This window comes from Aquilutibacter rugosus (genome assembly GCF_036541335.1).
GTDB lineage: Bacteria > Pseudomonadota > Gammaproteobacteria > Xanthomonadales > Xanthomonadaceae > Aquilutibacter > Aquilutibacter rugosus.
Map to the genome: position 1 here is coordinate 850,987 of NZ_JAZHBO010000002.1, position 54,642 is coordinate 905,628.

General features: G+C 58.9%; 66 protein-coding genes, 3 tRNA genes and 1 pseudogene (2 of these 70 cut by a window edge). 32 read left to right on the top strand and 38 right to left on the bottom strand.

The features are described 5' to 3' along the window. From V3390_RS09395 to V3390_RS09455, 13 genes are all read left to right on the top strand, one after another. Positions 1-429, top strand: the 3' portion of a protein-coding gene (locus V3390_RS09395; RefSeq protein ID WP_331704223.1) for a hypothetical protein. 381 nt of this gene lie to the left of the window's left edge; the window shows 429 of its 810 coding nt (coding positions 382-810); the start codon falls outside the window, past its left edge; the stop codon is at positions 427-429. After that, the gene (locus tag V3390_RS09400) at positions 419-616 is read left to right on the top strand and encodes a hypothetical protein (RefSeq protein WP_331704225.1); all 198 of its coding nucleotides are present in this window, start codon (positions 419-421) and stop codon (positions 614-616) included. Before V3390_RS09395 ends, V3390_RS09400 begins: the two co-directional genes overlap by 11 nt. Next, a complete protein-coding gene (locus tag V3390_RS09405) occupies positions 613-1,023 on the top strand; it encodes a hypothetical protein (RefSeq protein ID WP_331704226.1) in 411 nt (136 codons plus the stop codon). Before V3390_RS09400 ends, V3390_RS09405 begins: the two co-directional genes overlap by 4 nt. Before the next feature lie 41 nt (positions 1,024-1,064). Continuing rightward, positions 1,065-1,385 (top strand): aldo-keto reductase family protein, encoded by a 321-nt coding sequence (locus V3390_RS09410; protein ID WP_331704227.1) that lies wholly within the window; start codon positions 1,065-1,067, stop codon positions 1,383-1,385. Then, on the top strand, positions 1,382-1,603 hold the full coding sequence (locus tag V3390_RS09415) for a hypothetical protein (RefSeq protein WP_331704228.1): 222 nt from the start codon (positions 1,382-1,384) through the stop codon (positions 1,601-1,603). The genes V3390_RS09410 and V3390_RS09415 overlap by 4 nt, the downstream gene beginning before the upstream one ends. An 82-nt stretch (positions 1,604-1,685) precedes the next feature. Then, positions 1,686-1,997, top strand: a complete 312-nt coding sequence (locus V3390_RS09420) for a hypothetical protein (protein WP_331704229.1) — start codon at positions 1,686-1,688, stop codon at positions 1,995-1,997. Between the two features lie 44 nt (positions 1,998-2,041). Continuing rightward, positions 2,042-2,227 carry a hypothetical protein gene (locus V3390_RS09425; protein ID WP_331704230.1) on the top strand — a complete coding sequence of 62 codons (186 nt, stop codon included), beginning with the start codon at positions 2,042-2,044 and terminating at the stop codon, positions 2,225-2,227. Between the two features lie 105 nt (positions 2,228-2,332). Then, a complete protein-coding gene (locus V3390_RS09430) occupies positions 2,333-2,608 on the top strand; it encodes a hypothetical protein (RefSeq protein WP_331704231.1) in 276 nt (91 codons plus the stop codon). Next, positions 2,605-3,078: a hypothetical protein gene (locus tag V3390_RS09435; protein WP_331704232.1), complete on the top strand. Its 474-nt coding sequence runs from the start codon at positions 2,605-2,607 to the stop codon at positions 3,076-3,078. The genes V3390_RS09430 and V3390_RS09435 overlap by 4 nt, the downstream gene beginning before the upstream one ends. After that, a complete protein-coding gene (locus tag V3390_RS09440) occupies positions 3,071-3,220 on the top strand; it encodes a hypothetical protein (RefSeq protein ID WP_331704233.1) in 150 nt (49 codons plus the stop codon). The genes V3390_RS09435 and V3390_RS09440 overlap by 8 nt, the downstream gene beginning before the upstream one ends. After that, entirely contained in the window at positions 3,217-3,483 is a 267-nt protein-coding gene (locus tag V3390_RS09445; RefSeq protein WP_331704234.1) for a hypothetical protein, read from the top strand. Before V3390_RS09440 ends, V3390_RS09445 begins: the two co-directional genes overlap by 4 nt. Positions 3,484-3,749: 266 nt before the next feature. Beyond that, entirely contained in the window at positions 3,750-3,962 is a 213-nt protein-coding gene (locus V3390_RS09450) for a DUF4224 domain-containing protein (RefSeq protein WP_331704236.1), read from the top strand. Further along, the gene (locus V3390_RS09455; RefSeq protein ID WP_331704238.1) at positions 3,963-4,937 is read left to right on the top strand and encodes a tyrosine-type recombinase/integrase; all 975 of its coding nucleotides are present in this window, start codon (positions 3,963-3,965) and stop codon (positions 4,935-4,937) included. A gap of 76 nt (positions 4,938-5,013) precedes the next feature. Here V3390_RS09455 and V3390_RS09460 read toward each other — a convergent pair. From V3390_RS09460 to rpmI, 8 genes are all read right to left on the bottom strand, one after another. Next, positions 5,014-5,090 (bottom strand) — tRNA-Pro (locus V3390_RS09460). Positions 5,091-5,149: 59 nt separating this feature from the next. Further along, positions 5,150-5,506 carry a MerR family transcriptional regulator gene (locus tag V3390_RS09465; RefSeq protein WP_331689937.1) on the bottom strand — a complete coding sequence of 119 codons (357 nt, stop codon included), beginning with the start codon at positions 5,504-5,506 and terminating at the stop codon, positions 5,150-5,152. Continuing rightward, positions 5,484-5,786, bottom strand: a complete 303-nt coding sequence (locus tag V3390_RS09470; protein WP_331689936.1) for an integration host factor subunit alpha — start codon at positions 5,784-5,786, stop codon at positions 5,484-5,486. Before V3390_RS09470 ends, V3390_RS09465 begins: the two co-directional genes overlap by 23 nt. A 177-nt stretch (positions 5,787-5,963) precedes the next feature. Beyond that, on the bottom strand, positions 5,964-6,395 hold the full coding sequence (locus tag V3390_RS09475; protein WP_331704239.1) for a hypothetical protein: 432 nt from the start codon (positions 6,393-6,395) through the stop codon (positions 5,964-5,966). Positions 6,396-6,516: 121 nt separating this feature from the next. Next, complete coding sequence (pheT, locus tag V3390_RS09480) at positions 6,517-8,934, bottom strand: phenylalanine--tRNA ligase subunit beta (protein WP_331704240.1); 2,418 nt, start codon at positions 8,932-8,934, stop codon at positions 6,517-6,519. 12 nt (positions 8,935-8,946) lie between these two features. Beyond that, positions 8,947-9,942, bottom strand: a complete 996-nt coding sequence (gene pheS, locus V3390_RS09485; protein WP_331704241.1) for a phenylalanine--tRNA ligase subunit alpha — start codon at positions 9,940-9,942, stop codon at positions 8,947-8,949. Between the two features lie 120 nt (positions 9,943-10,062). Continuing rightward, complete coding sequence (gene rplT, locus V3390_RS09490; protein WP_331689932.1) at positions 10,063-10,416, bottom strand: 50S ribosomal protein L20; 354 nt, start codon at positions 10,414-10,416, stop codon at positions 10,063-10,065. A gap of 21 nt (positions 10,417-10,437) precedes the next feature. After that, entirely contained in the window at positions 10,438-10,635 is a 198-nt protein-coding gene (rpmI, locus tag V3390_RS09495) for a 50S ribosomal protein L35 (RefSeq protein WP_331689931.1), read from the bottom strand. 336 nt (positions 10,636-10,971) lie between these two features. On the opposite strand from rpmI, the gene V3390_RS09500 reads away from it, so the two are divergent. Next, a complete protein-coding gene (locus tag V3390_RS09500) occupies positions 10,972-12,030 on the top strand; it encodes a bifunctional transcriptional activator/DNA repair enzyme AdaA (protein ID WP_331704242.1) in 1,059 nt (352 codons plus the stop codon). On the opposite strand, the gene V3390_RS09505 is transcribed toward V3390_RS09500, so the two are convergent. The 7 genes from V3390_RS09505 to V3390_RS09535 are packed head-to-tail and all read right to left on the bottom strand — an operon-like array spanning position 12,013 to position 19,370. Next, positions 12,013-13,509, bottom strand: coding sequence for a type IV secretory system conjugative DNA transfer family protein (locus tag V3390_RS09505; protein WP_331704244.1), 1,497 nt, complete (start codon positions 13,507-13,509; stop codon positions 12,013-12,015). The two genes, V3390_RS09500 and V3390_RS09505, sit on opposite strands and share 18 nt — an antisense overlap. 17 nt (positions 13,510-13,526) lie before the next feature. After that, positions 13,527-14,708, bottom strand: coding sequence for an XVIPCD domain-containing protein (locus V3390_RS09510; RefSeq protein WP_331704245.1), 1,182 nt, complete (start codon positions 14,706-14,708; stop codon positions 13,527-13,529). Next, on the bottom strand, positions 14,708-15,667 hold the full coding sequence (locus V3390_RS09515) for a TrbL/VirB6 family protein (RefSeq protein ID WP_331704246.1): 960 nt from the start codon (positions 15,665-15,667) through the stop codon (positions 14,708-14,710). Before V3390_RS09515 ends, V3390_RS09510 begins: the two co-directional genes overlap by 1 nt. Next, on the bottom strand, positions 15,664-16,458 hold the full coding sequence (locus V3390_RS09520; protein WP_331704248.1) for a hypothetical protein: 795 nt from the start codon (positions 16,456-16,458) through the stop codon (positions 15,664-15,666). Before V3390_RS09520 ends, V3390_RS09515 begins: the two co-directional genes overlap by 4 nt. A 5-nt stretch (positions 16,459-16,463) precedes the next feature. Beyond that, positions 16,464-18,737, bottom strand: coding sequence for a VirB4 family type IV secretion/conjugal transfer ATPase (locus V3390_RS09525; protein WP_331704250.1), 2,274 nt, complete (start codon positions 18,735-18,737; stop codon positions 16,464-16,466). Position 18,738: 1 nt separating this feature from the next. Next, positions 18,739-19,041 (bottom strand): VirB3 family type IV secretion system protein, encoded by a 303-nt coding sequence (locus tag V3390_RS09530; RefSeq protein ID WP_331704251.1) that lies wholly within the window; start codon positions 19,039-19,041, stop codon positions 18,739-18,741. A gap of 5 nt (positions 19,042-19,046) precedes the next feature. Next, positions 19,047-19,370 (bottom strand): TrbC/VirB2 family protein, encoded by a 324-nt coding sequence (locus V3390_RS09535; RefSeq protein ID WP_331689923.1) that lies wholly within the window; start codon positions 19,368-19,370, stop codon positions 19,047-19,049. A gap of 160 nt (positions 19,371-19,530) precedes the next feature. On the opposite strand from V3390_RS09535, the gene V3390_RS09540 reads away from it, so the two are divergent. Continuing rightward, positions 19,531-20,097 carry a GspH/FimT family protein gene (locus V3390_RS09540; protein ID WP_331704252.1) on the top strand — a complete coding sequence of 189 codons (567 nt, stop codon included), beginning with the start codon at positions 19,531-19,533 and terminating at the stop codon, positions 20,095-20,097. A gap of 60 nt (positions 20,098-20,157) precedes the next feature. Beyond that, a tRNA-Asn gene (locus V3390_RS09545) sits at positions 20,158-20,234 on the top strand. 81 nt (positions 20,235-20,315) lie between these two features. On the opposite strand, the gene V3390_RS09550 is transcribed toward V3390_RS09545, so the two are convergent. The 10 genes from V3390_RS09550 to grxD form a co-directional block, all read right to left on the bottom strand. After that, on the bottom strand, positions 20,316-21,257 hold the full coding sequence (locus V3390_RS09550; RefSeq protein WP_331704253.1) for a cation diffusion facilitator family transporter: 942 nt from the start codon (positions 21,255-21,257) through the stop codon (positions 20,316-20,318). An 80-nt stretch (positions 21,258-21,337) separates the two neighbouring features. After that, positions 21,338-21,724: a type IV pilin protein gene (locus tag V3390_RS09555; protein WP_331704254.1), complete on the bottom strand. Its 387-nt coding sequence runs from the start codon at positions 21,722-21,724 to the stop codon at positions 21,338-21,340. Further along, positions 21,714-22,190 carry a hypothetical protein gene (locus V3390_RS09560; protein ID WP_331704255.1) on the bottom strand — a complete coding sequence of 159 codons (477 nt, stop codon included), beginning with the start codon at positions 22,188-22,190 and terminating at the stop codon, positions 21,714-21,716. Before V3390_RS09560 ends, V3390_RS09555 begins: the two co-directional genes overlap by 11 nt. Then, entirely contained in the window at positions 22,187-23,068 is an 882-nt protein-coding gene (locus V3390_RS09565) for a hypothetical protein (RefSeq protein WP_331704256.1), read from the bottom strand. The genes V3390_RS09560 and V3390_RS09565 overlap by 4 nt, the downstream gene beginning before the upstream one ends. 41 nt (positions 23,069-23,109) lie before the next feature. After that, positions 23,110-23,484 (bottom strand): type IV pilus modification PilV family protein, encoded by a 375-nt coding sequence (locus V3390_RS09570; protein ID WP_331704257.1) that lies wholly within the window; start codon positions 23,482-23,484, stop codon positions 23,110-23,112. Positions 23,485-23,586: 102 nt separating this feature from the next. Continuing rightward, on the bottom strand, positions 23,587-25,029 hold the full coding sequence (gene ppnN, locus V3390_RS09575) for a nucleotide 5'-monophosphate nucleosidase PpnN (protein WP_331704258.1): 1,443 nt from the start codon (positions 25,027-25,029) through the stop codon (positions 23,587-23,589). A 127-nt stretch (positions 25,030-25,156) separates the two neighbouring features. Then, complete coding sequence (locus V3390_RS09580; protein WP_331704259.1) at positions 25,157-28,378, bottom strand: TonB-dependent receptor; 3,222 nt, start codon at positions 28,376-28,378, stop codon at positions 25,157-25,159. Between the two features lie 152 nt (positions 28,379-28,530). Then, positions 28,531-29,130, bottom strand: coding sequence for a YhgN family NAAT transporter (locus V3390_RS09585; RefSeq protein ID WP_331689914.1), 600 nt, complete (start codon positions 29,128-29,130; stop codon positions 28,531-28,533). Beyond that, complete coding sequence (locus V3390_RS09590; protein WP_331689913.1) at positions 29,127-29,879, bottom strand: SDR family NAD(P)-dependent oxidoreductase; 753 nt, start codon at positions 29,877-29,879, stop codon at positions 29,127-29,129. Before V3390_RS09590 ends, V3390_RS09585 begins: the two co-directional genes overlap by 4 nt. Before the next feature lie 6 nt (positions 29,880-29,885). Further along, complete coding sequence (grxD, locus tag V3390_RS09595; protein ID WP_331689912.1) at positions 29,886-30,212, bottom strand: Grx4 family monothiol glutaredoxin; 327 nt, start codon at positions 30,210-30,212, stop codon at positions 29,886-29,888. 101 nt (positions 30,213-30,313) lie between these two features. Here grxD and sodB point away from each other — a divergent pair, with 101 nt between their 5' ends. Next, positions 30,314-30,892, top strand: coding sequence for a superoxide dismutase [Fe] (sodB, locus tag V3390_RS09600; protein WP_331689911.1), 579 nt, complete (start codon positions 30,314-30,316; stop codon positions 30,890-30,892). A gap of 96 nt (positions 30,893-30,988) precedes the next feature. On the opposite strand, the gene V3390_RS09605 is transcribed toward sodB, so the two are convergent. Beyond that, a complete protein-coding gene (locus V3390_RS09605) occupies positions 30,989-32,140 on the bottom strand; it encodes a 5-(carboxyamino)imidazole ribonucleotide synthase (RefSeq protein WP_331689910.1) in 1,152 nt (383 codons plus the stop codon). Position 32,141: 1 nt separating this feature from the next. After that, positions 32,142-32,669, bottom strand: a complete 528-nt coding sequence (gene purE, locus V3390_RS09610; protein ID WP_331689909.1) for a 5-(carboxyamino)imidazole ribonucleotide mutase — start codon at positions 32,667-32,669, stop codon at positions 32,142-32,144. A 54-nt stretch (positions 32,670-32,723) separates the two neighbouring features. On the opposite strand from purE, the gene V3390_RS09615 reads away from it, so the two are divergent. The 3 genes from V3390_RS09615 to V3390_RS09625 are packed head-to-tail and all read left to right on the top strand — an operon-like array spanning position 32,724 to position 34,209. After that, positions 32,724-32,990 (top strand): Trm112 family protein, encoded by a 267-nt coding sequence (locus tag V3390_RS09615; protein ID WP_331704260.1) that lies wholly within the window; start codon positions 32,724-32,726, stop codon positions 32,988-32,990. Next, complete coding sequence (gene nadC / locus V3390_RS09620) at positions 32,987-33,868, top strand: carboxylating nicotinate-nucleotide diphosphorylase (RefSeq protein WP_331704261.1); 882 nt, start codon at positions 32,987-32,989, stop codon at positions 33,866-33,868. Before V3390_RS09615 ends, nadC begins: the two co-directional genes overlap by 4 nt. Then, the gene (locus V3390_RS09625; protein WP_331689906.1) at positions 33,868-34,209 is read left to right on the top strand and encodes a DUF3301 domain-containing protein; all 342 of its coding nucleotides are present in this window, start codon (positions 33,868-33,870) and stop codon (positions 34,207-34,209) included. Before nadC ends, V3390_RS09625 begins: the two co-directional genes overlap by 1 nt. On the opposite strand, the gene V3390_RS09630 is transcribed toward V3390_RS09625, so the two are convergent. The 6 genes and pseudogenes from V3390_RS09630 to V3390_RS09655 all read right to left on the bottom strand — a co-directional run. Continuing rightward, on the bottom strand, positions 34,202-34,744 hold the full coding sequence (locus V3390_RS09630; protein ID WP_331704262.1) for a ClpXP protease specificity-enhancing factor: 543 nt from the start codon (positions 34,742-34,744) through the stop codon (positions 34,202-34,204). The two genes, V3390_RS09625 and V3390_RS09630, sit on opposite strands and share 8 nt — an antisense overlap. Positions 34,745-34,847: 103 nt before the next feature. Further along, positions 34,848-35,486 carry a glutathione S-transferase N-terminal domain-containing protein gene (locus V3390_RS09635; protein ID WP_331704351.1) on the bottom strand — a complete coding sequence of 213 codons (639 nt, stop codon included), beginning with the start codon at positions 35,484-35,486 and terminating at the stop codon, positions 34,848-34,850. Between the two features lie 34 nt (positions 35,487-35,520). After that, entirely contained in the window at positions 35,521-36,270 is a 750-nt protein-coding gene (locus V3390_RS09640; protein ID WP_331704263.1) for a cytochrome c1, read from the bottom strand. Further along, positions 36,263-37,510, bottom strand: coding sequence for a cytochrome b (locus tag V3390_RS09645; RefSeq protein ID WP_406805156.1), 1,248 nt, complete (start codon positions 37,508-37,510; stop codon positions 36,263-36,265). Before V3390_RS09645 ends, V3390_RS09640 begins: the two co-directional genes overlap by 8 nt. A 3-nt stretch (positions 37,511-37,513) precedes the next feature. Continuing rightward, the gene (gene petA / locus V3390_RS09650) at positions 37,514-38,125 is read right to left on the bottom strand and encodes a ubiquinol-cytochrome c reductase iron-sulfur subunit (RefSeq protein ID WP_331689903.1); all 612 of its coding nucleotides are present in this window, start codon (positions 38,123-38,125) and stop codon (positions 37,514-37,516) included. A 150-nt stretch (positions 38,126-38,275) separates the two neighbouring features. After that, positions 38,276-38,683 (bottom strand): annotated as a pseudogene (locus V3390_RS09655) (lytic transglycosylase domain-containing protein); the annotation flags it as partial. Positions 38,684-39,120: 437 nt separating this feature from the next. Between V3390_RS09655 and miaB the strand changes: the two are divergent. The 6 genes from miaB to V3390_RS09685 all read left to right on the top strand — a co-directional run bounded on the left by miaB (position 39,121) and on the right by V3390_RS09685 (position 45,226). Continuing rightward, the gene (miaB, locus tag V3390_RS09660) at positions 39,121-40,500 is read left to right on the top strand and encodes a tRNA (N6-isopentenyl adenosine(37)-C2)-methylthiotransferase MiaB (RefSeq protein ID WP_331704264.1); all 1,380 of its coding nucleotides are present in this window, start codon (positions 39,121-39,123) and stop codon (positions 40,498-40,500) included. Positions 40,501-40,553: 53 nt separating this feature from the next. Beyond that, positions 40,554-41,570: a PhoH family protein gene (locus tag V3390_RS09665; protein WP_331704352.1), complete on the top strand. Its 1,017-nt coding sequence runs from the start codon at positions 40,554-40,556 to the stop codon at positions 41,568-41,570. Further along, complete coding sequence (ybeY, locus tag V3390_RS09670) at positions 41,567-42,043, top strand: rRNA maturation RNase YbeY (RefSeq protein ID WP_331704265.1); 477 nt, start codon at positions 41,567-41,569, stop codon at positions 42,041-42,043. The genes V3390_RS09665 and ybeY overlap by 4 nt, the downstream gene beginning before the upstream one ends. Positions 42,044-42,145: 102 nt before the next feature. Next, on the top strand, positions 42,146-43,000 hold the full coding sequence (locus V3390_RS09675) for a CorC family transporter (RefSeq protein ID WP_331689900.1): 855 nt from the start codon (positions 42,146-42,148) through the stop codon (positions 42,998-43,000). Then, positions 42,993-44,225, top strand: coding sequence for a lipoprotein N-acyltransferase Lnb domain-containing protein (locus V3390_RS09680; protein WP_331704266.1), 1,233 nt, complete (start codon positions 42,993-42,995; stop codon positions 44,223-44,225). Before V3390_RS09675 ends, V3390_RS09680 begins: the two co-directional genes overlap by 8 nt. After that, a complete protein-coding gene (locus V3390_RS09685) occupies positions 44,222-45,226 on the top strand; it encodes a magnesium and cobalt transport protein CorA (RefSeq protein WP_331704267.1) in 1,005 nt (334 codons plus the stop codon). The genes V3390_RS09680 and V3390_RS09685 overlap by 4 nt, the downstream gene beginning before the upstream one ends. A 77-nt stretch (positions 45,227-45,303) precedes the next feature. On the opposite strand, the gene V3390_RS09690 is transcribed toward V3390_RS09685, so the two are convergent. Further along, positions 45,304-47,388, bottom strand: a complete 2,085-nt coding sequence (locus V3390_RS09690) for a S9 family peptidase (RefSeq protein ID WP_331704268.1) — start codon at positions 47,386-47,388, stop codon at positions 45,304-45,306. Between the two features lie 115 nt (positions 47,389-47,503). On the opposite strand from V3390_RS09690, the gene V3390_RS09695 reads away from it, so the two are divergent. Further along, the gene (locus V3390_RS09695; protein WP_331704269.1) at positions 47,504-49,321 is read left to right on the top strand and encodes a peptide MFS transporter; all 1,818 of its coding nucleotides are present in this window, start codon (positions 47,504-47,506) and stop codon (positions 49,319-49,321) included. A gap of 50 nt (positions 49,322-49,371) precedes the next feature. After that, a tRNA-Ser gene (locus V3390_RS09700) sits at positions 49,372-49,462 on the top strand. 308 nt (positions 49,463-49,770) lie between these two features. Here V3390_RS09700 and V3390_RS09705 read toward each other — a convergent pair. Beyond that, positions 49,771-49,941 (bottom strand): hypothetical protein, encoded by a 171-nt coding sequence (locus tag V3390_RS09705; protein ID WP_331689895.1) that lies wholly within the window; start codon positions 49,939-49,941, stop codon positions 49,771-49,773. Between the two features lie 104 nt (positions 49,942-50,045). Here V3390_RS09705 and V3390_RS09710 point away from each other — a divergent pair, with 104 nt between their 5' ends. The 3 genes from V3390_RS09710 to V3390_RS09720 all read left to right on the top strand — a co-directional run bounded on the left by V3390_RS09710 (position 50,046) and on the right by V3390_RS09720 (position 51,964). After that, positions 50,046-50,567 carry a DUF1993 family protein gene (locus V3390_RS09710; RefSeq protein ID WP_331689894.1) on the top strand — a complete coding sequence of 174 codons (522 nt, stop codon included), beginning with the start codon at positions 50,046-50,048 and terminating at the stop codon, positions 50,565-50,567. A 10-nt stretch (positions 50,568-50,577) separates the two neighbouring features. Beyond that, positions 50,578-51,168 carry a methyltransferase family protein gene (locus V3390_RS09715; RefSeq protein WP_331704270.1) on the top strand — a complete coding sequence of 197 codons (591 nt, stop codon included), beginning with the start codon at positions 50,578-50,580 and terminating at the stop codon, positions 51,166-51,168. A 145-nt stretch (positions 51,169-51,313) separates the two neighbouring features. Next, positions 51,314-51,964, top strand: coding sequence for a hypothetical protein (locus V3390_RS09720; protein WP_331704271.1), 651 nt, complete (start codon positions 51,314-51,316; stop codon positions 51,962-51,964). Between the two features lie 14 nt (positions 51,965-51,978). Here the strand turns inward: V3390_RS09720 and dnaQ are convergent, their stop codons facing one another. From dnaQ to V3390_RS09735, 3 genes are read right to left on the bottom strand one after another with little or no spacing between them, the layout of a single operon-like run. Then, on the bottom strand, positions 51,979-52,692 hold the full coding sequence (gene dnaQ, locus V3390_RS09725; protein ID WP_331704272.1) for a DNA polymerase III subunit epsilon: 714 nt from the start codon (positions 52,690-52,692) through the stop codon (positions 51,979-51,981). A 9-nt stretch (positions 52,693-52,701) separates the two neighbouring features. Next, positions 52,702-53,169, bottom strand: a complete 468-nt coding sequence (gene rnhA / locus V3390_RS09730; RefSeq protein WP_331689890.1) for a ribonuclease HI — start codon at positions 53,167-53,169, stop codon at positions 52,702-52,704. Further along, positions 53,166-53,864, bottom strand: a complete 699-nt coding sequence (locus V3390_RS09735) for a class I SAM-dependent methyltransferase (RefSeq protein ID WP_331704273.1) — start codon at positions 53,862-53,864, stop codon at positions 53,166-53,168. Before V3390_RS09735 ends, rnhA begins: the two co-directional genes overlap by 4 nt. A 138-nt stretch (positions 53,865-54,002) precedes the next feature. Here V3390_RS09735 and gloB point away from each other — a divergent pair, with 138 nt between their 5' ends. Continuing rightward, positions 54,003-54,642, top strand: partial view of a hydroxyacylglutathione hydrolase gene (gene gloB / locus V3390_RS09740; RefSeq protein WP_331704274.1) — the 5' portion only. 122 nt of this gene lie beyond the right edge of the window; the window shows 640 of its 762 coding nt (coding positions 1-640); its start codon is at positions 54,003-54,005; its stop codon lies beyond the right edge, outside the window.

Consider the following 54,642-nt stretch of genomic DNA (forward strand, 5'->3'; position numbering starts at 1 on the left):
GAAGCATGTGCCAACCGTGAGTGGTCGGAAAAGACGGAATGGACTCAAGGGACGATTAGCAGAAGGTATCTCGGCTGGCATCGTGCAGACGGAATGAGTGAAGAAATACGAACCCTCACCGCCGAGCGTGATGCGCTGCTTTCCCAATTGGGGGGGTCAGTAGGCGTACACCAGAATTATTCAGCACTGCCGAAAAGTCCATACGCACGGCCTCATGTTTCCGGCTCGGCTACAACTCCAACCAGCAAGGTTGAGGTGACAGACGAGATGATTAACTGGAAGCCAGCGAGTGAGCACCCTGACGTTCTCAATGCTTCGACTTGCGAGGAAGCCGTTGAGATTGCCGTTCGCATGACGGAACGCCAGATTGCGGAAAACGTATTGAATAGCAACCTACCGCCTACCGAGGAGGTGACCAATGAGCCGTGAATACATAATCCAAGTGAAGTATGAGGTGATGATTGAACGCACAGTCAAAGCTGACGATATGGATGAGGCATTGAAGTTTGCAAAAGAGTATGCGTTATCCGATCCAGTTGATACGGGAGTAATAGCAGTTCGTAAAAATTGGACGTACACCTATTCATCGGGTGAAGTCGTAGGAGTGTTAGCATGAGCCGTGAAGCGTTTGAGCAGTGGTATGTCACCAATGCGTTCGACTTCGAAAAGAATCCGCTAGGAAGCCGGGAGTGTTCCCTGCAATGGCAAGCATGGCAAGCCGCCCTCCAACAGCAGGGCGAGGCGGTTGCGAAAGTTTGTCATGCGTTCCCGCAGCATATCGGTTGGAGTCCAGAAGTTGACGTGACTTCACTTGCTGAAGGAACACCCTTATTCACCCACCCACCCAAGCCGGTTGTGTCGGATGCGTGGCCGAATGGCGTACTGAATCGCAAAAAAACCATCGAAGTGATTACCGAACACAACGCATGGCGGCGTGGTGCGGAAGGTGCGCAGACAGACCCGCGAATGCTTGGGCTTGCGTTGGATGCGGTCATTGCCGCGTTGGAGGTGAGCCGTGGGTGACAACGAAACCGTGGCGGACGTGGCCGAATTAAGGAGTAGCGATGGACAACGATAAGACGGTGGAATATTCCCAAGGAATCATGGGCGACGGCGCGGCGATTTTGAAAGATGGCGTCCGCATGACTGTTGACGAAATCGTTTCCGAGTTAAATGCCCACGCCCGCGAGGTCGAGGCGCTGCGCCAGAGGGTTGAGGCTGCGGAGGCGAGGTACGAAAGGCTATTGAGCGCGGGATCTCAGCTGTCCGACATCGCTTTCAACCTCTCGCAGTGTGGTGGCGACACCCTGGCTGCGTCCACTTGCCGGTCGATGGACAATGCTCGCAGGTCGTGGGACGACGCCATCATGGAGAGAAACGAATGATCCGCTTTGTTGTTGAGTGCCACGAAATGCAATACGGCCCGGGAATTGACCGGAGGGACTACGTGACCGTGGACGTTGATCTGCCAGAGCTTGAAGCATTGTTGAAGCGCGGCGGACATGGTGAAGGTGGGTTTGAGTCTTGGAGCTTGCTTGGCGCTGAAATACTGCCAGCTAACCCCACCCACACCCCGACTTCGCCGCACAGCGAGGCGGCTTGAATGAATTGTTATGCCGCTGACACGAGGAAATGACATGCGACCGTTTATAGACCAAAACGACCGATACAGTTATGAGGATTGGATGAACGAGATGGGAGCCGACGAAGGGTTGCCGGAATTGCCGCCGATGGGCCACCCGCTGCAGAAACTCGGGGCGCGACTTGGCGAACTGCTGGACGAAGACCAGTGGGCAGAGTGCGAACGGCTGCTGTTGGAGGGGTGGGCGCACGATGTGATTGACCGAAAGACGGGGCAGTACTGGCGCGAAAACAGCGATCTGGAAGTGTGGTTTCCACTCACGGCGGAAGAACTTGAACGCCTCCGCACTGAGAACGCCGAACTGCGGCATAACACCACCCACACCCAACCTTCGCCGCATGGGGCGGTGGATTGAATTGTTAGGCATCATTGCCTGACACAACAACAGGACAGGAACCCATGTACAGCGCAGATGAGATTGTGGCCGCCCGCGCACAATTCGACCTCCCGGAAGACCGCCTCAGCGACGAGGAAGTGTCAGCGTTCATCCAATCCACCACCGCCGGTGGCTTTCTGATTCTCCGGCTGCGATTGAGCCGATTCTTCAAGGCGGTTAGCTCATCGTTTCGCCGAACTGATGCCTAACAACAATTTGACCCCACCTTCGCCGCCTAACGCGGCAACCGACAAACTGGAATCGCACGAAGCCTTTAACCGTGCAATCGCTATAGCTAATAAGGACACCGACCAATGAAAATAAATCAACTCAAGACCGTCAACGTGGAAGCAAAGGAAATCCGCTTGCACCTGAAAGTGAGCGACAGGTTCACGGCATTTATCCATGACCAAGACGGAGAACAGCTTGGCGGTCAGGATGGCGGGTACGTGCCGGACTTCATGCCACAGCAACACTACGGCGATTACGTCATTCTCAACATTGATCTGGATACGGGCATGGTGACGAACTGGCGCAAGCCTACCGCCGAACAGATTGAAGCGTTCATCGCAGGGGACACCGACCAATGACCACCCTGACCCCAAGACTACAAATCGCAGCCATGCTGCTGCAAGGCGTGTATGCCAGCCCAAAGAACATTGGCGACCATCATCGTGCCCGCAATTTCGCCTTGCAGGAAGCAGACGCCCTGATTGCTGAATGTGGCGGGGGTGAGGCAAATGACTGCAAGTATTGCGAGCAGACGTTACGCCAAGAAGAACGTGCAACCGAATGGGCTGACAAACTAGCCAACGAAATTGCATCCAAACTCCACGTGGATATTGGCGAGCACTCAAGTTCAAATTGCCCGTGGGAAAACGCACTCGAAGCAATTGAGGACTATGAACCAACCCAACCACGCAAGGTTGAGGTGACAGACGAAATGGTTGAGCGGTTTGCAGAGAATTACATCGGCGCAGGCCACACGGAACCTACCTTGCGTGGAGCGCTTAACTACATCATCAACGGAGCCTACGTGCCGGAGGTGAGTGATGTCTAACTTCGGACCCAGCGGCCCTGAACTTGTTGGCTACCTTATTATTTTTGCAATAATTTTCATCGCACTCGGCGTGCTGATTGCGCTTGGGTTCCAGTGGTTATGGCCGATCCTGATTAGTTGGTTGCATGAGGTGACGGCATGAGCGACAGCCCACTAGACCTTGATACGATCCACAGCCCGATGAACGCCTGCTGTTTCCGTGAGCACTGCCGGCGGGCGGATTCGGACAACTACAAGCTGCGAGCCGAACTCGACCGCCTGCGCAAAGACGCCGCCCGTCTTGACTGGCTGGCTGACGTGAACAACACAGTCGGGCAGGTGCTACTGCCTTCTGCCATCGTAGAGACGGCACTTGGTGGCGGGTTGCGGGGGATGATTGACGCGGCGATGGAGATGGAGAAATGACTACCATCATCATCCTGGCCATCTGGGCCATCGCCATCGCCATCGCCATCGCCGCGATCGTCGCCGCTATTTTTGAAATGTGGGGATGTCGAGATGAGTAAAAAAGACTTCGAGAACTGGAGCCTTGACCAGCTCGAATACGAACTGCGATACCAGCAGGCCGAAGGAATCCACACTTGGGGCACGAGCCCGCACTGCGGACACCTGGCACGAGGGAGCGGGTTCTGCGCTACGTGTTTGCAGAAAGAGATTGAGCGGAGGAAGAAGTGAGTGACCTGTGGCTAACCCCTGATGAAGTCGCCGAGCTGACGAGCCTTGAGCCGACCAGCTACAAGGCACAGTGCCGCCGACTTGCGCGGATGGGCATCGCGTTCACGCCCAATGCGATTGGTCGCCCGCTGGTTCCGCGCTCGCTGTTCGAGCCGAAGCCTGCACGCAAAGAAGCCAGAGCCGAACCCGATTGGAGCAAGGTTGCCTAAATGGGCCGCAAGCGCACCACGAATATCCACCTGCCGCGCAATATGCAGCGCAAGGGCAATACGTACTACTTCGTCAAGGATAATGTCTGGATCAACCTGGGGCATGATTACCCCGGTGCGCTGATCGCCTACTCTGGGCTGGTCGGGGAGCGCAAGGGAGTTAAGACGTTCGCAGACGTGGCGCATGAGATGCTGGAAACGCGAACCGCTGATCTGGCCCCGGCCACGTTGGCACTGTATGCGTACAACGCAAAGCGGGTTTTGCCGGTATTCGGCCACATGAAGCTCGAAGAAATAAAGCAGTCGCACGTCTATCGGTACGTGCACACGCGAGACGGGAACGCGATGTCAAACCGCGACCGTACGTTTATGTCGGCGGTTTTCACATATGCCCGCAATGCTGGGCGATTCGACGGGACAGACCCGACAAAGGGACTACAATATCGGCGCAAGGAGAGCCCCGTAGAACGCTACCTGGGCGACGACGAGCTGCGCATGGTGCTTGCCGCTGCGAAGCCCCATATAGCCGCTGCCATCGTGGTGTTGTACTTGATTGGTTGCCGAATCCGTGACGGTCTCGATATCCGCGTGGAGCACGTGGGCGATGACGTGCTGACGTACTGGAACCGCAAGGCAAAGAAGTGGATGGACGTCGAGATTACGCCCGCGCTGCGGCAAGCGATTGATAACGTACTGGCACTGGGCCGCCAGGTTGGGCGCGAGTTTCTGATCGAGCGGCTGGCAACGAATAGCCGCAGGGCGGGACCTTACACTTATGCTGGATTCCGAACCCAGTGGATGAACGCACTCGCCGCTGCGGGGATTGAATCGGCCACGCTGCACGATATTCGGCGGAAGGCAGGATCGGACGTTGAGACCGATGATCTGGCTATGCAGCTACTCGGGCACACGTCCACAAAGGTGACGCGCAGGCACTATCGGGCCAAGAAAACGCCGATCAAACCGACGAAATAATAGAAAGGTGTCGGAATAGTAGAATCCGTGATGGATTACCGAATCACGAGAAGGCCCTTGTTTTAAAGGCTAAAATTGGTCGGGACGGCCGGATTTGAACCGACGACCACTTGTCCCCCAGACAAGTGCGCTACCAGGCTGCGCTACGCCCCGATCATTGAAAAGCCCGCACATCGGCGGGCTTGTAATTATAGCGCAAATTGTCGAATCGGTCAGCGGCGCAGCATCTGCAAAACGTCTTCGAGTTCCATGCGCACTTGCTTGATGATCTGGGCGCTCATGGCGGACTCGTCCTTGCCGGCATCGCCTTCGAGACGCAGACGCGCGCCACCGATGGTGTAGCCCTGCTCGTACAGCAGACCGCGGATCTGACGCACCATCAGCACCTCATGGCGCTGGTAGTAACGGCGGTTGCCGCGGCGCTTAACGGGCGACAGCGACGGAAACTCCGTTTCCCAGTAGCGCAGAACGTGCGGTTTGACATCGCACAGGTCCGAGACCTCACCAATGGTGAAGTAGCGCTTGGCCGGAATCGGCGGCAGTTCTTTATTGCTGCTGGGATCCAACATAAGCCTCTACGCGCTCCTTGAGTTTCTGGCCCGGACGGAAAGTGACGACCGTACGTGCAGTAATTGGGATTTCTTCGCCGGTTTTGGGGTTGCGACCGGGACGTTGGCTCTTGCGACGCAGATCAAAATTACCGAAACCCGACAATTTCACCTGGCGGCCATCTTCGAGCGCAGCGCGCAGCACATCAAAAAACGCATCGACAAATTCCTTTGCCTCGCGCTTATTGAGTCCGACTTCATCGAACAGACGTTCAGCCATTTCGGCCTTGGTCAGTGCCACTGTGTGCCTCCGCAACTACCTGAAATTTACTTGCCGTTCAGATTGGAGACCAGGCAACAATCCTTCAGGGGTTGTTTAGATTGCTTCATTCCTTTTTAAAAATCAAGCATCTACGGAACATTCTCAACCCGAAAAGTAGTGAATGTGCTGCAAGCGGCTCGCACCGCAGGGAGTTTCTTACTCGAACTCCGGGTCCAGCCGCGCGAGGGGCCGACCAAGGCGGTCGCCAATCCATGCCATCGGGATGTAAGCAAACAGAAAATCGATGGCCATGAACCAGACCGGAAAAGGGATGGCACTGTAGATGTGAATGGCCATTGCCAGGAACAGGATCGCGACGTTCATCGCTGCCATCAGGTGATAGCGTCCGGCAATTTTAGCCGCGACAAAGGCGCCCGCGAGCGAGGCAATCGCATCGGCGAGAAAGGGAAAGATGAAGTGCTGCAGCTGCATCAGATGGACAGATGCACGCATGCCCTCGGTCGTGATCATGGCGGCACCGGCCGGTGGCGCGATCAGAACCGAGCCGGTCCACTCCAATGCCGAATTGATGATGCCGCCAATAATAAGCCCGACAATTACAGCGAGGATGGCGCGCAGGAACGGCAAGCAGACACAGGACACATAGTGATGACCCCACTACTCTACGTCATTTCTTCACAATGGCGTATGTCGGGCATCTCACTTTGGCTCACCGGCCCAAACCGCCAAAGTGAGGCCGGGTCCCGCTTTATCCCCGAATCGAGGCCCCAAACTCAGCGTTCATGGCCGCAACAACCGCTGTGACGACGCCCTCAACATCGGTATCGGTCAAAGTGCGCTGTGCGTCCTGCAGGACCAGACCAATGGCCAGACTCCTGTAGCCTTCGGCAATGCCCTTGCCCGCGTACTGATCAAACAGCACCAGCTCTTTCAGCAACGGACCGGCAGTTTGCTTGATCGTTTGCGCAACCAAGCCCCACTGCACCGTTTGCGGCAGCACGAACGCCAGATCGCGTCGGACGGAGGGGAACTTGGAGAGTGCTTGAACCGATTTACCGACTCGCTGCGTGAGCGGAGCCAGATCCAGCTCATAGCCGTAAACCGGCACATCGACCCCGAATGCAGCAGCCAGTTGCGGATGCAGCTGCCCGATCCAGCCCACGATCTCGTCACCGACGCGCACCATGGCTGAACGACCCGGATGGGCAAACGTCGGAGCACCGCTCTCGAACGACAAGGTCAGTCCCGCTAACGCCGCGAGCGATTCGAGGTCGCCCTTGATGGCGTAGAAATCAACCGGAGTCGGGTTGCCGCTCCACTGCTCGCCGTGTGCCGAGCCAACAGCCACCGCAGCAACACGTTGTGTGTGCACCGGCGCGCCATCGGCCACGTCGGATGCCTTAGACGTCACCCACGCCTGTTGACCTGCCGGCGTGAACACGTTGCCCAGTTCAAACAGACGAACGCGAGCTTGCTGACGTGCGAGATTGCGAGCCGCTGCACTCAGCAGACCCGGCAATAGACCCGGACGCATCACAGCCAACTCGGCGCTCAACGGATTAGCCAACTCAACGCGCAATGACTCGTCAACTTGCCAATGCGCCAGGTCACCGGCATCGACAAATGCGTAGTTGATGGTCTCGCGGTAATCGCGGGCAGCCAATTGCCTACGCACAGACCCGGCCGGCACGGTAGCTTCACTCACGGTTTTGAGCGGCGCGTCCCCGTTGGGCAAGGTCATCGGCAGCGCATCGTAACCGTAGATGCGCGCGACTTCCTCGATCAGATCTTCTTCAATTTCCAGATCGAAGCGACGCGTCGGCGCGGTCACTGACCAACCTTCGGATGAGGTCACCGGCTGCAGACCCAGAGACCCGAGAATCTGTGCCACGCGCTCGTCGGGCACTTGCATGCCCAGCAGCGAGCTCAAACGATCGCGACGCAAAGCAATCGTGCGCGCCACCGGCAGTTGATCGGCTAGCGTAACCGCCGTGACCGGACCCGCCTCGCCACCGGCGTTTTCAACGATCAGACGCGTTGCGTATTCGATGGCGATGCCCGGCAGTTCCGGATCGACACCACGTTCAAAGCGGTGCGACGCATCGGTATGCAGACCCAGCTTACGGCCCTGCCCCATGATGGATGCCGGCGCAAAATGCGCAGCCTCAAGGAACAGATTGACGGTGGTATCACTCACCTTGCTCGATTCACCGCCCATGATGCCGGCCAATGCGATCGGCGCATCGTTATCCGTAACCACCAGGAACGAATCATCGAGCTTGTGCTCACGACCGTCGAGCAGCATCAGCGATTCACCGGCACGCGACTTGCGCACGCCGATCTCACCTTGCAGGCGATCGTTGTCGAAGGCATGCATCGGCTGACCGAGTTCCAGCATGACGTAAGCCGTGACATCGACATACAAATTGATCGGCTTGATCCCACTGCGACGCAGACGTTCCTGCATGTAGATAGGTGACTGCACATTGGCACGCACGCCGCGGATCACGCGACCGACATAACGCGGCGCATCGGCACCGGCCTGCAGATTTACAATGCGCTGATCAGTAACCGAAGAGTCAACCGGCTCCGCATCCAACGGGCTCACGGCACCACCGGTCACAGCGGCCACATCGTAGGCTATGCCGCGAATACCGAAGCAGTCCGCACGGTTCGGCGTTAGCTTGATTTCAATCGAGGCATCGGGCAACGCCAGATACTCGCGCAACGGCGTACCCACCGGCGCATCGGCCGGCAGCTCCATGATGCCTGCTGCGCCTTCGTCGATCGCAAGTTCCTTGCCCGAGCACAGCATGCCGAATGATTCGACACCGCGCAGCTTGGCAGGCTTGATCGTAAAATCGCCCGGCAGCACGGCACCGACCGTAGCCAATACCGTTTTCAGACCGGCGCGTGCGTTGGGCGCACCGCAGACAATCTGCACGGGCTCAGCGCCGCCAAAGGCAACGGAACACACTTGCAGGCGATCGGCTTGCGGATGCCGCTCAGCCGACAGAATCTCAGCTACGACCACGCCTTCGAGTGATTCACCCAAGGGCGTTACGTCTTCGACTTCGAGACCGATAGCCGTCAGAGTCGAAACCAACTCGGCACGCGTGAGTGCGGAGGGAACCTGATCACGCAACCAGTTTTCAGAAAATTTCATGCGGTTCAGACCTTATTCGTAACTTTGCAGGAAGCGCGTGTCGCTCTCAAAGAACTTGCGCAAATCATCGACACCGTAGCGCAGCATGGCAAAGCGCTCGACGCCCAGACCAAACGCGAAACCGCGATACTGCTCGGGATCGAGTCCGACGTTGCGCAGAACATTGGGATGGACCATGCCGCAACCGAGCACCTCGAGCCACTTGGATGAACCGTCAGGCTGCTTCCACGCGATATCAACCTCGGCCGACGGTTCCGTAAACGGAAAATAAGAAGGCCGGAACCGCATCTCAAAGTCCTTCTCAAAAAAGGCGCGCACAAATGCAGCCAACGTTCCCTTCAGATCAGCGAACGAGGACTTGTCGTCGATGAGCAGGCCTTCGACCTGATGGAACATGGGCGTATGCGTCTGATCGCTGTCGCTGCGATACACCTTGCCGGCGGCAATCATGCGCAGCGGCGGCTTGTTTTTCAGCATGTAACGGATCTGCACACCCGAGGTATGCGTGCGCAGCAGACGACCGTCAGGGAAATAGAACGTGTCATGCATGGCGCGCGCCGGATGATGCGGCGGGAAGTTCAAGGCTTCGAAGTTGTGCCAGTCGTCCTCGATTTCCGGACCGTCGGCCAGCTCGTAACCCATGCGGCCGAAAATATCGGCAATGCGCTCCAGCGTGCGCGACACCGGATGCATGGAACCCAAGGTGGGGTTCAGGCCCGGCAACGTCACGTCGATCGTTTCGGCGGCGAGCTGTGCCTGCATGCGCTGCGCGTCAAGCGTCAGCTTGCGATCGTTCAAAGCGCCGGAGACTGCATCGCGTGCACGGTTGATGGCCTCACCGGCGGCCTTGCGCTCATCGGCAGGCAAAGTACCCAGCGTCTTGAGCAGACCGGAAATGCTGCCTTGTTTACCGACCAGCGAGACGCGCAGGGCATCCAGTGATTCGGGGGATTCCGCGGCCGCAATTCGGGCCAGCGCAACTTGTTGAATGGTTTCGATCGTGCTCATGACTGTATTGTCGTTGCCGTGTTCGCAAAAGAAAATGGGGAAGGACTTGCGCCCTTCCCCATTTGAATCGGGTGTCGGCGCGTCACCGCAAGGGCGGCGCACCGGATACCTGTGCGGGTATTACAGCGCTGCCTTAGCTTTTTCGGCCAGGACTGCAAAACCGGCGGCATCGTGCACTGCGATATCGGCCAGGACCTTACGGTCCAGCGTGATACCGGCCTTGCCCAGACCGTTGATGAAACGGCTGTAGCTCATGCCATTGATGCGGGCAGCCGCATTGATGCGGGTGATCCACAGCGAACGGAAGTTGCGCTTCTTTTGCTTACGACCGATGTAGGCATATTGCAGTGCCTTGGTAACCGCTTGCTTAGCAACGCGGAAGACCTTACGGCGGCCATTGTAGTAACCCTTGGCCTGGGCCAGGATCTTCTTGTGACGACGGCGTGCTTGGACGCCACGCTTAACTCGTGCCATTGTTGTTCTCCTCTACCTGGCTTATGCGTACGGAAGCATGCGATCGATACGGCCTGCGTCTTCCGCACGGACGTGATTCGTCTGACGGAGGTTACGCTTGCGCTTGGTCGCCTTCTTGGTGAGGATGTGGCTGCGGTTAGCATGACCGCACTTGTACTTGCCGCTAGCGGTCTTGAAGAATCGCTTGCCGGCCGAACGGCTGGACTTAATCTTGGGCATTTTCAAATGTCCTTATGACGGTTGATGACTGACTCAGGCGACGGCGTAATACAGCTACCGTTCTTTCCAATCCTTGCCCAAAGTCGGCGAAAGGCCCCCAATTGCACACGCGTTTGGAGGCGGGTCCGTGATCCTGCAGCGGTGATTTGCCACAGGAAGCTGGCCATTATGTCAGGATTCGCCTCCCTCCGCAAGCCAATTTGTCACTAAATTCAATCACTTGCACGGCGCCTGGCCACATTTTATCCATCTCGAAGGCCAATCCGGCACATCCTTGTCCAATTTTCGGTAGCCAGTGCGGTTCCCCAGCCCCAAAATGGGCCCATGGAGACCCGCATGCAACTGAACTTTGACACCATGTACCGCGCCCTGTGCGACAAGGATGCCGCGTACGAGGGCCTGTTCCTGACCGGGGTCAAAACCACCGGCATTTTCTGCCGCACCACCTGCACCGCCCGCAAGCCCAAACCGGAGAACGTCGAATTCTTCCCCGACGCCGCCGCAGCCATGGCCAAAGGCTACCGCGCCTGCAAGGTCTGCCGGCCACTCGAGTACCCCGACGCCACACCGCCCACTATCCGCAGCCTGCTCGATGAATTGGCTGCCGACCCCTCGCTTAAGCTGCGGGCCCAGGATCTGCGCGACCGCGGCCTGGAGCCGGCCACCGTCACCCGCTGGTTCCGCAAACATCACGGCACCACCTTTGTGGCCTATCAGCGTTTGCAGCGCATCAACTACGCATTTAAGCGTCTCAACCAAGGACACGCAGTGACCGACACCGCCCTCGAATCCGGATTTGACTCGCTCAGCGGCTTCAATGATTCCTTCAAGGCCGTATTCGGCACTCCGCCCACGCGCCGCGGCGAGGTCTCGGTCATTGACCTACAACGCATCGAGACCCGACTGGGAACCATGATCGCCTGCGCCACCGCCAAGGGCATCTGTCTGCTGGAGTTCAGCGAGCGCAAGATGCTCGAAACCGAGTTCCGTCAGATCAGCCGCCACTTCGGCGCCGTCATCGCGGTCGGCGAGAACCCGCACATCGCCCTGCTCGAACGCGAGCTGCACGCCTATTTCGAAGGCACTCTCCGCGCCTTCACCGTTCCCCTGGATCCCGTCGGCACCGAGTTCCAACGCAAAGTCTGGGAGGTGCTGCGCGCAATCCCCTATGGCGAGACGCGGTCCTATGCCGAGCAAGCCCGTCTGATCGGTCAGCCCTCTGCCGTGCGCGCCGTCGCCACCGCCAACGGCATGAACAAGATCGCCATCGTCATTCCCTGCCACCGCGTAATCGGCAAGGACGGCAAGTTGGTCGGCTACGCCGGCGGCCTGCATCGCAAGCAATACCTGCTCGATCTCGAGCGCGGCATCACGCCCCTACTCGCCGATCGCTAACTTCGGAACCGACACCGGCGGCAACAGCCGCTGCGCGAACACCGGATCGCGATAGTAGACAATCTTGCGCGCCGAGATCGGCTCGGCCACCCCCTCGATCATCAGCACACAGCGACTCTTACCCATCGCCTTAAGCTCCTGCGGAAGCATCAGCGGGCGCCGCTCCTCGGACGTACTCACTGACCGATCCCGCCCGCGATTGACGGTCGCCTTGGACACCGACCGATCACCGAGCATCTCCGAATACTCCTTGGCATCCTGCTGCTCACGTGGCGCGAACAGTATCTGCGCGGCATGGTTGGTAATGAGTGTGCGCGCTATCTCCTTGCCGTAGACCGCATCCAGCTGCGCCACGCTCTGAATAATCGGCAGTAGCCGCAGGTTATAGCCGGCCATATACGCCACGGCGCTGGCCAGGATCTCGATCTTTCCGACTGCCGTGAACTCATCCATCAGCAGTAAGCATGGGACGTTTAGCCCATTCTCCTTCGAAGGCAATTCACGCGTGTTGAGGTTGATCAGCTGTGAGAACAGCACATTAATCAGCAGTCGCGCTTCGGCAAGGCGGTGCGGTGGAATCACGACATAGATCGTCATGGGCCGGCGACGCACATCGCGCAAGTCAAAGTCATTGCACGCGGTGGCTGCAGCGAGCTGCGGATCGACCCATGGATTCAGCGGCTCCAGCAAGGAACCGATAATCGAAGCAAAGGTATCGCCCGCCTGCGACAGCAGCCCGTCCAGGGCACGACGCGTCTCGTCGCGCACAAACGCATCGGATCGAAGTTGCCGCAGATAGTCGGCGATCGGACGGCCATCGCCGATTGCCAAACGATGGATACCGGCCAAGGAGGGCTGCAGCATGGAGGTATCGCCATAGTCCGCCCAGTAGTCCTTGCGGTCAAAGGCGTACAGCGACAGCGCCAAGAACGCATTGCGCGCCTGCCCGACCCAGAACCGATGCTGCGGATCCGTCTCCGGATAGAGCAATGCCGCGAGCGCCGTCAGGTCCGCGATGCGACGGACCGGATCGGCGGTGACATAGGCCAGCGGATTCCACCGATGCGTCTCGCCATGCAGCGAATAAGGATCGAACTTGTAGACAGCATGTCCGCGACTGTGGCGCCATCCGCTGCTGAGCTGAAAATTCTCGCCCTTGATGTCCAGAACGACCACTGAGCCCCCATAGTGCAACAGGTTCGGCACCACGATGCCGACCCCTTTGCCGGAACGCGTCGGAGCTGCCAGCAGTACAAACTGCTGCCCGGCCAGGCCCAGAAGCCCATGGCCATCGCGCCCTAACAACAGGCTATTGGGTCCAATGGCGGTAAGCCCCTGCCGCTTGCAATCGGCGCGTCGGGCGAACCGCGAGCGGCCGTAGAGTCCGCGCTCTGCCGACCGATGCGCCCCGCCGATAAGTAACGCACCCGGCAATACCAGCGCTGCCAAGGCCACTAGCAACACCCAGGGGTCAGTCATTGGGACTCCGGGCATGCTCACTTCATGAGGTGTCTTGGCGCTTGCGGCAGCATCGCCTCGGCAAATTCGCGACCGACATTGCGCGTGTAACGCCCCAAGTCATGCATGTTGGTAACGCTTGCGTCGGCCGGCATGGACATCGCCTCTTTGACTGCAACGTAGGCCAGCAGCGCACCAGGTCCTGCGGGATTGCCGCGAATGATCGCAATCTTGACCAGATCCTTGGACACCTCGACGGCGTCGGCCTTATCAATGCCTGCGACCTTTGCCGCATATCCCAGCGCCGCACTGACATTGTCACTCAGCGGCCCCCAGACCTTCTTAGCGCCCGCTCCCAGCTGATCGACCTTTGAGCGAATCGACTGCACCAGATTTAAATCCATCTCTTTGATTTCCTGCCACTGGCCCTTGAGCGCACTACCGACTTGGTGTGTAAACCGCCCTGTAATGGGCAGCCCCTGCTCGCGCTGAAAGCTTTCAATCGCCGCCTTGGTGCGGGGGCCGGCAATGCCATCGACAGCTAAACGATTGCCGTTCTTATCACGCATCCCCAGGGCATTAAGGATGCGCTGCGCCTCGAAAACTGACACCGGCGAGTCCACCGGTGGTTTGACCTTGACGCGAATCGATTCCGACGCCGGCGCGAGATAGCGCTCAACCAGATGATCAAGCTGACCCTCCCACGCCTTTGCATAGGAAACACAGCGCTGCGCGGCCTTAACTGTCTCCGGTTGGCTCTTGATCACACCATTCACGACGCGCCGTGCACCGAACGGATCGTGAACGCCTTCGCCGATAAACCGGTCTAGGGGCTTGCCGGTGAAAATGCCATCCCGCATACCCACGACCAGAATCTTGGCTGCAATATCGGGGCGCGAGGCCAGCGACGGATTGCGGACCAGCGCGCCATCCAATCCGAGTGCCTCGTCCATTTTCTGATAATTCGATTTATGGGTGAGCTGGACGTAACCGCGTCCACTGTAGGTGGCACCACCCTCGTATCCGAGACGACGGGCCTGCCGCTCGCCATCGATTTCTCGAGTTCGGGAGAAATTGGCCGTCTCATGCTGCGCCGTACCTAGGATATAGGCGATTTGCTTTGGATCTCTGACGTTGTTCTGCAGGCATTCGCGTACGATCAGTTGCACAGACTCGTCTTTGGAAATGCCGAATTCGTTGCTGCTGTTTCTTGCTTTCATCACACTTTCCCCGGTGTCGGAATAGAAGATCGATAGATCGCGTTCCTGCCCTGCCCGAATGCCGCATGCGGCATGAACTGACCGAGCGATCCCTGAAAGAACATGGCCGCCATTGGCGGTGCCGATATGATCAGGACAGTCAGTAGCAGACCGAGGCCACCCTGCTGCAGGGCCTGATTCGTGATGCCTTCATCGAAGTTCAGTCCCGTGCCAATCTCGATAAAACGCGATGCCCAGAACGCCTCAGCAACGGCAATCGAGAGTCGCAGTGCTACGTCGGCAACAAAGCTAAAAACCGCCAGCGAGAAGAGCGTGCCGATACCGTAGTGAAGCCACTTATGGAACAGTGGCGCGGTCGAGCGGAACAGCAGCGCCATCACAAATAAGGGGCCGAATCCGACAAACAGGGCCATCGCCATTTCAAACATCAGCAACATGGCGGCAGCACTGATAGCAGGTCCGGCACTGCCAAGACCGGCCATCCACAGGGCCCTTACTTTGCGCGTTTCCAACTCGCCGTCGCCCTCGGTCTTCAGCGCATCGATGCCCGCCGTGGCGATCTGCATGTACGCCAGACTACGGTCCACGGACTTTGCTGCTGTCCCCTCCTCGCCGGTCACAACCTGGTGGATCTCGGCATTGAGATTGGTGGTGAAAAACTGATGCAACGAAACTCCGCCCACGGACATCGCCGTCGCCAGCGCGACAATCAAAGTGGCACGCATGGAGCGAAAGATGAGTCCGGTCAACGTCTCGCGCACCTGCCCGATGGCAATCAGATATCCCTGCAGCAGCACCCACAGAGTCAGCAGACTCAAAGCCAGTCCGCCAATCCAGGCCATCATCCGCCCCATCATCGCCAGCCCGAAGTCACGAATCTCGTCGCGCAGAAAGCCGTAAATCAGCTGATAGAAGCTGAATTCTCCAATGGATGGCACCTCCAGGAGCGGCAGGCTCATCTTCGCGATGCCTTTTCCAATGCCAGTTTCAGCGCAGCCGATTGAACCAGTCCGCCAATGATCGGATTGCGGCCCTGCAGCTGCGTGCGGGTTGCCATCTTCTGCAGCTCAGTCAGATCCTGCAGGTACAGGTCATAGGCTGACATCGTGGCCTGCCATTCCTGCAGGTCCTGCGCCGTGGAGGCCATGAACCGCGCGATGTCGTTGTCATTGCCGGCCAACTCGCCGGGTCGGTCACCCACACCATCGCGTGCGCTCTGCAGCTGTTCCAGCTGGCCGCTACGCTGCTTCAGACGCTGCAGTAGAGAGACGGTCGCATTGAACCGAAGGTTCTGCGCCATCACTTGCCGCGCGCACAGCTCCGCTTGCCAAGCTTTGCTGTCATTTGACGCTCCGCTCATCCGACCCATGACGCCGGCAATGACGCCGGAGATGCCCGACTGTGAGTTACCGCAGCGGGATTCGAGATCAGCATCAATTGCGCGCTCCTCAAACTCCGGTCGTGACAGTTCGCCTAGATTGCCGAAACGCCGGACACCGATCAGCTGTTTGACAATATGCTGGAGTTGGCTGGTGTTGTATGCGCTCTGCTGCGCCCATCGCAGCGCCTGTTGCTGGAACTCCGCCAGATTCAACGAACCGTTGTGCAGTTGGGTCAGCACGTTCTGCACCGTGTGGACGCTGTCCAACACCGGCAGTCCCGATGCGCTAACCGGAGTCGAGACCAGCCCTGCTGCCAGACAACAGGACCCCACCAGCGCCGCAGGTTGCATCAATAATCTTCGCTTCATTTTCATCACTCCTTGGATACGCCCGATAACACATCCAGCAGTTCGGACTGGCCATACAGATCCAGTCGGCAAACTGCACTGACTCCACGTTGCTTAATCAGAAACTGACGACTGCTTTCACCCAGACTTCTAACGCGTTCAAATTCCTCCTGGCTGAGCTTAAGACCGTTGCAGTACTCCTCTCGAGTCGCTCCCGGATTGGGCAGCAACAGTAGCGTTGCAGTCTGCTCGATCAATGACGATGCAATTGAGCTGGCAAGCGCATCGTCCGGACTTTGGGTTGCAAACAGTCCCAGACCGTTCTGCTTCCGAATGGTCTTTTGCTTGTTGCGGATAAATGCCGATAACTCTTCATGCCCATCCAGAATTCGCCAGAACTCATCAATGGCGTAGATCAGACGATGCCCATCCAGCAGCTGTTCCAGTCGAAACAGCAAGTAACTTACCAGTGGCACTCGTATCGACGGGTCATTGAGCAGATCGGTGCAATCGACACCGATAATCGGAGCGGTCTCGCCTTCGAAATAGTCGCCAGGCTGATCAAATACCCAACCCAGCGACTGGCCCTTTGTCCACCGGTGCAGGGCCGCGTACAGACACTGATCACCACGATTGGGCAGCAGCACACGCAAGTTAGTGAGTGTCCGATGCTCGGGCTCTGCCAGCGCGATCTGATCCAGCGCAATCCGAAGTTCCTGCTCTTCGAGCTGCGACCACTCGGAACGATTTGTAAGTACGGCTAGCCACTGCAGCAGGAAGCCCCGATGAGCAGGATCCGTAGCCAGCACAAGCGGATTGAGGCCGGGAGTCTGGCCGTAGCGCAATTCCAGGTACCTGCCGCCTACACGCTCAATAAACGCACGGGACGCACGATCCTTGTCGAACAGAAACAGTCGCGGACGCGGCTCCAACAGCAGCGTGTTGGCGAGTAAATAGTTCATCAGAACTGTTTTGCCGACGCCTGATTTACCGATGATCAGCGTGTTGCCCAAGACCAGTTCGCCATTGGCATCGCGGCCGGGTTCGCTCGGATGAAAACTGAAGTGATGCAACTGCCCCTGCCTTGTTCGAAAAGCACACACTGCCGGGCCCCACGGATTGCCCTCGGCCTTACCCAGATACTCGCCATGAGGTGCCGCAAAGGCCGTCGCATTTTGTGAACTGATCACGGCGACCCGGGGCCGATAGCGCCAGTTGCCGGGAAACTGGGCCAAGTACGCGGGCAACGCACCATGAGTCTCCCGCACCGACACCAATCCGTTGCGTGTCAGTTCGGCACGGGCATCGGCCAGGACCGTCTCCAATGCCTGACGACTTTCGGCGCGCACCGCCAGTGAATAGTGATACTCACCAAAAACCAGCCCGCCGCCACTCAGCGCATCCATGGCCTGATCCAGCTCCGCAATCTGCGAGACGGCGCGATCCCCCGCCGCCCATAGTCGCGACTTGGCACGATCTAATGTCGTCAGCGCCTGTTGTCGTCCCAGTGGTGAAAAAGACTGCGATTGCACGTATTCGATTGGCAGGTCTGCCAACGACGACAGCATCCCGGGCGCGGTGCGCGTGGGATACTCGCGAACCTGGAGCATGGCGCCGCAGCCGGCAGGCAACGACGTATCGGTCCACGACCAAGTCGCGGACTGCGCATCAAAAGTCCAATCGGATTCCAGCAGATGATGGCGAATGGGCCCGGCGGGAACCAGGCCAACACAATGAGAGTGCCCCAGTAATGTCGCGAGAAATCGCATTGGCATCGACATCAGCTGACCACTTTCGTTGAAAACCTGTAATCGAGAGGGGCGATACGCCATCAGGCCGGACTCTAATGCCGCCAGATGCTCCGTGTGCGTCACTAGAGCCGAATCCACAGCACGCGCACAGTCCTGCGCATTTCGCAGTCGACTCGCCCTCAGAGGCGGTGGCCGATGAATCAGTGTCAGATAATTGCGGACCGTATAGGCACCCTGCTCCTGCACCCCACGCGCGCGGCATAGGCTTCGCTCCCATATCGATGCGCTACCGGCAGGTGCGGGTGACTTGGCGATCTCCCGCCGCTTGATCTGATGGGCCCACAAGGCAAAGTGGCCATGATCAGGGCCTTTGAGCGAGCGAATCGTGCGCTCAAACTCGTCATGGTGGCGGCGCAGGTCGTCCGCCGACAGGCCTTCGGCGGGCAAACCCGACAACTCCAGAGTCGTCATCAGTTCGCCGCCGGTCAGACGAATCACGCCGGGCTCTACATGAGACGAATACGGTAGTACGTCTGCGACGGACGCCATTCTACCCACGGCGCACCTCGAGGATTGTGGCGCTTAAGAGCCACTGCCGCGATGCCAACCGATCGCTGCGCCGGAACTGCCATGACAACTGCCGGCCGAGCTGCAGGGTGTCCAGCACCGCCTCGTCATGCGCACAGGCAATACGCAATGCAGCCAACACCGGAACTGCACACAGGCCTAGCGGTATGGACACCGTAACGCCGACCAAGGCACCGCTCCCCATGACGATCAATGCGGAGATCAGCGGCACGCCCCAGATCAGTGGCTTGCGGACACAGCCTTTAAACAGCGGATCGGTCTGCATGACACTCAGCCCAGTCCGCACGAGGCCTGATTGCCGACCAGCATCTTGGCTATCTGCGCCGCCGCACCAATCAGGAGTCCGCCAACCAGCAACGGAGCCACATCGTTAAACCGCTTCTGCGCGAAGGCAATCTGATAACCGGACACGATAATGGCAATCGTGACAATCGCAATCGAGCCCAGATTGAGCAAGGTGGTGATGTTGTCCAGAAAGCCGCACAGTTTTGTGCGTGTTTCGTCGAGTCCGCCGCTGCTTTGGGCTTGCGCGCCAACTGCATAGAACAACACAACGGTACCGGCTACAGATTTCAAGTGCTTACAGTGTTTCATGGCATTTGCTCCCTCAAGTTCTCACGGATGCAGGCTGCCATGCCCCCATGAGGGCAACAGCCATCCCTTTCGTATCGGCGATGAGCGCGGCAATGCCTCCGATCAACGTCACGCCGGTGTATCCGCACACTCATCGCACCAGGCACGCTCACATTCCGATATGCAATTGGGCACTTTGCCGATGGCAGGTGCTGTGCCGCGAGCCAATGATTCGGGTATGAATATCGACTGCAATGACGACGAGTCCGGACTGACGCTCCTTGAACTGACCACCGCACTATTGGTGCTGGCACTTGTGTCCGTCTATAGCGTGCCGTCGATGACCAGGTGGAAAGAGCGCCTGATCCTGGACCAGGCCGTCAACGGCGCCGTAGCCGCCATTCGCTGGTCACGTGCGCTGGCCATCGTCGAACACCAGCGGATGCGTCTATGTGCTTTGGATACAGCCGAACTGTGCGGTCCATTTGCCGCCGGGCAATCCCGTTGGAGGGTTGCGCCGGAGCTGTTGCCAACCGACGTTCGGCATCGTTTCAGTCTGCCGCCCGGCTACAGCATTGTGGGGCCGGATAGCCGGCCCGGAATCCTGTTCCAGACAGACGGATTCACGCCCGGTAGCAATCTGACGCTGAAAGTTTGCAACGCTGAAAACGCATGGCGCCGAACCATTGTGATCAGCAATTCTGGCCGTGCCCGCCTGGAAACACCCGCTGCCGGCGCGGTTTGCTAGTTTTTCAGACAAGGGTGTTGACTGGGCTGAAAAACAAGATAAAATAGTCAGCCTTACCCCGCCCGAATAGCTCAGCCGGTTAGAGCACTTGACTGTTAATCAGGGGGTCGTTGGTTCGAGTCCAACTTCGGGCGCCAAGTATTTGAAAAAACCCGCAGAAATGCGGGTTTTTTTCGTCTAAGGGAAACAGTTTCCCCGTTTGCGGCCGACGGTTCCGGTCAGTGCTTTTCCAGGCGAAGGCCGCCCGGCGGATCCACCTGCACCGTGACGTGATCGATCGAGTACTGCTCCTGCAGCCAGGCCGCGGCAATGCCGGGCAGCGCGAGCGGATCTGCGCCCGGAGCGGGCGTCACGTGCACCGAGGCGATGCTCGAGTCGTCGGTCAGGGTCCATGCGTGAAAGTGGCCTGCCTCCGCGATGCCGGGCAAGCTCGCCAGACCGGCCTGCGCCACCTCGATATCCAGCCCTTGAGGTACGGCCTGCAACAGCACCCGTACCGAGTCGCTGACTAGCTTCCAAGCCGATCGGACCACAAGCAGCGACACGAGAACGGACAACAGCGGATCCAGCAGCGTCCAGCCGGTCAGCAGAATGCCGATAGCCGCCGCAATGGCACCCACCGAACCTAACAGGTCGCCGATGATGTGCAGATAAGCGCCGCGGAGATTGCCATCATTACGCTGTCCTTTCGCAAGAATGAAGGCGGCCAGCACATTGACCAGTAAGCCAATCACGGCAACGGTCAGCATGGGCCCTGCCATGACCGGAGCAGGCTCCCGTATGCGCTGAATCGCTTCCCAGATGATCCAGACCACCAGCAGAAGCAAGCCCGCACCATTAGCCAAGGCAGCGAGTACGCGGACACGCTGAAATCCGTAAGTTCGGTGTTTGTCCGCCGGCTTAGCGGCGATCCTGTAGGCCACCAGCGCCAGCAGGAGCGCAGCGGCATCCGACACCATGTGGCCTGCATCGGCGATCAGTGCCAGCGAGCCTGCAAGCCATCCGCCAACGGCTTGCACCGCCGCATAGCCCAGAGTCAGGCCAAACACCCATTTCATGCGCCGCGCGTTGTCCACCGTGACTACAGGCGCATGGTGGTCATGGCCATCGTCGTGGCTATGGCCGTGCTCGTTTTTGTCGGAATGCGCTTCTGGAGCCATTACTAAGTGCCGATCCGTCGTGCCTCTACAGTATTAACTACTGTAGCTGATGGCGGGCCTGTTTGCGTCCATCGAGGTGACTAGCGGCATCCTGATCCGTCATCCGGCGTGGCGGAGACATCGCCAAGAACATTGACTTGCAGTACTGAACAGGCGCGTGCCTGGATGCGTGCCGACTTGGGTAGCGCCTCGTATATGGTGGCACCGGAAGCGGTCAGCTTGCGGAACTGGTACCAGGCAACCTGCTGATTAACGCAAGTCGGCGTCATATCCGCCGTTGCAGCGGCCTGGGGGTTTAAGCGCTGATCTGACAGCGCATAGCGCAATAGACAGGACTTAGCAGCCGTAATCCGTCCCCTGTCAACATGTCGGACGTACCCGCCAATGGCAAAGCCGGCAATTGTGATCATCAGGGCCATCGCCACCATTAGCTCCAACAGAGTGAAGCCGGCTTGCTTAGTCTTCATAGCGCCTTCCGTAGTATTGCCGACCACCGGATGCGTCGATACGCATCCAGCCCACGGTCCGATCCGTGCGCGTTTCGCTGCGACGAACCGAGGTAATCCACCACCAGCGCTCGCCCGACTTCTCACCTAGGTACTCAGCAAGGCCGCGAACATCGGGATCAATACCCAGATCACGGCCCAGAGACCAGGACTGATTAACTGTCACGTAACGCGCCGATACGCCGCTATTCTGGCCGCAGAGTCCGTTGGTGCAGATACCCGCCACACCGGTGTCGCCGAAACTCACCGCATCCGCAGTGGCCAGCCAACCGATCCGCAGTTGATTTCCTGCAGACAGAGCAGCAAGTTCGGCACTAGTGAGCTTGGTCAGCATCCTTGAGCTCAGGATGGTCTGCAAGGACAGCAGTGAGGCCAGTGCCAGCAGCATCAATACTGCCGGCAGAACAAATCCACGGTCATCGTTCATGAATCACCCGTCCGCATCTGGATCTGCTTGCCGTCCAGTTCGACCCGAACATGCCGAACCCAACGCGGATTGACCGCGTCCCGAAACGGCTTAAATTTCAGGTCTGAAATGCCATCGACAATCTCGACCGGCGTCGTTGATGAGATGAAACTCGATCCCATTCCGCTGCGAAACAGAGCCGGACGCCACTGATGATTGAATCCGATGTACCAGCGGAAGCCTTGCATGGAGTACATTTGTCCGCGAAGCGGCTCGCTATTGGGACAACTTCCGCCGGAACCTGTCGGAGCCGGTGCAATGCAGTACCTGCTGCCCAAACAGTCGGCAACAAGGTAAAACGCATCGTTGCAGTTCATTCCCGCTTCAAGAATGTAGAAGCCACGGTGGGCGATCTGATTACTGAAGATTCCCGTGACCAACCAGGTCGTCAGGTCCGATGGTGTGCAATGCACAGCGACTGCGCCCACTTCGATGTCTGGCGGCACATCCAGCACCACCTCCGCGTGTGAATGCAGCTGTGACTGCACTTGCCCGGAGGTTGGAGCCACGAAAGCAATATCCAATAGTTCCCCTACCCCTGTGTATGCCCCGACCGACGTCCTCGGTTCCACCAGCGGTGAATCCTGTTGCGCCCGCACTGCAATGCCCGTCTCGTACAGCTTTAGCGGCATCCCCGTGGAAGTGCCCCGTTGCTCGTGCCAGACCGTGGAATCGCCGCACAGGCCGGATACAGCGCGCGACATATCCCGACTCATCCGTTCCATTGAAACGTACTGATCCAACATGCGGAGTGCGGAGTCTCTTACACGATCATTGGCCGATTCAATATCCCGCACTAGGCCGACTGCAATCAGCAAGGTTAAGGTTCCCAGTGCCAATCCGATGATCAGCTCCAGTAGCGCTGAGCCTGACTCGCGATTCATTGCAGGGTCCTGATCAACTGGTCGGGCTCGGCGCCCCAACGGGCGGCGCCGGTGCAGACACCGCGCTCGCAAGCCACGCTGACACAGATCTGCGCATCAATAGGCTCCGTAAGCATGAGTGCTGACTGCAGCCCCGTCCCGCAAGTCATCCCGACGATATCGTTGCCGATGGCCAGTCCGGAGCGAAGATGGCGAATCGCTGTGTCCGCGCGCTCAACCTCGCGCACGGTGGCATTGGCCTGCAACTGGGCGCCAATAAGCGCGACCGCACTCACAGACAGGAGCACCATCGCGACGAGCGTCTCAATCAGCGTAAAGCCCGCGTCTTTGCGGGATCGAGCTGCACCACCGGGAGCATGTGTACGTTTCATGCCGTCAGTCTGAAAGCACCATGGCGTGAGCATGATCCAAACAAAAGAGCGCACCGACCGATGCGCTCTTTTGGCTGACCAACGGGGCAGCAGGACAATGCGTTAGCGAACGACCTCGTAGCACGGGGTGTATTCGCCGGAGATCTTCATGCGACGTTGCGCCACGAAACTGCGCAGCAGCGCATCAAGCGCATCCATCATCTGCGGATCGCCATGGATCCTGAACGGGCCGTGCATCTCGACCTCGCGCAGGCCTTCTTCCTTGACGTTGCCTGCCACAATGCCGGAGAACGCGCGGCGCAGATCGGCGGCGAGATCGGACGGCTTACGGCCGTAATGCAAATCGAGCGAGGCCATGTTGGCATGCGTCGGCGCAAACGGCTTCTGCAAGTCCAACGGTATATCCAGCGACCAGTTAAAGAAGAAGCTGTCCTTGCTCTGGATGCGCGACTCACGCACTTTGCGCACGCCACTCTTCATGTACTTGGCCACAGCCACCGGATCGTCAACGATGATGCGGTAGTGCTTGGTTGCATCTTCGCCCAGGGTGGCGCGAATGAACTGATCGATCTGCTCAAAGTATGCTGCGCTGTCCTTGGGACCGGTAAAGACCAGCGGGAACGACAGGTCGGCATTCTCTTCGCGCGTCAGGATACCGAGCAGATACAGGATCTCCTCGGCCGTACCGGCACCGCCCGGGAACACGATAATGCCGTGCGCCATCCGCACGAAGGCTTCAAGACGCTTTTCGATATCCGGCAGAATGACCAGCTGGTTGACGATCGGGTTGGGCGACTCGGCCGCAATGATGCCCGGCTCGGTCAGACCGATATAGCGCGGACGCTGACGGCGCTGCTTGGCATGTGCAATGGTCGCACCCTTCATCGGGCCCTTCATGGCGCCCGGTCCGCAACCGGTACAGATATCAAGGCCGCGCAGGCCCAGCTCATAGCCGACTTGCTTGGTGTAGATGTACTCGTCGCGCGAGATCGAGTGACCGCCCCAGCAAACGATCAGGTTCGGATCCAACGGCACCAGCGAACGGGCATTGCGCAGAATGTCAAACACACTGTCGGTCAGGCCCGCGGTAGTGTTGAGATCGCGGCGCGTGTCGGCGCCCAGCTCGGTAGCGGCGTAAGCCAGATCGCGGACAACGGCGTACACCAGCTCGGCGACACCACGAATGATTTCACCATCAACGAAGGCCTGAGCCGGCGCGTTGTGCAGATCAATGCGCAGGCCGCGATCCTGTTGGGTGACCTCGATATCAAATCGGTTGAAGATCTCTGCGGCAGCGCGCGGATCGTCGGAGGTGGAGCCCGTGGTCAGCACCGCCAGTGCGCAACGCTTCAGCAGTTCATGCATGCCGCTGGCAGAAGCGTCACGCAGGCGCGCCACTTCATCGCGCGAGAGAATGTCGAGCCCACCCTTGGGATACAGATGCGTGGAGACCGTTGCGTGGGACCCGGGCGACGGCGATTTCTCGTCTTGCGCGTCTTCATCGGCAACTGCGGCGGGATCGGGGGTATTAGCTTGATTGGTCATGAAAGCCCTCTTTCGTGTTTATCGTCATTTATTCAGGTCATCTACCTTAGCAAACCGAACCAAAAAACAGAAACGGCCGGGTTGCCCCGGCCGTTCTGTGTGTTGCTGCGGATCCTTACAGGTTCGATTAGAACTTGTAGCGGAAACCGGCTTGTGCGCTCCACTGCGAAACACCGACGTTGAAGCCGTCGGCGTCGGCGTTAGCCGGCGAAGGTGCTTGCGGCGAGGTGAAGTTGTACACGTACTTGCCGCCATCAATACCGACGATGGAAGCCACGCCCGTGTTAGCAAAGAAGCCGTAGTCCATGATGTGACCCCAGTCCTTGTTCAGCAGGTTGCCGATGTTCTGGATATCCAGCCAGATTTCCGACTTGTGACCTTTGAACAGGCCCGGCAGCTCTTGCGAGATGCGGACGTCAAACGTGTGAACGAAGCCGGCGCGACCCGAGTTTTGCGGGGCGTATCGACCCTTCCACTTGGCCAGATCCTTTTCGCCGTCAAGCCATTGGAAGAAGGCCGTTTCCATTGCGGCGTTGGCCACATACTTGCCGCCCGTGATGGCGCCGAACTTGACATCGCCAGGTGCGGCCGGCACGTAGAACAGGTCGTTGAAGGTACGGGTGTCGCCGTTCACGTCGTTAAAGTAGACGTAGCTGAACGGACGGCCGGTGCGGCCTTCGTAAACCACGCCAACGCTGGTGTTGTAGTCACCGAAGAGCTTGTGACGCCAGTTCAGCTGACCGGTGAAGCGGTGCTTGATTTCGTAACGGGCAGTCGACAGGACTTCTTCGTTGGCATCGAACAGGTAGTTGTAGTTCCAACCCGAGCTCGCGGTAGAGCTGGTCAGACCCGAAACTTCCTTGGCGTCGGTGTAGGTGTAACCGGCGTACCAGGACCAGTCGCTCTTGCTGGAGAACGGCTTGTTCAAGCTGAAGGTCATCTGGTTCGAGTAACCCTTGTCCGTGCTGTCCAGCAGGTACACGGTGTCGAACGAACGGTTACGCAAGCAACGGTTGCTGCTCGAGCCCCAGCCCGACAGCTGAGCGGTACAGTTTGCACCGGTACCCCAGAACATGTCGCGGCCGTCCGGACCTTGATAGACCGGCTGGCCCAGGTTCAGGTTCTTGTAAATCAGAGCCGACTTGACCTTGGTCATCAGCAGTTCGGTCGAACCGATGATGCCGTACCACGGCAGCGTGGTTTCGAATGCCAGATTAGCCTTCCATACGGCCGGCTGCTTGAAGTCAGGCGAAACGAAGTTCACGTTCTGCAGCGCGTTGGTTGCCGATGCAGGAACCGATTGCTTGGTGCCGTCACCATTGAACGGCAGCGCCGGGTTGTACGTGGTTTGCGTGTACTGGACGTAGTTCAGACCCGTGGTGTTGTACGAGTTGCTGAGCCACACTTGCGGCGCATCACCCGAGAACAGACCGATACCACCGCGGATTTGCGAAGGCAGTTCGGTTTCCAGACGGTAGTTGAAGCCGAAACGCGGTTGGAACAGACCGGACATCGGGACGTTGCTGTTGTCCAGGCCGAAAGCCGTTTGCGCCGTGGCGTTGTAGGTCGGCTTGGTGTTGACGTCAGCCTTGTCGTAACGGAAACCGTAGTTGACGGTCAGGTTCGGGGTGACCGACCAGGTGTCCATAGCGTAGAAGCCAAGCGAGTTGTACTTGTACTTGGCAGCCATGTCGTCAACGCTCGGGCCCGGCTTGGGCGTACGCAGGTTGTACGTATACCACTTGCCGGCTTCGAAATCGTTCAAGTTGCGGAACGTGTACAGACCGAAGATCTGCGGTGCATAGATGTTGTAGATATCGTTCGAGCTGAAGTCGATACCGGCCTTGATCTTGTGCTCGCCCAGATCCCACTTACCGGTCAGGTTGGCGTTCCAGGTCTTGGTGAAGAGCTGGTTGGCCTGCGAGTTGGTTTCGGTACCCAGCCAGATCGAGTCGCCGCTCAGCGCCGTTGCGGTGCTGGCCACGTTGTAGATCTGCACGCTCGGAGCGTTAGTCGGGATGTTGCGGATGGCGGCGTAGTCACGATACGAAACCTTGGCTTCGGTCGAGAACGTATCGGTCCAGTCGGAGAACAGCTGACCGACATAAGTGTCGATCGACTTGTCGTGCTGGTACCAGTATGAGCTCAGCGAAACCGAGTTGCTGCCCATGCCGTTGATGCGCAGCTTGCTTTGATCCAGGTGCGAATAACGGAACGAAGCGCGATGGTTGTCGTTGACGTTCCAGTCGATCTTGGCGGCGTATTCTTCGAGATCCATGTCACCGGTGGACTCGAGCGTACCCGCATCAATACCCCACTTGCTCTGGGCGATAGTGGCGGCACGGGTCAGCATGTCGGTGGTGATGGTGGCATTGGTCTTGCCGAGCGCGGTGCTGCTCAGATCAGCGCCCGGTGCGCCTTGGTGGAACTTTTCATAGTTCACGAAGAAGAACAGCTTGTCCTTGACCAGCGGACCACCGAGGGTTGCACCGTAGGTGTATTCCTTGGTGAAGCCCTTGAAGTCCTTGTCCAGCGGGTCCTTACCGAACCAGTCGCCGTCACGGAAGTTGCCGTACAGCGAACCGTGGAAGTTATTGGTACCCGACTTGGTCACCGCATTGACCACTGCACCGGTAGCGCCGGTGATTTGTGCGTCATAGGACGACACTTCGACGTTCATGGCTTCGATGGCATCCATCGAGACCGGCTGACGGCGGGTGGCCATGTTGTTGCCTTCGAGACCGAAGGTGTCGGACGAGGAGATCCCGTCAACTTGGACCGAGTTGTAACGCGGGTTTTGACCGCCGGCCGAGATCGAACCGGAAGCGCGATCAACGAAAGCGACGCGCGGGTCAAGACGCATGTAGTCCTGGATATTACCGCCGACCGACGGCAGCGATTCAAGCGTCCGGCGGTTGATGGCAGTGCCGGAACCCATCTTGGTGTTGTTGAAGATCTGGCGACCTGCACCCGACACGCGGACGGTACCAACGCTAACGGCGCTCGGCGTACCGCCGCCGGCCGTCGTGATGTTCACGGTGTTTTCATTCGAGACCGACAGGTAGATGCCGGTTTCGGAACCGCCGGTGGTGGACACCGTGTACGGGCCGCCTACGCGCAGGCCCGAAGCTGCATAACGGCCGCTGGCGTCGGTGGTGACGCGAGTCGACGTATTGGTCTCGGTGTGAGTAATGGTGACGACTTGGTTAGCAACCGGACGACCGTCAGTACCAACGATGACACCATTGAGACCTGCGGAGGTGGTTTGAGCAAACGCAGGTGCGGCAGCAAGGGCCATCACCAGAGCGAGCGACAGCTTCGACACGTGCATACGCTTCGAATGAGACATTTGAGTGAACCTCAGAGGGGAGTGGTAATGAAACAGGGGACAACGCAAAGCCGGCCGGCAGGCCGCGCAGTTAAATATAGGTTAACATTTTATGGGTGTTTTGTTGCGGTTCAGTGACAAAAAGTCATGAATTAAGAACAACTTGCCGCCGATCAGGTCAGTGGAATGGCCCAGTAGGAGCGGACGCCGTCGACCAGCATCTGGACCGACAGGGCGACCAGCAGCATACCCATTAGGCGCTCTACTGCGGTCAGGACGCGCTCGCCCAGGATCTTGTACAGATAGGTGGCGCAGAACAGGATGATCGCGGTAGCCAGCCAGGCAATGCCCAGCGCCAGGCTCCACTCCCACATCCGGGTCTTGTCATCGCTGCCCAGCAGCATCACCGCCGCCATACCCGAGGGTCCGGCCACCATTGGGATGGCCATCGGCACGATAAACGGCTCCCCTGCCTCACCGGCGCCGCCCATGACGCCCTCCGGCGGCGGGAAAATCATGCGTACACCGATCAGGAACAGGATGATGCCGCCCGCAATGGACACGGATTCCTGCCGCAAATGCATGGCTTCCAGCAGATAACGGCCACCCCAAAGGAAGACCATCAGCACGCCTAGGGCAATCAGCAGCTCGCGGGCAATGATGTAACGCTGCCGGCTCGGCGAGATGCCCTTGAGCAGGCTCATGAACACCGGGATGTTGCCCAGCGGATCGAGGATCAGGAACAGCATCAGGGCCGCGGAGAAAATGGTCACAGCGACGCTCCAATGATCTGACCGTGGTGGTTGCCGCTATTCAAGGACTGCACCAGTACGGGCGCGACATCGGCAGGGTTACGGGTTTGCGGACTCGGATCATCGGCATAGGCTCGCGAGCGCAGCATGGTGCGCATCGGGCCAGGCATGAAGCCTAGGACTTGAATCGACGAATTTTCTCCCAACTCGCGCGCCTGCATTTGCACGAATTGGCGGCGTGACAGCTGCGCCAGACCGTAGCCACCCCAGAACGGATTGCTGACGCGTTCGGCATCATCAACTACGACCATCACCTTCGAAGGCACCCCGGTCCGCTCCGCCGTGTCGCGCAGCAACGGCTGGGCGGCTTGGGTCAGCCACGCCATCGACGTGAAATTGACATGCAGCGCACGGGCCAATTTGGCGGGGTCGAGTTGGTTCAGCGGAGTCAGGCCTTCGAAATTGGCCGCAGCATGGACGATGGCATCCAGGCGACCCAGTTGCGAACCGATGGCCTGCATGAGTTCGAAGTAATCATCGGGCGAGGCGCCTTCGAGATCTAAGGGATACAGCACGGGTTCGGAACCGCGCTTGATCACGGCATCGTAGACGCGCTCCAGCTGACGCACTTTACGTCCGAGCATGATGACAGTGGCACCCTGCTCCGCCAGTTCGCCGGCAACGGCCGCGCCCAGACCGCCATACGCTCCCGTTACCAAGACAACCGGATTGCCTGCGGTGGTGCCCGCCACTTGTTGCTGCTCAGTCATTGAATCTCACGCGGCCTTATCGAGTTCGGCAACGATGCGTTGTAGCTCACCGCTGTCGAGCAGCTCGGCCAGAATGTCCGCGCCGCCAAGCAGCTCGCCATGCAGAAAAAATTGCGGAAAGGTCGGCCAGTTGCTCAGTCGCGGAAGATTAGCGCGCAACTCGGCATCGGCCATGATGTTGACGTAACGGATGTGGCCGTGGCCGGCCTTGTTCAGCGCATTAACCGCCTGTGCCGAGTAGCCGCACATGGGGAATTCAGGCGTTCCTTTCAGGAACAGGATCGCATCATGCTCATCAATCAGCTGACGAATGCGGTCCAAACTGGATTTCACTGCGATCTCCCTCACTAACGCTCGCTCCGACGGATTGACGCGGCGACAACGTGGTGCCGTTACAATGGGCCATTGTACTACTTCGACCAAGGAGCTTACGCATGGCCATTGAACTACCCGCACTGCCCTACGCCCAGGACGCCCTGGAGCCGCATATCTCCAAAGAAACTCTGGAATATCACTACGGCAAGCATCACAAGACCTACGTCGATAATCTGAACAAGATGATCGAAGGCACCGAATTCGCCGACAAATCGCTTGAAGACATCGTCCGCAGCTCGCAAGGCGGCATGTTCAACAATGCAGCCCAAGTCTGGAATCACACCTTCTACTGGAACTGCCTGTCGCCCAACGGTGGCGGCGAGCCGACCGGTAAGGTGGCCGATGCCATCAACGCTGCATTCGGTGACTTCGACAAATTCAAGGAAGAGTTCACCAAGACTGCAGTCGGCACCTTCGGTTCGGGTTGGGGTTGGCTGGTGCAAAAGGCCGACGGTTCGGTCGCACTGGTTTCGACTTCGAACGCTGCAACGCCGCTGACCGGCGACGATACGCCGCTGCTGACCTGCGACGTGTGGGAACATGCTTACTACATCGACTACCGCAACGCCCGCCCGAAGTATCTGGAAGCGTTCTGGAACCTCGTCAACTGGGATTTCGTCGCCTCGCAAATGCGTTGAGTTGAAAGACCCTGCGGTACTTTTCATATACCGCAAATCAAAAAGCCCCGGCATTGAGTCCGGGGCTTTTCTGTTTCGGTACGGATGAGAAACGAATTAGTAATCCTTACGTAAACGGTCAATCACCGGTGCCACTTGGTCCGATCGATTGAGCTGCTTGCCGACCGTCTCGAGCACTGCTGCCAACTGCTCCGGCGTATCTGCACGCACTGTGGCATGACCGACTTTACGGCCTGCTCGTGCAGACTTGCCGTAATCGTGCCAATGGCCGCCTTGTGCCTCAAGGATTGGCGTCGGATCGGGCATTGCGCCGATCCAGTTGAGCATGCACGACACGCCGCGTACATCGGTGGCGCCCAGCGGTAAATCAAGTACTGCACGCAAGTGGTTCTCGAACTGCGAGGTCTCCGCGCCTTCGATGGTCCAGTGACCTGAGTTATGTACGCGCGGCGCCAGCTCATTGGCAAGCAGCCGATCGCCGATATTGAACAGCTCAAGCGCAAACACGCCCACGTAGTCCAGGGCATCAGCGAGTTGTCGCGCATAGGCCAAGGCCTGTTCGTGGACCGAAGGCGTCACCGGCGCCGGTGCGAGTGACGCAGAGAGCACACCTTCGACATGCCAGTTCTCGGTTAACGGCCACGCGCGAAATGCGCCCGACGGCGTGCGCACCGCGATCACCGAGAGCTCACGGTCAAAGTGCACGAAGCCCTCAAGGATCAGACCGGTGCGTTCGACTTGCGCACCCAGTGTGTCCCAGGCAGCTTGAATATCAGCCTCGGTGCGAATGCGGAACTGACCCTTGCCGTCATAACCCAGACGTCGCGTCTTGAGAATGCAGGGCATGCCGAAATCACGGACGGCATTGCGCAAATCATTGAGCGATTGGATGTCGCGGTAAGGCGGCACATCAATACCCAACTCAGTGAACAGCGATTTCTCGGCGAGGCGGTCTTGCGCAACGGCTAATGCACGCGGCTTGGGATACACCGGTTTACGCTCAGCCAACCACGCCGCGCTGGATGCGGGCACGTTCTCAAAATCAAACGTGGCGACATCAATGCGTTGCATGAAATCGCCCAGCACCTGCAGGTCCGTATAGTCACCCATCAGCATCGGAGCGAACTGCCCGGCGCAGGCATCTTTGACGTTGTCCAGCACCAGAAAACGAAGGCCCAGCGAGGCGCCGGCTAAGGCCATCATGCGAGCCAGCTGACCGCCGCCGAGAATACCGACTGTGGTGGTCATATCAGTTCGGGATCTCGATGCGCGGATCGTCGTTCGCCATGACGTCTTGCGTTTGGCGATCGCGGAATGCCTGCAACGCGGCGGCTACCTGCGGGAAGTCCGGGGCGAGCATGGCAGCGGCAAACAGACCGGCATTGGCGGCACCGGCGGCGCCGATGGCAAATGTAGCGACCGGAATACCGGCCGGCATCTGCACAATGGACAGCAGCGAATCGAGTCCGTTGAGCGCCCTGCTTTGCACGGGGACGCCCAGCACGGGGACGGTGGTCTTGGCGGCCAGCATGCCCGGCAGATGCGCAGCACCGCCGGCGCCGGCAATGATCACGCGCAAACCGCGTTCCTGCGCCGTGGCGGCATAGTCAAACAGCACGTCGGGGGTGCGATGAGCGGAGACGACGCGCACTTCGTACGGGACGCCCAGCTGATCGAGGCGATCGGCCGCGGGTTTCATGGTGTCCCAATCGGAGCGGGAACCCATTACGATGCCAACCGGCGGTGCAGCGTTAGAGGTCACAAACGGCGAAGTCATGGCCAGCCCTGTCACTAAAACGGTATTCTACTATCAACCGATTGGAGAGACATCATGGACCGTAAACTGCTCGATTTGCTGGTGTGCCCGGCAACCCGCCAGCCCCTGCTCAAAGCCAGTGCCGAGCAACTGCAACGGCTGAACGCCGCCATTGGCGCCTGCACTGTTAGCGATCTCGATGGCCAAGCCGTCACCGGCCCGCAAGCCGAGGCCCTGGTGACCAAAGACGGCAAGACGATCTATCGCATTGACGATGGCATTCCGGTGCTGCTGCCCGAATCCGGCATTGCTACCGCAACCATTACCGGTTGGGCCGCATGACCGAACGCACGGCCGGGATTCCGCTGCCCCCGCAGGCAGAGATTGATCAGGACGTACGCGAGGCCCTGCGCGAGGACATTGGCAGCGGCGATGTTACTGCTGCCCTACTCCCCGACGGCCCCGACACGGCGTATCTGCTCTGCAAGGAAGATGGCGTTCTGGCCGGTAGTGCCTGGTTCGAACAATGCCATCGCGAGCTGGATCCAAGCGTCACTTTTGACTGGTACGCACAAGATGGCGATCGCATCCGTCAGGGCACCGTGCTGGCGACTCTGACCGGCCATTCGCGCGCACTGGTCTCCGCCGAGCGCTCCTCGCTGAATTTCCTGCAGACCCTGAGCGGCACTGCCACGGAGACCCGCCGTTATGTCGATCGGCTCGAAGGCACTTCGACTCGCGTTTTGGACACCCGCAAAACCCTACCCGGCCTGCGGCTCGCACAAAAGTACGCAGTCCTGTGCGGCGGCGGTCTGAATCATCGCATCGGTCTGTATGACACCGTGATGCTCAAGGAAAACCACATCCGCGCGGCCGGTGGAATCGGAGCCGCGGTAGCGCAGGCAAAGGCGCAATTTCCCGGTATCCCTCTAGTCATCGAAGTCGAGACGCTCGATCAGCTAGGCGAAGCACTGGAAACCGACTGCACGCGCATCCTGATTGACGACTTCCCTGCTGACATGCGCCGCGAGGCCGTACGTATTGCAGCCGGTCGCATTCCGCTCGAGGTCTCCGGTGGCGTCAGCTACGAAAATCTCACAGAGATTGCTGCCAACGGCGTCGACTACGTATCCGTCGGTGGTCTCACTAAGCACGTGCACGCTTTGGACCTGAGCCTAAAACTAGGTCCCCCGCCCGCACAATTTCCAAAGGCCAGCTAATGCTGCAAATTATTCTGCTGATGATTGCCGGTGCCGGTCTCGTTTCATTCTGGAACGGCAATCGGGCGGCCGCCGAGTATGCATACACGCTCGGGCGTCGTGCGTGCAGCGCCGCGGGTGTCCAGTTTCTCGATGATTCCGTGCACGCCAACGGCTATGCGCTACGACGAGACGACCGTGGCCGCCTGGGCTTTGACCGCAAGTTCCGCTTTGAATTCTCAAGCAACGGCGCCGACCGCCACGCCGGTGCGCTCATCGTGCGCGATGGCAAGCTCGTGTTCTTTCAGGGACCGGAGCGCGTTGCGCCCGTCGTCGTCCCTTTACGCCGCGATTCTATTTAACGACGCGTAAAAAGCCCTTGCCGCGCGGCGGTGTTGGCGAAGTTGGCGGTGCATCCGGATCGGGTGCGCCTTCGGTCCCGATGTCGTCGTTGCTGAGCACGGTTAGCGGCACACGTGCAGGCGGCTCGGCACGGTCGGTGGCAAGCTCCGCATCGGACAACAACTCATTCTGGAGGCCCTCATCGTAGTAGTCGTCAGCGGCATCGGCGGGCTCCGGCGTGGCGAGCGGATCCTCGGGGATCATCATGCCCTGCCCGTTTTCACGCGCGTAGATGGCCAAAACGGCATGGATCGGCACCCAGATGTCGTGCGATACGCCGCCAAACCGCGCGGAGAAATGCACGAAATCCTGATCAATGCTGAAACCCATCACAGCTCGCGGTGCCACATTGAGCACCACACGTCCATCCTGCACTGCCGAAGGCGGCACCGACACGCCGGGTGCCTCGGCATCGACCAGCAAATGCGGCGTCAGGCCGTTGTCACAGATCCACTCATGCAGCGCACGAATCAAATATGGCCGATAACTGTTCACGGGTTGCTTGCTACCAAATTCATCACTACTAAACTCTACCTGATTCCGGCCGAATACATTGTGAAAAAAAACGGCCCTTGCGGGCCGTCTTTAACTGATGCGCTTAGAAGTTCGGCACTTCGCGCAGGCGTTTCTCCTGATCGGTCAGCGACCGGATAAAGCCCGGGTTGCGGAAGATGCGGTTACCGTATTCCTCGATCACCTGACCGTCCTTAGGCAGAGTCACTCCCAGCGATTCAAGACGCCAGATGATCGGTGCCATCGCACAGTCGGCCAGGGACATTTCCTGGTTGACAAAGAACTTGGTCGCCTTGAACAAAGGAACCGAAGCGGCCAGCAGTTCGCGCAGACGCTTACGTCCTGCTTCCTGCTGCGTCTTGTTTCCGGCCAGGATGGCATTGACGTGCGGCAGCCATTCGAGCTCGATACGCAGCATCGCCAGACGCAGACGCGCACGTGACGGCGGATCGACCGGCATTAGCGGCGGATGCGGATAACGCTCATCAAGATATTCCGAAATCACCGTGGCGGGATACAGAACCATATCGCGTTCCACTAGGGTCGGCACCGAGTGGAACGGGTTGAGATGGATCAGATCCTCGGGCGGGTCATTCGGATCGACAGGAAAATAGTCGAACGCGACGCCTTTTGCCGCCAGCACCAAACGGACTTGGTGGCATTGCACGTCATTCGGAGCGGAGAACAGCGTCAGCACGTTCCGCAACCGATTGGTAAGGTTCATCATTTCCTGTGCCATAGAGGTCCTTTATCCGGGATCAATGTTCGACGTCGCGCCAGTATTCCTTCTTGAGCAGATAAGTCAGGAAGGTCAGCGCCGCGAGGAACAGGATTACCCACACGCCCAGGCTTTCACGCTTGATGCCGGCAGGCTCACCTGCGTACTGCAGGAACGCCGTGACGTCACGAACGGTTTGGTTGAATTGCGCTTCGGTCTGCGTGCCCGGCGTGGTGATCTTAAGACCCTTCACGACCTTGTCGCCGGTAGCCTTATCAGGTTCACCGTAGATGGCATGTTGCATGCCCTGTTCCTGGAACAGCGGGTTCGGCATCGAAGCGTTCGGGAACAGATTGTTGTTCCAGCCCAGCGGACGCGATTCGTCGAGGTAGAAAGACTTGAGGTAGGTGTACACCCAGTCCGCACCGCGGCTACGTGCGACCAGCGACAGATCCGGCGGGGTCTTGCCGAACCAGCGCTCACCGGCCTTGGCCGGCATGGCCGTGCCGATGGTCTCACCGAACTTGGCGCCCGTCAGGTTGAGGTTGTTCTGCACCTCGTCCTCGGTCAGACCCAGATCCTGAGCCATACGCGAGTAGCGCAGATACTTGAGCGAGTGACAGCCCGAGCAGTTGTTCATGAAGATCTGGGCACCGCGTTGCAGCGAACCCTTATCGGTCAAGTCAACGCCCGACTGCATCAGAGCACCTCCACTCGCTGCGGCCGCCGTACCGGCCAACAGCATGCCGGCCACGCCCAGTGCAAAGGATTTCAGGAATTTCTTAGTCATGCATCGTCACTCGCTCAGGGACCGGCTTGGTCTTGTCCAGCTTGGTCCAGATGGGCATCGTCAGGAAGAACAGGAAGTACAGTACCGTCAGCACACGGCCGATGATGGTTTCGACCGGGTCTGTACCCGGGCCGGCACCGATCTTGCCCAGCCACACGAAGGCGATGGCGAGGACAGCCAATGCGACCTTGGTCATCCAACCGCGGTACTTGACGGACCTGACCGGCGAACGGTCGAGCCACGGCACCAGGAACAGGATCGCAATGGCGCCGAACATCACCATGACGCCGCCGAGCTTATCCGGCACCACGCGCAGCATGGCGTAGAACGGGGTGTAGTACCACACCGGCTTAATGTGCTCCGGGGTAACCAGACGGTTGGCTTCGACAAAGTTGTCGTGTTCCAGGAACCAGCCACCGAAGGCCGGAGCAAAGAACACAATGAAGGCACCGATCATCAGGAAGAACGAAGCACCGAACAGATCCTTTACCGTGTAATACGGGTGGAACGGGATGCCGTCCTTAGGAGCCGTCGGCGACCAGCGGTTGCCCTTAGGACCCTTCTTGATTTCAACGCCGTCGGGGTTGTTCGAACCGACTTCGTGCAGAGCGCCCAAGTGCAGGACGACCAGCAGCAACAGCACCAGCGGCAGCGCAATGACGTGCAGTGCGAAGAAGCGGTTGAGCGTAGCGTCGCCCGGCAAGTAGTCACCCATGATCCATTCGACCAGCGAACCGCCAATGACCGGCAGTGCACCGAACAGCGAGATGATCACCTTGGCGCCCCAGAAGGACATTTGGCCCCACGGCAGGACATAGCCCATGAAGGCTTCGGCCATCAGGACCAGGTAGATCACCATACCGATCAGCCACACCAGTTCACGCGGCTTTTGGTACGAACCGTACATCAGTCCGCGGAACATGTGCAGATACACCACGATGAAGAACAGCGAGGCGCCGGTGGAGTGCATGTAGCGGATCAGCCAGCCCCAGTCGACATCGCGCATGATGTATTCGACGCTGCTGAAGGCCTCGGCAGCCGACGGCTTGTAATGCATGGTCAAAAAGATACCGGTCAGGATCTGATTGACGAGCACCAGCATGGCCAGCGAGCCGAAGAAATACCACAAGTTAAAGTTCTTCGGAGCGAAGTACTCGGTCATGTGCTTGCGATAGAACGGACCGAAACCCTTGGCGCGGTAATCGAACCAGTCCTGCAATTTCTGGATGGTATTAGCCATGGATTACGCAGCTCCCTTAGGATCGACACCAATCACGATGGTGTTGTCATCTTCGTAATAATGCGGCGGCACGACCAGGTTGGTCGGCGCGGGCACGCCTTGGAACACGCGGCCGGCCATATCGAAACGCGACTTGTGGCACGGGCAGAAATAGCCGCCCTTCCATTCCGGGTCGAACGGTTCCGGACGAATCTCGGCCTTCATTTCAGGCGAGCAGCCCAAGTGAGTGCACAGACCGACCAGCACCGAAATTTCGGGCTTAATGGAGCGCAGTTCACCGGTGATGTAGGCCGGTTGCTGGTCCTTGTTGTCGGACTTGGGATCGCGCAGACGGCTGTCGAGCATCGGCAGGGTCTTGATGATCTCCGGTGAACGCTTGACGATCCAGATCGGCTGGCCGCGCCATTCGTTGACCAGGCGAGCACCGGTTTCGAGACCGGAAATGTCAACCGTGACCGGCGCACCGGCCAGCTGAGCCCGCGCACTGGGGTTCCAGGATTTAATGAACGGCACTGCTGCGCAACCGGCACCAACCGCACCCACCACTGCTGTGGTGGCGGTCAGAAACCGACGCCGTCCTTGATTAATGGGCTGTTCGCCCTCGTGATTAGCCATCCGGCACTCCGCAAAGCACTTGATTTTCAAAGGATTTTTAAGGCAGCAACCGCACTAAAGCAGCTTGCGCACCATAAAAGACAGTCAAGTGTAGCGAAAAGGTGAACAAATAGACAATACGCCAGCGCCAATCCGGGCTAAATTTGTGCGTTAGGGCCCGGCAGCGACCCGATACGACTGCGAGAGACGCCACACTTTGTCGACGTAACTACGGGTTTCGGGAAATGGTGGCACGCCTCGGTACCGATCGACTGCGCCCTCGCCCGCGTTATAGCCCGCCAGCGCCAAGCGCCAGTCCCCGCCGTAGCGCCGCAGCAGCCATGCCAGATACTGCACGCCCGCCCGGATATTTTCACCCGGGTCGAAGGCACTGCGGACCCCGAACCGTCGCGCGGTCGCCGGCATGAGCTGCATCAGCCCCATGGCGCCTTTCGGACTCACCGCCGCCGGATTAAAGGTGCTTTCGGCGTGAATCACGGCTTTGACCACGGCTTCCTCGATGCCCCAGCGGTTAGCGTGTGCTCGGATTACCTCGGCGTAGGCGGTGGGAAACAGGCGCCGGGTGACAACTGGCGCGGCTCGCCCCACCGCCGTCATCGCCGGGGCACCACCAGACGCGACCGGAAACTCGACTCGAGCCGGGTCATTGGCCGCGACGGCCTGGCCTTCGGCCGGGTTGGACCCGGGTGACCATTGCGCCACCTGTCTGCAACCGGGACCCGGCTGTCCTGTCAGAACCGCTCCCTGCTCCCCGGCGCAGCGATACAGCGCGGCAGGCTCCGCCGCCAGGCTAGTCGTTACCAGCATTAGCCACCACAGACTGCATTGCCACCACCTGTGCATTGCCCTAGTTCCCGTCGAATCGAACTCCCACGCTGCACCGAACCTGCGCCCCAGAACAGGGTAACCGCTGAAAATGCCGACAGAAGGCCATCAATCCACGATAAAATGGGCGGTTCAGGCCCGGATTAAGCGCCGGCACCCAGGAGACCTACATGACTGACACCGATATCGCGACCCCAACAGGCGTCACCGCCAAAGGCAAGCTGTTTATTGAAACGCACGGCTGCCAAATGAACGAATACGATTCGCAGAAGATGGCCGACGTCCTGAGCGACGCGCACGGTCTCGAGCTGACCACGGACGTGAACGAGGCCGACGTGATCCTTGTCAATACCTGCTCGATTCGCGAAAAGGCGCAGGAAAAGGTGTTTAGCCAGCTGGGCCGCTGGAAGCAACTGAAAAAAGACAAGCCGGTGCTGATCGGTGTCGGTGGATGTGTCGCCTCGCAGGAAGGCGATGCCATCGTCAAGCGTGCGCCGTATGTGGATCTGGTGTTCGGTCCGCAAACGCTGCACCGCCTGCCGGAACTGATTGAACGTCAGCGCGAAACCGGTACGCCGCAAGTGGATATCAGTTTCCCGGAGATTGAAAAGTTCGATAAGTTGCCCGAGCCGCGCGCCGACGGTCCGAGTGCCTTCGTCTCGATTATGGAAGGCTGCAGCAAGTACTGCTCGTTCTGCGTGGTGCCCTACACGCGTGGCACCGAAATCAGTCGCCCGTTCGAGGACGTCCTGATCGAAGTGGCCGAACTGGCGGCGCAAGGCGTCAAGGAAATCAATCTGCTGGGCCAGAACGTCAATGCGTATCGCGGCCCGCTGCCCGCAGAAGATGGCGTGGAACCCGAGACTGCCGATCTGGCCCTGCTGATTCGCGCAATCGCAGAGATCGAAGGCATTGGTCGAATTCGTTTTACCACTTCGCATCCGCTGGAATTCAGCGACAGTCTGATCGAGGCGTATCGCGATGTACCCAAGCTCGCAAACTATCTGCATCTGCCGGTGCAGGCCGGTAGCGATCGTGTGCTGGCCGCCATGAAACGCGGCTATACGGCGCTTGAGTTCAAGAGCAAGATTCGCAAACTGCGTGCGGTACGTCCGGACATCAGTGTCGCGTCGGACTTCATTGTCGGCTTCCCGGGCGAAACCGATGCCGATTTTGAAAAGACCATGAAACTGATTGAGGATGTCGGCTTTGACCAGTCCTACAGTTTCATCTACTCGCGTCGTCCCGGCACGCCGGCCGCCGACTTGCACGATGACGTCTCCGAGGCGGACAAGCACGCCCGCCTGACGCGCCTTCAACAGCACATCAATCAGCACAGCCTTACGATCTCGCAGAGCATGGTCGGCAGCACGCAGCGCATCCTGGTCACTGGCCCTAGCCGCAAGAATCCGAACGAACTGACCGGCAAGACCGAGAACATGCGCCAAGTGAATTTCGAAGGCCCTGCCCGCCTTACTGGCGAATTCGTTGATGTCATGATCACCGAGGCGTTCAGCAATTCGCTGCGCGGCCGAGTGATTGTTGGCTGAAGCCCCGCGCGGCCCGTGCGTTTGCCGTCGCGCCACCGCGCTATCCTATGACCATGAAGCAACATGAGACTCAGTTTTCGCTCCAGCCCGCCGATGCGGCCCGACTGGCCAATTTGACCGGTCCGCTCGACGCGCACTTGCGCCAGATCGAAGCGCGTCTGGGTGTCGCGATCGCCAATCGCGCCGAACAGTTCGAAGTCACCGGCTCATCGCAGGCCACTGTCGAGGCCGCTGAAGATTTGCTGCGTTCTCTATACCAAGAGACTGCGGACGAAACGCTCGATGAGCATGCCATCAACGTGCGCATGGCAGCTGCCACGGCCAATGCAGGCGCTGACACTGCGGGTACTGACAAAGGCAAGCATCGCAAGTCTGACTACGAACCGCAGCAAGTGGCGATCAAGTCCAAGCGCGGCACCATTCGCGGTCGCGGTGACAATCAGGCCAAGTACCTGCACGCCATCGCCATGCACGACATCAATTTCGGTATCGGCCCGGCCGGTACCGGCAAAACCTATTTGGCCGTGGCCTCGGCAGTCGATGCCATGAACGAGGGCCGAGTCCAACGTCTGATACTCGTCCGTCCCGCAGTAGAAGCCGGCGAAAAGCTCGGGTTCCTGCCCGGCGACCTGTCGCAGAAAGTGGATCCGTATCTGCGTCCGCTGTATGACGCGCTGTACGAAATGTTCGGTGTCGAAAAAACGCTGAAACTGCTGGAGAAGAACATCATTGAGATTGCACCGCTGGCGTACATGCGCGGCCGCACGCTCAACGATGCCTTCGTCATTCTGGACGAGGCGCAAAACACCACGGTCGAACAGATGAAGATGTTTCTGACGCGGATCGGCTACGGATCTACCGCAGTCGTTACCGGCGATCTGACCCAGACCGATTTGCCACGCCATCAAAAGTCCGGCCTGCGCGATGCGCTCGAAGTGCTGCGCGGTGTGGATGGAATCAGCTTTACCTTCTTTGAAGCCAAGGACGTCGTCCGCCACCCCCTGGTGGCACGCATCGTCAATGCGTACGATGCTCGCGACGCCCGCAACGGTGAGAGTACTGCGCCATGACCCAAGGCCCCGTCGATCTGCAAGTTAGCCTGAGCTACGGCCTACCCCGTAAGGGCATTCCGGCGCCGAGCTCGTTCCGTCGCTGGGTCGCGGCGGCGCTGGACCGGCGCTGTAAAGCGGCGGATATCGGCATCCGCATCGTTGACGCCGAAGAGGGCCAGCACTTCAATCGGCACTATCGCGGCAAGGATTACGCCACCAATGTACTGAGCTTTGAAGCCGATCGCCCCGAGGGCCTGCCGGACGACGTGCACATCCCGCTGATTGGCGATCTGATCCTGTGCGCACCGGTCGTGGAGCGCGAGGCACGGGAGCAGAACAAGCCATTGGTGGCGCACTACGCGCACATGACCGTGCATGGCACCCTGCACCTGTTGGGCTGGGACCATCAGGACGATCTCGAGGCCAATGCCATGGAGCAGCTGGAACGCGAAATTCTGGCGAGCTTCGGCATCAGCGACCCCTACCTGTAAGGTTGGATTGAGCGCCTTTGCGCCCGATTTCGTCACGTGGAGTTGCGGGCAAAATGGTATAAATAACCTTTCTAACTATCGGACGCACCCGCATCTACCGCTATGGCAGAGGACGACAGTAGTCACTCTCATTCCGAAAAACGCTCCTGGCTGGAGCGTATCGGTGACGCCCTTTCCGGCGAACCCTCCACCCGCGAAGACTTAGTGGAAATTCTGCGCGATGCGCAGGAAAACTCCCTCATCGAGGCCGACACGCTCCGCATGATGGAAGGCGCAATCGCCGTCTCCGATCTCACCGTTGGCGAAGTCATGGTCGCGCGCTCGCAGATGGTCTCACTTGATATTGACGAGCCGTTTCTGTCGCTGATGAAACAGGTGGTCGAGTCCGGCCATTCGCGCTTCCCGGTGCACAGTGAAAACAAGGACAGCATTGTCGGCATTCTGCTAGCCAAGGATCTGCTGCGTGGCGTGGTTGCGGATAACGGTCCGGGCACCGTGCATTCGCTGCTGCGGCCGGCTGTCCTGATTCCCGAATCCAAACGTCTCGACGTGCTGCTGCGTGAGTTCAGACAGTCGCGCAACCACATGGCCATCGTCATTGACGAGCATGGTGGTGTGGCCGGTCTGGTTACGATCGAAGACGTGCTGGAGCAGATCGTTGGCGATATTGATGACGAGCACGATGACGCCGCCGGCACCAACACGCTGATCGCCGCGCAAGCCGACGGTATTTTTATAGTCGATGCATTGACCCCTATCGGTGACTTTAACGAGCGGTTCGGCTCGACCTTTGCCGATGACGATTACGACACCATCGGCGGTCTGGTGACTGATGCCATCGGCCACATCCCTGAAGCAGGCGAAGAGCTGGCACTGGGGCGCTTCCTGTTCCGTGTCGCACAGGCCGACGCGCGTCGCATCCATACGTTCAACGTGTCCGTCCTGCCGCATGACTGATTGCCTGTTGCGTCGCCTGACCACTTGGGTGGTGTGCTGTTGCCTTGGTTTGCTGCTGACGGCCAATGCCATGGCCGCCGAACCCATCGCAGCCGACTCGCCCACGCAACGTTTGGCCGCCGCACCGTCAGCGGCGCCACGAATTGGCGTGATGACCATGCGACCCGGCAATATTTTCTGGGAGCGGTTCGGACACGATGCGCTGGTAGTCCAGGACCCCGTCACCGGCGAGTCACTGAACTACAACTTCGGATTCTTTGATCCGACGGCACCGGATTTTGTCAGTCGCTTTGCCCGCGGCGAAATGCGTTACCAGCTGGCAGTGCTCACCACCGAGCAGGATCTGTCGGTCTATCGTGCCGAAGGCCGTGGCGTGCAGATGCAGTGGCTCAACCTGTCACCCGAGCGCGCACGCGAGCTGGATCAGGCCTTGCGCCTGAACGCCCAACCGCAGAACGCGTTTTACGACTACCGCTACTTCACCGACAACTGCGCAACACGCGTGCGCGATGCCGTCGACCGCGCCTTTGGCGGCGCGTTGCGTTCGCAACTGGAATCGCGCTCGCAAGGTCTGACCTATCGCACCGAAGCCGTGCGCCTCGCCGACGATGCCCTGTGGATGCGCTATCTGTTCGACTTGGGCCTGGGCCCACAAGCCGACCGCCCCATGTCCCGCTGGGAAGAGAGTTTCGTGCCGGGACGACTGGCCACAGCACTCGCTGACTTGCAGGTCGATGGCAAGCCGGTCGTTGCCGGTACGCAGACCTTGCTCGAACATCAGCTGCGCCCCGATGCCACCGATCCGAATTTCCAATGGCTGTACTGGTTGCTAGTCGGTGCCGTGGTCGGTGCGATGCTGCTGTGGTTGCGTCGCCGTACACCGCGCGGCTTCGGCATCACCGCCACCGTGATTTGGCTGCTGTTCTCATTGTTTGGCGCGACCTTACTCTATCTGTGGCTGTTCACGGCGCACAATTTTGCCTTCGCCAACCGCAATCTGTGGCTGATGAACCCGCTGGCTCTGCTGCCGATGTTGGCATGGTGGCGTAGAAACCCGCGCTTGTTGCAGGTCAGTTCGCTGCTGGTGCATGTGATCCTGCCCGTGGTTGCCGTGTTCGAATTCTGGAGCCTGCTACCGCAACGCAATGCCCACTGGATTGCATTGCTACTGCCGATTCATGTCGCTCTCTATCTGGCGTGCCGTCCCGTACAATGGGGCAAATGAACGATCGGACCACAACGGAATTCAATACCCAATGCGTCATCGCCTGTCACCACTATGACGGCAAGGGCAGCGTTGAGGCGATCACGCTCGAGGCCATCAGCGACGTACTCGCAGTAGAAGACGGCAGCTATGTGTGGCTGGCTCTGTACGAACCCGATGAATTGGTTCTGGGCAAAGTGCAGGAAGAATTCAATCTGCACGATCTGGCGGTCGAGGATGCCCGGGTTGCGCATCAACGTCCAAAGATCGAGTCTTACGGCGACTCTGTGTTCATTGCCGTCAAAACGGCGCAGACTGTCGACCAGCGTGTCCGATTCGGTGAGACCCATTTCTTCGTCGGCAAACGGTTCCTGGTGACGGTACGCCACGGTAGCTCGCTGTCGTATCGCACTGCCCGAGCACGCTTTGAACGCGAACCTGAGCTCATGGCACAGGGGACGGCCGGCGGTCTGTACGTGGTGTTGGACCTTATTGTCGACAATTTCCAGCCGCTGATGGACGAGTTCAGTGCTCAGCTCACGCAGTTGGAGCGAGACATCCTGTCCGAGGACTTTAAGCCCAACACGATCCGTGAGCTCTATACGCTCAAACAGGACCTGACTCGTCTGCGCATTGCCGCAGCGCCAATCGCGGACATCATTTCGCAGCTGACTCGCCTGCGCAAAGAACTGATTACCGACGAAATCCAGTTGTACCTGCGCGACGTGCAGGACCATGCCATTCGACTCAACGACGGCATTGATACCTTGCGTGAAATGCTGTCGGCTGCCATGTCCACCAACCTGTCATTGGTCACCGTGCACCAGGGCGAAGTGGTGAAACGCCTCGGTGCCTGGGCTGCCCTACTCGGCGTTCCCACACTGGTCGCCTCGTGGTACGGCATGAACTTCAAGTTCATGCCCGAACTCGAAGGCAAGTGGAGTTACGCGGTTTTGATCGGGCTTGTGGCTCTGATCTGCATCGTGCTGTATCGCCGCTTCCGCAAAGCGCAGTGGCTGTAGCGCATTAGTAGTTAGTCCCATGAAAAAGGGTCGCTCCGAAAAGAGCGAACCTTTTTGTTTGACACGTATAGCTAATTTTACTTGGCGGTGCCGGCGTTTTCAGATCCGCTGCCGATGTACTGACGCAGCCAGTCATTCACAGTGTGGTGCCACAGAATGGAGTTGGCCGGCTTCAGTACCCAGTGGTTCTCATCGGGGAAGTACAGGAACTTGGACGGCACCTTTTGCAGCTGCAAGGCAGTAAAAGCAGCAATGCCCTGCTCGGCCGGAATGCGGAAGTCCTGCTGACCTTGCACCACCAGCATCGGCACGCGCCACTTGGACGTGTGATTGACCGGATTGTACTTTTCGTACGCGGCCGGATTGGCGATGGCCGAACCGCCGTTTTCCCACTCGGTGAACCAGAGCTCTTCGGTGGCGTAGCCCATCATGCGCTGATCAAACACGCCATCGTGCGACACCAGGCACTTGAACGGCGAGTTCCAGTTGCCGGCAATCCAGTTGACCATGAAGCCACCGTAGGACGCGCCCAGTGCACAGGTCTTGTCGCCATCCAGGAAATCGTACTTGGAGAGTGCAGCAGCCCAGCCCTTTTGCAGGTCTTCGAGCGGACGGTCACCCCAATGCTGCGAGATCGCATCGGTGAAGGCCTGACCGTAGCCGGTGGAGCCGTGGAAATCGATCATCACCGCGGCGTAGCCCTGACCCGTATAGGTTTGCGGATTCCAGCGATACGACCAGCCGTCGCCAAACGAACCCTGCGGACCGCCGTGAATCAGAAACGCGACGGGATACTTTTTACCCGGCTGATAGTTCCACGGCTTGACCACATAACCGTAGACGGTTTCGTTGTTCCAGCCCTTAAACGAGAACTGCTCAGCATCACCGAACTTCACGCCCGGCAACAGCTCCGAAGCTGACGGGGTCAAGGCACGTGCTGCGCCGTTCGAAGGCGTCGCTGCCATGATCTGATCACCGGATTTCAGCGAGTTCAGGGTGTACACCATGGTGTTGCCCGCGATGCTGACGTTACCGGCGGTACCGGCCTTGGTCAGCAGAGTCACCTTGCCGTTGACCACATCGACACGGAAGATTTTTTGCGCGCCAACATCACCGGCCGCGGTGATCAGGCTGCGTCCGTCAGCGCTTAGCGTCAGGCTGTCGGCCGAGCGGTCCCAATTGGCCGCGATGTCGCGGACGGCACCGGTGGCCAGATCCATCGCACGAATCTGCCAGCGATCGGCTTCGAAACCCGGGCGCTTCATGGCGCGGTAGTACAGCGTCTTGCCGTCAGCCGAGAAGACCGGGCCGGTATCCCAGGCCGGGTTGGATGCAGTGAGATTGCGGGGCTCGACATTGCCTTCGACCGGGACCTGATACAGATCGAAGTTGGTCGAAAGCGGTTCGTCGGCATTGGCCAGACGGGCGCTGTAAATAATGCTGCGGCTATCGGGCGACCAGGCCATTTCCGAGAGATCACCGAACGGACGCGAGGGCGTATCGGCCTTGACCGAGGCACCAATCAGGCGCGCATCGGTGATGTTGCCGGAAAGCGGCGCGACGTACAGGCGATTGAGCTTGCCTTCGTTCCATGCATCCCAGTGACGGATAAACATGCGGTCAAACACTTTGCCGGTGGCCTTGCGTTCGCCGTTGGCTTTATCCCGATCGACCGTGCATTGCAGATCGTCCGTGCAGTCAGCGTAGGCCTCCATGGTCAGAGCAATCTGCTTGCCATCGGGAGCGATGGCAAAACCGCCGACATCCAGCGGCAGCTTGGAGATCTGCTGCGGTGCGCCGCCGCTCATGGGCTGCGAATAGAGCTGCATGCTGCCGCTCTTGGCCGACAGGAAATACAGGGTCTTGCCGTCAGATGACAGTGCCGGCGAATTGACATTCCAATCGGACGGGGTCAGTTGACGCGCTGCGCCACCTTTAGTGGAAACCACCCACAGGCTGCTGCTTGCCTTCAGCGTTTCCTTGTTCACAACGCGCTTACTGAACACGACAACCGATCCGTCGGCACTCAATACGGGAGACGAATAACGGTCCATAGTCGCCATCTCTTCGATCTGAAGACCGTGGGGCGCCAATTGAGCTAGAACCGTAAGCGGAAAGGATAGACCGGCCAGTAAAGCCGCAGACAGCAAAGATTGCTTCATGTTTACACTCGTCAGAGCAGGCAGAAACGTTAATGATAGTCCCAAATTCGCACCTGAATACCCCGTAGCGAGCTACCACTGGCTATACTCACTTGATCTGAACGAAATAGCTTTCATGAACACAATTGCACTCCCCCGCACCAAAGTGGCCGATGAACTCTTCGGCGTACCCAAGGGCGTCTACGTCTGCTTTTTCACTGAAATGTGGGAGCGGTTCTCGTTCTACGGCATGAAGGCTCTGCTGCTTCTGTTCCTGATCCAGCATCACAAATTCGGTGACAAGATCGGCCTCGATGTGCTCGGCGCGTACGGTGGTCTGGTTTACTGCATTCCGGTGATTGGCGGTTTGCTGGCTGACCGCTATCTCGGCATGCGCCGCGCGGTGATCTTTGGCGGCTTACTGCTGGTACTCGGCCATGCGGGCATGGCGATCGAGGGCTCAGAGGCGACTGTCGTCAATGGCGTCGTCACACGTGACGAAGGCGCTCTGCGCTTCTTTTATGTTTCGCTTGCGCTGATCATCATGGGCGTCGGCTTCCTGAAGCCGAACATCTCCACGATCGTCGGCAAGCTGTACGCCGACAATGATCCGCGTCGCGATAGCGGCTTCAGTCTGTTTTATGCCGGAATCAACCTGGGCGCCCTGTTCGCTTCGATCATCTGCGGCTATCTCGGTCAGACGCTGGGCTGGTCCTACGGTTTCGGCGCGGCCGGTATCGGCATGCTGCTTGGGCTGCTGCAGTTCCTGTGGGGTCAAAAGTACCTGCATGGCCATGCGGAATCCCCCAATACGCAATCGCTGCGTGAGCGCGTTCTCGGCATTCCGCGCGAGGCATTGATCTATCTGACATCCTTCATCGGGCTCGTGCCCATTGCCTTGCTGCTCTACGCTGTTGCCAACCAGCGTTTTGCAATCGGCGGTGAAATCTCGCTGGCGAAAGTGCTGATGATCGCTGTCATGGTTGCCGTGCTTGCCTGGTATCTGTGGTTCATCGCTACGCGCTGCACACCCGTTCAACGCCAGCAGATGATTGCGCTAATGGCCCTGATTGCCATGACGCTGGTGTTCTTTACGTTGTATGAGCAGACTTACGGCTCATGGGTGACGTTTACCGATCGCATGCTGACCAAGGATCTGGTGCCGTCGCTGGTGCAAGCCGGAACCGGTGAGATCCGCATGACGGGTTCGTTTATGGAGCAGCTGACGACCTTCTTCGTGCATGCACCGTGGTCGATTGCATCTTTGCTGCTGGCCCCGTTGGCCTTCATGGTTTCGGCACAGGTCTCGGATCGCAATCCCCATTCCAAGCTGCCAATCATGCTGTTCGGTGGCGCCTCGGTGCTGATGATTGTGTTCCTGCTGCGCGATGTGCTGACCTTGCCGCAAACGGCCGGATCGTTGACCTTCCTCGGCGCCCTGTTCATTATCCTGCTGGCACCGGTGTTCACTGGCCTGTGGGGCTGGCTCGACAAGCGCAACCTCAATCCGTCCAAGCCGGTAAAGGCCTCGCTGGGCTTGCTGTTCGCCGGTCTGTCCTTCGTCCCGCTGATCTATGCCGCCAATAGTGCCGGCGCGTCGGGCGAGCTGGCGAGCGTATGGTTGCTGGCACTGGCCTACCTGATTCTCGAGGCCGGTGAAATGTGCCTCTCGCCTGTGGGTCTGTCGGCTGTGACGCAGCTGTCGGTTCCCACCGTAGTCTCACTGATGATGGGCACCTGGTTCCTGGCCACTGCCTTCTCGGAAATGCTGGCCGCTCAGTTCGGCAAGATTGCGGCCTTGGATATCCCCGATGGCCAGGCCGTCAACATGGCCGAAGCCGGCTACAAATACGTCGAGCTGTTTACGCTGATGCTGTGGATCGGTGTGGGTTGCGCCATCGTCGCCTTGCTACTCGCACCTGCGCTCCGCCGCATGATGCACGGGGTCAAATAAGTCACTTGCATCCGGCCGTTTGGTTCGCTAAAATAGCGGGCTCACCTCCAGGGGAGGTGACAGAGTGGTTGAATGTACCTGATTCGAAATCAGGCATACGTTAATAGCGTATCGGGGGTTCGAATCCCCCCCTCCCCGCCAGATTCAAATAAAAAACGCCACCCATCGGGTGGCTTTTTTATTGATCGCGGTGGGGGGATGATGAACCTCCCGATGAGGGGGTTCGACGCCCGCACACGGATGTGCGGGCGGGACAACCTTTAGGTTGCGCGAGCATTCCTGCGAGCGGGCGGTGCAGGATGCACCGCATTCAATCCCCCCTCCCCGCCAGATTCAAATAAAAAACGCCATCCATCGGGTGGCTTTTTTATTGATCGCGGTGGGGGGATGATGAACCTCCCGATGAGGGGGTTCGACGCCCGCACACGGATGTGCGGGCGGGAAAACCTTTAGTTTGCCGGAGCGGTATCCGCTGCCGGCGCTTCGATCTTGACGTCGACCTTTTCCGGCATATCGCTACCGGAGTCGGACTTCTGCATCGCCATAAAGAGTGCCAATGCAGCGACGACCGCTACAATGATGATCACAATCCACTTGCCGCTGCCTGAAGATTCAGCCATTTTTGTTGACCTCTATTGGAGTTTCAATGGAATTTCGACCATAACAAAGGCAACGTGAAGACTTCATCATCGTTCCCAACGATTTCTATCAAGAGACACCCCGCATGCAAACCATTGCTGAAATCAAATCCCTGCTCCTTTCGCGCTTCAATGTCCTTGAGCGCCTTGTCGATGCGGGGGCTGCCCACTTTGCCGGCAACGAACAGGCCCTGCTCTCCGCCAAATTAGCCGATGACATGTGGGACTTCGGCAGCCAGATCACGGCCGCCTGCACACCGGCTCAGGGCTTTGCTCAATGGAGCGCCGGCGAACCCATCGTCAACTGGCCGCGCGGTGTCGAGTCCTTAGCGCAAGCCAAGGAAATCATCAGTGCAACCAAGGCCCTAATCGAAGGCATTACCGCCGGCGAGGACATCCTGACCACCGACAAGCGCATCGGCATGGGGCCGACGCGTCACGCGATGTTGCCGGGCGCAGATTACGTTCGCGACTATGTCATCCCGAACGTGTATTTTCACATGGCCGCTGCATACATGATTCTGCGCAATCAAGGCGTCAGCCTCAGCAAGAATGACTGGCTCGCCTATCTGGGACCCTACGTCCGTCCGAATGCAGCGGCAGAGTAAGGCATAAAACATGACCGTAGATAACGCGTTAAAACTCACAGTCCCTGCGCTGTGGCTAGTGTTCTGTGCGTACTGGTGGATCCGGTCGCGCAACCAGAAATCGGCTCGCGTTGCGGAACCGTGGCTCACCCGCTTTTTGCGACATTGGCTGCCGCTTGGCGTTGCCATCGTGCTAATTGCAGGACCGGGTGATTGGTTCGGCCACTCGCTGCTGCGCGAGCAGTTCTTGCCTCACACCACTCTGGTGTATGCGATCGGAGTGCTGGTGATGCTGGCCGGACTGATCCTGGCCATCTGGGCGCGCCGCACCTTGGGACGCAACTGGAGCGCTAACGTGCAGATCAAACAGGATCACGAGCTCGTGACCGACGGCCCCTACGCCACCGTGCGCCATCCGATTTATACCGCGCTGATTCTGATGTTTATCGGCAACGCGATTGTCGTAGGCGACGTGCGCGCCATTCTGGGTGTGCTCATTGTCTGGGCCTCATTCGCGGTGAAATCCCGACGCGAAGAGCAGTTCATGCTTTCCGAGTTTGGCGAGCCCTATGCTCAATACCGCCAACGGACCGGAGGCATCTGGCCACGTCTATTTCACTGACGCGGCCGGGAATAACACGATCGGCCCGGTAGCAGTGCATCTACGACGGGACTGGCGGATGACTTCTGTTTCCGGACTGAATTTACCTTGAAGTAATCCCGGCCAAGTCTTGCGGCATGCAAAGCCTTGCCCGATACTCGTTGACATGATCGAAATTGGCCACCTCGCCCATCCCGGCACGCAGCACGGCAGCAACTTGTGCACCTATCATTGCGATAATGCACTTGGCGCCTGGATGATTCTTGACGGCATCGGCGGCGAAGGCAGCGCCGAGTTTGCCGCCGTGGCCGCACGCGATGAATTAAGCCGCAACTTGCGGCAAGGGCTGAACGCCGAACAGGCCATTCGCGCCGCCGATAAGGCCGTTCATGCACTACCCAAGCGCGGTACCGGACATGCCAGCGGCACCGGCTGTCTACTGCTGCAGAGCCAAGGACCCAGTCTGGTGCTGAACTGGGTCGGCGCAGCGCAAGCCTTCGCCACTGAGCGCCGCACGGATGCCTTAAGCGAGCTCACCGCAGAACGCGGACAACTGGCAGCCGGCAGTCGCACCAAAGCCTTGGGTGTGACGGACTCCGCTCGCTTGCCGATTGCCGAGTGCGTGGTGCCGAGCGCAGATTACTCGCGGGTGCTGCTGGCCAGCGAACCGGTCCATACCCTGGTCGGCGCCGAACGGATCCGTGAAATTCTTGCGGACAAGGAAATTTCGGCGCAGGAAATGGCCGATACACTGATCTTTGAATCACTCGAAGCCGGCACCGAAGACGCAGTCGCCGTGATCGTTCTAAAGCTTTAAGAAAGCACCCGCGCTTACGCGAGCCGATCCCAAACGGTATTGCCACCGGTTGCTTTGCGCACCCGTTCAAGCACGACATCATGCGCGGCCTGATCGGCTGCCGATGCGCTAAACAGCGGACGCGGCTTCTGATCGGCATTGGCATAAGCCGATTGCGTGCGGGAGCTGGTCGACCCCACATCAAAGCCAAGGTCGGACTGGCCACTGGTGAGTGCGAGATAGACTTCGGTCAGCAGTTGGGCGTCGAGCAAGGCGCCGTGGCCCATGCGCTCGCGCTCATCGGTACTGATACCAAAGCGTTTACAGAGTGCATCCAGGCTGACACGTCCCTGCACGGTCTGCTTGGCCAGCCGCACGGTGTCGGTGATCTTGCACAACTCGGAGATCGAGCCGTAGCGATCACGATCACCCAGCAATCCGAGTTCGTAATCAATAAAGCCAACGTCAAACTTGGCGTTATGGATCAGAAGTTCCGCACCTTCGACAAAGTCGAGGAACCCATCGACGATTTCAGCGAACACGGGTTTATCCGCCAGAAAATCGAGGCTCAAACCCGTGACTTGCTGCGCACCCTCCTCGAAGTCGCGATCCGGCCGAACATACTGATGGTAGGTGCGACCCGTCGACTTGCGATTGATTAGTTCAACGCAACCGATTTCGACAATGCGATTGCCGTTGCGCCATTCCAGACCGGTGGTTTCAGTATCAAGTACGACTTGGCGTGCCATGGGTGCTCCTTAAGCCGTCGCGCGCATTTGAGTGATGGCATCACGGGCCAACGCATCGCAACGTTCATTCTCAGGATGATTGGAATGCCCTTTCACCCAATGCCACCGCACATGATGCATCGCGGCGGCGGCCGATAGTCGTTGCCACAGATCCTTATTCTTAACCGGCTGCCCGGCGGCGGTCCGCCAGTTCTTGCGAATCCAACCCGGCATCCATTCGGTAATGCCCTGACGCACATATTGCGAGTCCGTGGTCAGATCAATATCGCAAGGTTCCTTTAGTGACTCAAGCGCCACGATGGCAGCCATCAGCTCCATGCGATTGTTGGTGGTGTCTGGCTCTGCGCCCTGCAGCTCGCGCTCGTGCGGACCAAAGCGCAAGATCGCGCCCCAACCGCCGGGACCGGGATTGCCGGAGCATGCGCCATCGGTAAAAATTTCAACTATCTTGCGCGGCGCGCCAGTATCCGAACTCATGTCGACAGTTTAGCAGGCTGCCAAACGACTGCCGAGCGAACCGGCGTTCCGGGAATACGTGCCACCGTGCGTTTGCACGCAGTGACTGTCAACACGGCGCGGAACCGATCCAGCGTTTCGGTTCGGGTACTGTCCTGCAATGCCCTCAACTCGACATCGGGTGAGGTCAGCGAACTCAATCGCCAATGCGGTCCCAGCCAACGCGTCGCCATATCCTCAGGCCCAAAGCCCGCGGTCACTAATGCTTGCCGCCACCGTGCAGGTCTCATGGAGTGCACGCCGTACGCTCGGGCCCGAAGGCGGAACGGGCTAATGGGATTCAACATGCTGACCCATAGTACGCCACCGGGCCGCAACACCCGATGCGCCTCACGAAACAGATGCGACCACTCGATTCCGAGCTCGGTGACGTGCTGAATGACTACCGCGTTGAGACTGTCGGAGGCCAAAGGCAATGGCAGCGCGCCGCGAAACGCCCCACCAAACTGCAACAGGGGTACGCGCTCGGCGGGCGCCGAAACGGCCTTCGAATTCAGCGGAAATTCAGCAAAATCGGCGCATGAGTCGGCTTGCGGCTCCGACTCGATATTCAGGAAACTAACCGTACCGTGCAATTCTATGCCGTATGGTCTGCTGGGCGAGGCGATTGCCGGCAATCCCATCCATAGCCACGGACCCGCTGGCTGCCCGCTCAAAACGGACTCCAGGGCCTGCGACTCGCTCGCCAACAGCTGTTGACCCACCTCGGCCCCAAACCATTCGGATGGGGATTTTAGAGTATGTCCGTTCAGCTTTGACTTGACGGGCATTCGCCGCCTCTCCACAGTGTCCGAATGCATTTTACTGCCGTTCGGGCGCTGACCGACAATTATGTCTGGTTGGCGCGATGCGGTGCCGAGGGTCCGATCCTGATTGTGGACCCCGGTGTGGCCGAGCCGGTACTGGCCGAGCTAGCACCCGCCGAGGTACCCACCGCGATCTTACTCACTCACCACCATCCTGACCATATCGGCGGGGTGGCGGAACTGCGCGCCTGCTTTCCGGACCTGCGAGTGATCGGTCCGCATGACCCGCGCATTCCTGCGACCGAGCGCGTCAGCCCCGGCGAGCACATCGAAATCGATGATTGCCGTTTTGAAGTGCTGGAGCTGTCGGCGCATACCCTGAGTCATATCGGCTTCTTCGGGCACGGTGCCCTGCTCTGCGGCGATGCACTGTTCTCGCTCGGTTGCGGTCGCCTCTTCGAAGGCAGCCCCGACGATCTGCATCGTGTCATGCAGACCATTAGACAACTGCCGCCCGCAACGCAGGTCTATTGCGCCCACGAATACACGCAGGCCAACGCGCGCTTTGCACTGGCGGTAGAACCCGATAACGCCTCATTGCGTGCTTATGTTGATCAAGTTGCGCAGCTACGGGCACAGGAACAGGCGACGATTCCCACGACCTTGCAGCGTGAGCTCGACTGCAATC

Bases quoted from the DNA above. Each gene is read 5' to 3' on its own strand.
- V3390_RS09505 (WP_331704244.1), bottom strand. From the start codon at position 13,509: ATGACTGACCCCTGGGTGTTGCTAGTGGCCTTGGCAGCGCTGGTATTG.
- V3390_RS09695 (WP_331704269.1), top strand. From the start codon at position 47,504: ATGAACACAATTGCACTCCCCCGCACCAAAGTGGCCGATGAACTCTTC.
- V3390_RS09580 (WP_331704259.1), bottom strand. From the start codon at position 28,378: ATGTCTCATTCGAAGCGTATGCACGTGTCGAAGCTGTCGCTCGCTCTG.
- V3390_RS09425 (WP_331704230.1), top strand. From the start codon at position 2,042: ATGTACAGCGCAGATGAGATTGTGGCCGCCCGCGCACAATTCGACCTC.
- V3390_RS09455 (WP_331704238.1), top strand. From the start codon at position 3,963: ATGGGCCGCAAGCGCACCACGAATATCCACCTGCCGCGCAATATGCAG.
- V3390_RS09550 (WP_331704253.1), bottom strand. From the start codon at position 21,257: ATGGCTCCAGAAGCGCATTCCGACAAAAACGAGCACGGCCATAGCCAC.
- V3390_RS09535 (WP_331689923.1), bottom strand. From the start codon at position 19,370: ATGAAACACTGTAAGCACTTGAAATCTGTAGCCGGTACCGTTGTGTTG.
- V3390_RS09435 (WP_331704232.1), top strand. From the start codon at position 2,605: ATGACCACCCTGACCCCAAGACTACAAATCGCAGCCATGCTGCTGCAA.
- V3390_RS09715 (WP_331704270.1), top strand. From the start codon at position 50,578: ATGACCGTAGATAACGCGTTAAAACTCACAGTCCCTGCGCTGTGGCTA.
- V3390_RS09465 (WP_331689937.1), bottom strand. From the start codon at position 5,506: ATGTTGGATCCCAGCAGCAATAAAGAACTGCCGCCGATTCCGGCCAAG.
- V3390_RS09530 (WP_331704251.1), bottom strand. From the start codon at position 19,041: ATGCAGACCGATCCGCTGTTTAAAGGCTGTGTCCGCAAGCCACTGATC.
- V3390_RS09635 (WP_331704351.1), bottom strand. From the start codon at position 35,486: ATGAACCTTACCAATCGGTTGCGGAACGTGCTGACGCTGTTCTCCGCT.
- V3390_RS09685 (WP_331704267.1), top strand. From the start codon at position 44,222: ATGAACGATCGGACCACAACGGAATTCAATACCCAATGCGTCATCGCC.
- rplT (WP_331689932.1), bottom strand. From the start codon at position 10,416: ATGGCACGAGTTAAGCGTGGCGTCCAAGCACGCCGTCGTCACAAGAAG.
- V3390_RS09590 (WP_331689913.1), bottom strand. From the start codon at position 29,879: ATGACTGAGCAGCAACAAGTGGCGGGCACCACCGCAGGCAATCCGGTT.
- dnaQ (WP_331704272.1), bottom strand. From the start codon at position 52,692: ATGGCACGCCAAGTCGTACTTGATACTGAAACCACCGGTCTGGAATGG.
- petA (WP_331689903.1), bottom strand. From the start codon at position 38,125: ATGGCTAATCACGAGGGCGAACAGCCCATTAATCAAGGACGGCGTCGG.
- ybeY (WP_331704265.1), top strand. From the start codon at position 41,567: ATGACCCAAGGCCCCGTCGATCTGCAAGTTAGCCTGAGCTACGGCCTA.
- purE (WP_331689909.1), bottom strand. From the start codon at position 32,669: ATGACTTCGCCGTTTGTGACCTCTAACGCTGCACCGCCGGTTGGCATC.
- V3390_RS09525 (WP_331704250.1), bottom strand. From the start codon at position 18,737: ATGGCGTCCGTCGCAGACGTACTACCGTATTCGTCTCATGTAGAGCCC.
- ppnN (WP_331704258.1), bottom strand. From the start codon at position 25,029: ATGACCAATCAAGCTAATACCCCCGATCCCGCCGCAGTTGCCGATGAA.
- V3390_RS09675 (WP_331689900.1), top strand. From the start codon at position 42,146: ATGGCAGAGGACGACAGTAGTCACTCTCATTCCGAAAAACGCTCCTGG.
- V3390_RS09705 (WP_331689895.1), bottom strand. From the start codon at position 49,941: ATGGCTGAATCTTCAGGCAGCGGCAAGTGGATTGTGATCATCATTGTA.
- V3390_RS09445 (WP_331704234.1), top strand. From the start codon at position 3,217: ATGAGCGACAGCCCACTAGACCTTGATACGATCCACAGCCCGATGAAC.
- V3390_RS09420 (WP_331704229.1), top strand. From the start codon at position 1,686: ATGAACGAGATGGGAGCCGACGAAGGGTTGCCGGAATTGCCGCCGATG.
- V3390_RS09570 (WP_331704257.1), bottom strand. From the start codon at position 23,484: ATGAAACGTACACATGCTCCCGGTGGTGCAGCTCGATCCCGCAAAGAC.
- V3390_RS09520 (WP_331704248.1), bottom strand. From the start codon at position 16,458: ATGAAGCGAAGATTATTGATGCAACCTGCGGCGCTGGTGGGGTCCTGT.
- V3390_RS09405 (WP_331704226.1), top strand. From the start codon at position 613: ATGAGCCGTGAAGCGTTTGAGCAGTGGTATGTCACCAATGCGTTCGAC.
- rpmI (WP_331689931.1), bottom strand. From the start codon at position 10,635: ATGCCCAAGATTAAGTCCAGCCGTTCGGCCGGCAAGCGATTCTTCAAG.
- V3390_RS09680 (WP_331704266.1), top strand. From the start codon at position 42,993: ATGACTGATTGCCTGTTGCGTCGCCTGACCACTTGGGTGGTGTGCTGT.
- V3390_RS09560 (WP_331704255.1), bottom strand. From the start codon at position 22,190: ATGAACGATGACCGTGGATTTGTTCTGCCGGCAGTATTGATGCTGCTG.
- V3390_RS09665 (WP_331704352.1), top strand. From the start codon at position 40,554: ATGAAGCAACATGAGACTCAGTTTTCGCTCCAGCCCGCCGATGCGGCC.
- V3390_RS09710 (WP_331689894.1), top strand. From the start codon at position 50,046: ATGCAAACCATTGCTGAAATCAAATCCCTGCTCCTTTCGCGCTTCAAT.
- V3390_RS09645 (WP_406805156.1), bottom strand. From the start codon at position 37,510: ATGGCTAATACCATCCAGAAATTGCAGGACTGGTTCGATTACCGCGCC.
- V3390_RS09440 (WP_331704233.1), top strand. From the start codon at position 3,071: ATGTCTAACTTCGGACCCAGCGGCCCTGAACTTGTTGGCTACCTTATT.
- V3390_RS09510 (WP_331704245.1), bottom strand. From the start codon at position 14,708: ATGAAAGCAAGAAACAGCAGCAACGAATTCGGCATTTCCAAAGACGAG.
- V3390_RS09415 (WP_331704228.1), top strand. From the start codon at position 1,382: ATGATCCGCTTTGTTGTTGAGTGCCACGAAATGCAATACGGCCCGGGA.
- V3390_RS09540 (WP_331704252.1), top strand. From the start codon at position 19,531: ATGCAATTGGGCACTTTGCCGATGGCAGGTGCTGTGCCGCGAGCCAAT.
- V3390_RS09555 (WP_331704254.1), bottom strand. From the start codon at position 21,724: ATGAAGACTAAGCAAGCCGGCTTCACTCTGTTGGAGCTAATGGTGGCG.
- V3390_RS09690 (WP_331704268.1), bottom strand. From the start codon at position 47,388: ATGAAGCAATCTTTGCTGTCTGCGGCTTTACTGGCCGGTCTATCCTTT.
- V3390_RS09720 (WP_331704271.1), top strand. From the start codon at position 51,314: ATGATCGAAATTGGCCACCTCGCCCATCCCGGCACGCAGCACGGCAGC.
- V3390_RS09400 (WP_331704225.1), top strand. From the start codon at position 419: ATGAGCCGTGAATACATAATCCAAGTGAAGTATGAGGTGATGATTGAA.
- rnhA (WP_331689890.1), bottom strand. From the start codon at position 53,169: ATGAGTTCGGATACTGGCGCGCCGCGCAAGATAGTTGAAATTTTTACC.
- V3390_RS09605 (WP_331689910.1), bottom strand. From the start codon at position 32,140: ATGACCACCACAGTCGGTATTCTCGGCGGCGGTCAGCTGGCTCGCATG.
- nadC (WP_331704261.1), top strand. From the start codon at position 32,987: ATGACCGAACGCACGGCCGGGATTCCGCTGCCCCCGCAGGCAGAGATT.
- pheT (WP_331704240.1), bottom strand. From the start codon at position 8,934: ATGAAATTTTCTGAAAACTGGTTGCGTGATCAGGTTCCCTCCGCACTC.
- V3390_RS09515 (WP_331704246.1), bottom strand. From the start codon at position 15,667: ATGAGCCTGCCGCTCCTGGAGGTGCCATCCATTGGAGAATTCAGCTTC.
- V3390_RS09625 (WP_331689906.1), top strand. From the start codon at position 33,868: ATGCTGCAAATTATTCTGCTGATGATTGCCGGTGCCGGTCTCGTTTCA.
- V3390_RS09615 (WP_331704260.1), top strand. From the start codon at position 32,724: ATGGACCGTAAACTGCTCGATTTGCTGGTGTGCCCGGCAACCCGCCAG.
- miaB (WP_331704264.1), top strand. From the start codon at position 39,121: ATGACTGACACCGATATCGCGACCCCAACAGGCGTCACCGCCAAAGGC.
- V3390_RS09410 (WP_331704227.1), top strand. From the start codon at position 1,065: ATGGACAACGATAAGACGGTGGAATATTCCCAAGGAATCATGGGCGAC.
- V3390_RS09500 (WP_331704242.1), top strand. From the start codon at position 10,972: ATGCAACTGAACTTTGACACCATGTACCGCGCCCTGTGCGACAAGGAT.
- V3390_RS09430 (WP_331704231.1), top strand. From the start codon at position 2,333: ATGAAAATAAATCAACTCAAGACCGTCAACGTGGAAGCAAAGGAAATC.
- sodB (WP_331689911.1), top strand. From the start codon at position 30,314: ATGGCCATTGAACTACCCGCACTGCCCTACGCCCAGGACGCCCTGGAG.
- pheS (WP_331704241.1), bottom strand. From the start codon at position 9,942: ATGAGCACGATCGAAACCATTCAACAAGTTGCGCTGGCCCGAATTGCG.
- V3390_RS09640 (WP_331704263.1), bottom strand. From the start codon at position 36,270: ATGACTAAGAAATTCCTGAAATCCTTTGCACTGGGCGTGGCCGGCATG.